A 57,671-nucleotide genomic window follows, 5' to 3' on the forward strand; every position below is an offset into this window, starting at 1 on the left:
CTGTATTTTTTCTGAGTAAACATCGAGAACAATATCCCAAGATCGGTTGTTGTTCCGGTAAGATGAGTTGTTTTCACCGAGAAATTGGAAATACTTGCCGTTAATCCGTTCTGTAATCCCGTTGCAAACAACATTAAAGCCACCAACGACTCTGTTTCCACCAATGTTTTCTGATAGAAAAACTGACCATAGATCCCTACGAACAGCAAGCAAATTATCTCTAAAACAATAGGCATTGCATGAGCAAAATACTTACTCTTTTTATTAAAATTAATAACAATAAAATTGGATAGAAAACTTCCAAAGAAAAATAGGAAAATCCAGCCTCCCACTGCCAGAACCTGAGTCCAGTTTCCTTTACTTATTTCCGCCGCCAAAATAGCATAGTGTCCTGTTACGTTTGATGTAAATGAGAGAAATATCAATAGAGAAGCTATATTTATAGTTCCTGCCGTAAAGGCAGTCAGCGTTCCCAGTTTTATGTTATCCCCCAACGTTCTGCTGTTACTATAATTTCTTAACATTTTATCTTTTTTTGAAAATTAGAATTAGGCAAAAATCTCAGCAAGCCTTCCTCTTTCAGGCAGCCTTTCATGAATCTCAATGATTATTTCCTGAGACTGAAGATGTTTACATTTTTTGATATAAGGAATAAGATCGAATTTCCCTTTTCCTTTGCTTTTTATTGATGAGCTATAGTAAGCTTCCTCAATCCTTTCTGCCTTTATATAATGATCGAAGGTTCTCTGGAAGCTTCCGGTAAAAACATCACAGATAATTTTTTCTATAAGATGCGGATATTTATTTCTGATAATCTCGTAGGCATCATTAAACTCCTGCGGTCTTATTTTATTGAAAATCGTGGTTTTAGTGTTGAAGAGAAGATCTCTGATAGAATCTCCCATTTCGTATCCTGAAACCAGAAAAATAGTATACTGGTTTTGATCTTCAGCAGCGTCTTTTTCTTTAAGAACGTCTTTCAGTATATTTAAAGATTCAAGAGAATAATCTGTAGCTATTAAAATTGTTTTAGTCATATCTTAAGATTTAGTTTTATAGTATCTTTTTGATGATACAAAACTAGAATGACCAAATTAGAAGCTCTTTGGAATGGAATTAAAATGTCATTAAAGAGATTAGAATGAGATTAGAAAATTGTTAAGACTTATTAATATGAATAATCTTACGGCTGTTTTTCTTCTGTAAAAACACTGTAGAAATTAGGAAAACGAAGCTGTACTGTAGTTCCCTGGTTTTCGTATGAACTCACGATCAATTCACCATGATGCATTCTTACGATGTTTCTTGCTAAAGGAAGACCAATTCCGTAGCCTTCGTAGTTTTTGGTATTGGATGCACGGAAAAAAGGATCATAGATTTTATTCATTTCCTCTTCAGGAATTCCGATTCCGTTATCTTTCACAATAATATAAACATCTGTATCCGTTGCACCCAGCGAAACTTTAACCTGCTGGAAATTAGAATATTTACACCCGTTCTGAATGATATTCGTAACGGCAAGATGCAATAATTGCTCGTTACCCTGAACTTTCAGTTTTTTCGGATTATCCGGCAACATACTGATGTCCAAATAGATATTGTTTCTTGAATCGATTCTTCGCAATGTTTCAATAACATCCCAAAGTAACTGATCAATTCTCACTTTATCCATTTTCTGAATCTTTCCATCGAACCCGGTTTGGGCAATCATCAGAAGCGCCTTGATTTTTTTGTCTAATTTTTCAGCTTCATCCAAAATGATTCCTAACGTTTCTTTATACTCTTCATTCGTTCTGGAAATGGAAAGCGCAACATCCGCTTCACCCATAATGGATGTTAAAGGCGTTCTTAATTCATGAGAGACATTACCAATCAGGTGATTTTGAGTTTCAAAAGAAGTTTCGATACGGTTGAGCATATCATTAAAAGTATCCACCAATTCGTTCAGTTCTTTATTATCAGGCTGAGATTCAAGGCGTAAATGAAGGTTTTCAGAACTTATTTCCTTTACTTTTCCTGTAATTTTTAAAATTGGCTTAAATAAGGTTTTAGATAAATAAAAAGAGAAAATCATACTGAAAAACAATGACAGCACAATACACGTTATCAACGTTCTTTTTAAAAAACCTAAATAATAAACCACATAATGATTTTTGGCAGAAGCTATGGCGATGTAACTTTTATCATCATGTTTAAAGGTCTTGCCGATATAATAGAATTCTTTATCATTATAGTTGGCTTCACCCTTCTTCGCTATGCTTTTGAAAAAATAATCAGGAATATGAACTTCGTGTGAGATTTTTTTAAAGTTGGAATCCGTCGGAATGGCAAAAACATAATCCCTTTCCATCGGAAGCTCTTCGTCATTCAGACTATTTAAAATATAATTCTCAGGAAGATCGAGATCGTCTTTACTTTTTTCAATCTGAACAATCGTTGTTGCTCTAATTTTTAACAATTCATAAAACCTTTGATGTGAAAAGTTGACAATCGAAAAATACACCAAACCACTGAACAACAATATGATGGCGGTAAAAACCAACATCAAAAGCACCATCGTTTTGGTCTGATTTGTGACAACTTTATTAAACATCCATTACGGTTTTTTCAGCACGTAACCCATTCCTATCACGGTGTGAATCAATTTATTATCGTCATGATTATCCAGTTTTTTTCTTAAATAATTTACATAAACATCCACCACATTTGTTCCCAATTCGTAGTTCACCCCCCAAACAGCTTCCAAAACCTCTGTTCTGGAAATTACTTTTTCAGGATTATTTAAGAAATACATCAATAATTTATACTCTGTTGAAGTCAGAGAAATTTCCTCTCCTCCACGCGTAACTTTCTTTGTGTAATCATTTAAAATCAAATCTGAAAATTGAAAAACATGTTCATTATCAACTTCAGGTTCTATAACTTCCGGAACAGATCCACCGCTATTACTTCGTCTCAATAGAGATTTCACTCTAGCTACTAATTCAATGAATTTAAATGGTTTTACCAAATAATCATCCCCTCCACTTTCAAGACCAAGTACAATATTTTCGGAAGTTCCCAACGCCGTTAAAAATAAAATCGGAACATGCTGATTGGTTTTCCTGATTTCCTTACAGGCATCCAAGCCGTTCATTTCCGGTAGCATGATATCTAAAATTACCAAATCAAAATCGTTTGCCTGTACCAATTGTACACCAGTACGCCCATCAAAAGCCACTGAAACTTCATAGCCGTTTTCCTGCAACCCTTTTTTAATAAAGGACACTACACTGGTTTCGTCTTCGATGAGGATAATTTTTTTCATTGAAATAGGAATTAGACAAAAATAAAGAATTTATTTGGGTTGGAAGTAAGAGGCAGGAAGCAGAGAAAATGAATGATGAAGATTTATAAACAAAAAAGCACCCTGAAAAATCAGCGTGCCTTCTCTTTAACAAAATTGAAATATATCTAAAAAGTGAGTTCCAACAACATCTTCGTATCACAACGCTCATAAGGAGAATCGCTTACCTGAATATGTTGAAAGCCTAGCTTTTCATAGAGTTTTATCGCAGGAACGAGTGACGAATTGGTTTCAAGAAAGATTTCTTTTGCTTTTAAACCTTTTGCTTTATCAATCAGCGCTTCACCAATTAAATACCCGATCTTTTTTCCCTGAGCTTTCGGACTGACTGCCATTTTTGCAAGCTCAAATATTAATGGATCTTCAGAAGTTTTTATTAAAGCACAGGTTCCTACCACCTCATCATTTAAAAGAGCAAAAACAATGTGCCCTCCTTTATTAATAATATAATCTTCAGGATGATCAAGCATTTTATAATCGCTTGCTTCCATTTTGAAAAACTTGCTGATCCATTCTTCATTTAAGTTTCTGAAATCCTGTTGATATGTTGGATCATAATCAACAATTTTCACTTCATTATTATATTCGTTCATCGTATTTAAATTTTATTTTTTATCATTTTCCCTAATTTCTCAAGATCACTTTCTACACGATCCGTCCATTCCAAGGCATAATTTAAACGCATACAATTCTGATATTGATTGTACTGTGAAAACATTCTTCCCGGCGCAAAGTTTATTTTCTGACTAAAAGCTTCGTCATAAAGATCTTCTGTACAGATTCTTTTATCCAATTCCAGCCACAGCATAAAACCTCCTTTCGGTTCCGATACTTTTGTATTATCCGGAAAATAAGCTGCCACCGACTTTTGAATCTGGTGATAATTAGCCTGTAATTTATTTCGGAACGTTCTCAAATGATGATCATATCTTCCATATTCCAGGAAATCCGCAATGACATCTGAGTATAAAGACGGGCTACAAACGGTTTGCACTAATTTTTGACGAATAATTTTATCTTTAAATTTTCCAGGAGCTACCCAACCAACCCGGTATCCTGGAGCCAAAACTTTAGTTACTGAACCTATCCACATCACCAATCCCGCTTCATCATAAAACTTGCACGGTTTCGGTCTTTCTGCTCCGAAATAAACATTTCCATAGATGTCATCTTCAATCAACGGAACATTATATTCTGTAATTAATCTTACCAGTTCCTTTTTACTTTCATCAGGCATCTGAAATCCGAGAGGATTATTAAAATTTGTCACAAAACAGCAGGCCGATAATTTTGGAAGTACTTTTTTAAGCTCATCCAGATCAACACCATTCAATGGATGCGTAGGAATTTCTACCGCTTTCAACCCTAACAATTCAATTGCCTGTAAAATCCCAAAATAAACCGGACTTTCCACTGCTACAGAATCTCCGGGTTTGGTTACCGCCATCAAGCAATTATAAACCGCATTCATCGCTCCCGAAGTAATTACAAGATCATCTTCTGTAATTTTCCCTTCCAACACCAATGCCCATTTCGCAATTTCACGACGCAGATGTTCACTCCCCTGAACCGGTTCGTAAGCTGTGCCGCTATCATTTTTTCTTTTAATGACATTATTGATGCTTTTCTTCAATTTTGCTAACGGCAGAAAACTTTCTCCTGGAATTCCCAAGGCAAACTGAGTAACATCTGTTCCGGCAATGGTTCCGAATACTTTATCAATAAGATCTTCAGGTGATTTTTCCGTTTCAGCAATCTTCATTTTCGTAATAGACGGAAGCGCCAGTTTTCTTTGTGATGTCTGACTAACAAAATAGCCATATTTAGGGCGGGCTTCTATCAATGATCGGCTCTCAAGCTCCATGTAAGCCTGTTTTATTGTATTCAGACTTACATTATATAACTTCTGAGCACTTCTTAATGAAGGCAACCTATCTCCAAGCTGCAGTGTTTCGCTTTTAATCTGCTCTGTAACAGAGTTTGCAACTTTAAGATATAGAGCATCTTTGGACATAAAGATTTGTTTTTAAGTAAAATTACAATTTTAAAAGATGTTATATTGAACCATTCAACCAATCAGCCATCCTTTGAATATTATATTTCAGCTGTTCCGGATCTCTGAAATTTTCCGAACTATTTCTTTTACAATAATCTTTAGCCCTTATCTTAAAATCCTCCTCTTCTCTTACGGTAAAATCTGGATTTTTGTAAATCACAAAATCAATTTGATGAGTAAGAGTAATAATAAGACTAGCAAACGCTACAATTTTATTCTGCTTTTTTGCTAAAAGAAAAGGAACTCCATAGTTTTCATTCACCTTATTCAATCCGAACTTCTGAAGAAAAAAGTTTTTCAGTTCTAAAATATCTGACGCATAGACTTCAGCATAATGAAGCCGATCCTGATGTTGAAGAGTCATTTCCATACTATCTGCTTTACTTCAACAAATTTATAGAGTATTCTTTTTTAGATACAGATACAGAAGTTTACATTTTTATGGGTACAGATTTTTAAACATTTACAATGAATTTCAAATAAGCGGGAAATATTATTTAACACGTCGAGTTCTGTCGCAGTCATGGGTGATCTTTGTATTAATAAAAAACAAACCATGAATACAGCCATTAGAAATTAGGGTGGAATCTTGCCACAACCACCTAAAAAAATAAGGCTAAAACCTGAAAGCCATCCAACAAAAGGAACTTTCAAATCTTAACCTATTTTAAACCAAATCAAAATTACAAAATGCCAACCAATAAAAACAATGTTTCCCAGACATTATTCAAATTCGTGAGTTTAAGAAACCCGAAACTCACAGAAACAAAATCAAAAAACTTAGGATTCATTCAACGTCCGGACAAAGTAAAGGGAGTTTTTGACGGTGTAACTTTTGCCAATCTTCTGAAAAAAGCAGATGAATTTCAATCAACTTCTATTAAATCTGTAAAAGAGCTTGAGGATGGAGAATTTGCGAAGCTTTTAAATATCGGAAGAAAGATTGCAAGAGGAGAAACTTTAGACAAAGATGAAACCGCTTATACTTCAGATTATTATAAAACAACCTTAGATGCTAATAAACAATTGACCGCTAAAGGGTTGAAAGACTACACGACATTCTGGGATAACCTTATTTATCAAACACTTACTCAAAAAGATTTTTATATTAAGGAGTCTGTTATCCATATTCTGAAAGCTTTACAATCCGGTTTTGCTCAAAATCTTGAAATCACTCCTGAAACAAAAAAAATTAACGGAGATGATTTTTTAGCTAAATCTTTAGAAGCAAAAGTAGCTTTACCGAAAGAAATTTTCCAAAATCAGGAAAGCAATCCTTCAAAAATCACAGAAGAAGCGGGAACCCCATTTTACAACGATAAAAACATCAAGTTTGCTGAAGCAAAACTTCAATTGGAAGCCAATGCTAAACTGGTTTCTGCGCTTCAAAAAGCAGAAGGTAATTATAGAAAAGAATACAATACAGCTTACGATAAAGAGTTTGCAAGATATCAGGAAAGTGTAAATCCGGCTCAAAATGATTATAAAAATACTTTTAGAGAGGCTGAAAACAGAAAAATAGCGATTGAAAGCAGGGTAAATTATCTGACAAATCTAAGCGCAGGAGATCCTGAAGCATTCGTTAAAAACCCGGTATTAAGCGAAGAGCTTTCAAGGTTTACACAGGAGCTTATCGGGTTCAAATTTCCAACCATTGATATTGCAGAGTTTAAACTTGATTTCAGGCCAGAAATAAATGCAGATGAATTGCAAGGAAGTCTGGATGAAGAAAACAAAAATACATTAAATAGAATCCTGGGAACTACCAATACAGCTAATGCTCTTTCAGGAATTACAACTTATTCTGAATTGCAGGAAAATATTTCCCAAAATTCATTAGGCTTACAGCAATTAGTTTTAGAAAACACGGTTCTTAATGAACAAATTACAGCCAATATTGGAGGGATTGCTGTTCCTGTAAATACTGGATCTTCAACATCTTCATATATTCCTTATAGTGTAAAAACCGTTGCTAAAAGTGCAACCGAATGGAGTATCTTGCTTACAGTCGATAATTACAGTCATCATATCGTTTCTGGGAATTATAAAGCGACCATCAACGGAACAAACATTGCTTCTACCAATGTTTTGAAAACGGCAACCGGAGTCAATATGTTATTTGACAGTAATCCAAGAATTACAACAGCACAAACAGCATCTACAGGAGGATTTACACTTCAAGGAGATATTACGCTTTCTGATGGAAAGCTTTATTCTTTGGATGTTACCCTTGTAAAAGATCCTTATGATATTGACAGGCTTACCAAGCAGGGCGTTTTCAAAGGAAGTGCTGCTTTTACCGCAAAAATAAATACCGGCGGAGTTGGTACCGGAACTGTTACACAAATTACCGCACCATTCGTTCCTTCAGGTTTTGGAATGAAAAGCATTGGTGTGGCAGATTATCTTAAAGTTGAACAAAGTCTTCAGGGTTATGTAGAAGGAGAAGTTGCTCATATTGAGAACGTAATGGCTCGTGAGCGTAGAGAAAAATCTACCAAGAAAACAACAAAGAGTGAAATTACGACCATGGAATCTTCCGATTCTGAGAAAGAGCAGTTACGTGACACTACTTCTACGGACAGATTTGAGCTGCAAAGCGAGATTGCGAAAGTAATTCAAAAATCAAAAGATCTGAATGTTTCTGCCCATGTAGAAGGATCTTATGGTCCGGTAAGCTTTGGTGTGGCAGGATCTTACGCCTCTCACAATGCTCAGGAAGAAAGTGTAAAACAAGCAACCACTCAAGCAAAAGAAATTACTCAAAAAGCAACCGACAGGATCATCAGCAGGGTTCATAAAGAACGTACTGAAAAAATGATTGAAGAATTTGAAGAAACAAATATTCACGAATTCGACAACAGAAAAGGGGACAAACATGTTGTAGGAGTTTACAGATGGGTAGATAAAATCATGAAAAACCAAATTTACAATTACGGCAAGCGTATGATGTTTGAGTTCATGGTCCCTGAACCTGCCAAACTTCATACTTTAGGAATGAAGATTTCCAAAAACATGGAAAATCAGCTTGTAAAACCTGTCGATCCTAGGGAATCTGTGGTTCACACCATGAAAGACTACACGTCATTAAACGATGAAACCATCTTAAAATACTGGTTAAGTAAATACAATGTTGCTTTAGAAAATGAGCTTAAACCCGAGTTTATTTACACAGGGAAGTCTTTTTCCTTTAAAGCAGATGAAGTAAAAGACAATAGTCATGAAAGATATGGAGAAAGTGCCGATCTGGAAATTGAAGAAGGCTACGAAACCGTTTCAGCAATTGCTCAGTGGGCAGAAAGTTGGGATGATCCATACAGAGATACTATTAAACTGATTATTGGTGATAAATTATTAACTAAAAACTATTCAACCGATGTTTCAGGATATAAAACGACTGTTCCTATTTCTTATTCTGCATTAGGACACCTTTCCGGTAACATGGCTGTTAAAATCAAGCTGAAATTGACTGATCAGGAAAAGAATAAACAAAAGCAGACAATTTTCAACAAAATCATTGCTGCTTATGAAAAAGTAAAGCTTAAATATGAGCAGGATCTTGCGACCATTAAGAGTCAGGGAGTTGCAATATTAGGTTCTAATCCTGGATTTTACAGACAGATTGAAAATACGATTCTTAAAAGAAACTGCCTGTCTTACATGATTAATCAAAATCCTTCTGCCGCTTTAACATTCGGAAAAAATAAATATTATAAAACGAATACTGCGGAAGAAAGTTTCCTAAATTCTGAAATTAAAGTAGACAGTTCATTAGACCAATATTCTGCCTTCGTTAAGTTTATGGAACAAGCCTTTGAATGGGATATTATGAGCTACTTCTTATATCCATATTATTGGGGAAACAGAGACAGGTGGAGCGAACTTTATCAGTTTGATGATAATGATGCTACCTTCAGAGCGTTTATGCAAGCCGGAATGGCAAGAGTAATCGTTACTGTAAGACCCGGTTTCGAAGAAGCTGTGAAACATTATCTTATGACAGGACAAATCTGGAACGGCGGTGAAGTTCCTGTAATTAATGATGATTTATTCTTGTCAATCGTAGATGAAATGCGTAAAACAGAAGGGGAAAAGTATGGAAAAGCTTGGGCAACACGTCTTCCGACAGCCTTAACAATCCTTCAGGCACAAACGATTGGATTAAATGTTACAAAAGCATTACCATTTGATGAAGATCTTTCTGATTACCCGGATCCGACACAGGTACCTCAGTCAGCTCAGATTGCTATTTCTGAGTCTCAACTAGGAGTTGGACAAAGCACAGAAAAACCAGGACGTATTCAAGGTCAGATCAAAGGATTGAAACCAGAAACAAGTCCGGAAATCATGCTTAAAAACATGGATAAATCTCCTGTAGATTTTACAAATCCCGATAAAGACGGATATTTCTGGCTGGAAGAAATTCCTGTAGGAAAATATGAACTATGTTTAGATGAAAATGACGATCTCAGAAACCAATATTATATCGATGAGGGCAAAGTAACCCAAGTTGTGACAATTAAGGAAGGAGATACAGTATCAATCGACTTATCCGTAAGTAAAATCTAATAACCAAAATCATACAGTAAGTTTTAGGCAGTGGGATTAAAGCCTGCTGCCTTGGCTTATTGTACACCTATCAAAAATACTAAAATGAAACCAGCAACAATAACCGGGATAGGACTCAAGTCATCTCCGGTAAATAATAACTATCAAAGAATTTTTATTACCACCAATGGGTTTGATGAAAACAGACATCGCCTGATATTGAGAGTAAGTGGAAAATTTCATGATGAACTCACCAATTTTTTCTTTAAAGATCTTGTTATAACGGCTGATAAAGATTCACAAAACATTTTAAATCCCTTGTTTTGGCAACCGGAAACGAGTATCTATGCACAATTATTCGATTATAAAGAAGATAAAGTAATCGCTACATTCAGACAGGATTTTTCAAAATCCTTTTTGGTGTGGCAAAAAGAAGAAGCCCTGCAAAAAGTTTCGGAAAACTATTTCAATCTTTATTGGCATACCAACAGAAAAGTGGCAAAAGTTCAGGGACCCTACGATCAAAAAGGAAATTTAGTAACCGCTGTAAAAGAAGGAGAAAGCTATCAATTCTTGGCAACGCCTAATCAAAAATTGAACAAAGTTGAGACACTTTCCGTAAAATGGGGCTATCGATACGATGACGGCGATTTCGTTTTATTTAAAAATCATTCGGAAAAAACAACAACCGATGGAAAGAATATGATGACCTGTTCTTTTCACAAAGATCCTGCAAAAATAAAAGTATATGCCTTTTTTGTAAAAGAAAGTGAAGATGTGATGGTAGAATTTAGCAATTCAGGAAAAACTAGCGAAACAGAAAATGACAGTTTACCTTCAAACGAAGATCAACCTGTACCCCCAACAACTCCTGAAAACGGAATATGCATTGAGGAAGCCAGGGTAAGAGCATTCATGAGAATGGTAAGAGTCGGGGAAGCAACAGGAGAACTGATAAAATTTTATGATAAGAAACAGAAAAAAACGGTATACATCGCTCGAGATCCGGAAAAGGGCTACAGAACAGCATTCGGAGGAAATACAATAACCGATCTCAGCACACATCCACAAAAAAATTATGGGGGTTCTACCGCTGCAGGCGCTTACCAGATTATGCGCTATACATGGTGGTGGCTGAATGGAGAAAAGCTAAACGATGATAATACCAAAGCGGGAGTTTATGAAAAAGCTCATGATTATGTAAAAAAATATAAAATCAAGGATTATTCTCCTGCTTCACAAGATAAACTTTGTGTAATTATTTTCAAACACAAACAAAAAGGCTTGTTAGATCTTATTGTGAAAGATGAAATAGAAAAGGCCATTAGAAACCAAGGAAGTGGAGAATGGGCAAGCTTACCTCACAAAGGAGATAATAGCCGATATAAGTTTAACGGAAAGCCTCAACCTGCAACTCCATTTAAAGTCTGTATGGAACATTACAACAAATTTTTAAAAGAAGAGCTTGAAGGAAAAAGTTATCTGCATCTTGAAAAAGGATTTTTAAAAGAATTTGGGATTACTACTTGTAATAAACAAAAACCAGCCGACAAAGAACAGACGGTTGCAAGTACAACAACACCCAATCCTCAACCTCAAGATCCTTCTCAAAATAATGAAAATTCACAAACCTCTCCTACTAATGGTATTATTACATATCATATATTCAATGGAGGAAAGATTGAGAAACACATTCCAAAAACAATTCAGAAAGATTTTGAAAAAAAATACAAATATATTTATCATGATAAAGCTTCTATAGAGCATGTATTAGGCACGTTTAATTTTAAATTGACAACAGAAATAAATCAAGGAAATAAAGTAGGTACAAACAAAATAGAATTAGTTGACGTTCGTGAATTTAAAGGATATAGCAACGGAGGTGTGAAATTAAAATTTTTAACGCTGAATACAGAAAGCGAAAGATATTATATAAATCCTGATTGCTATGCTGGATTATTAGGCGCAATGGCTGATCAAAATATTGATTTTTTAGGCTTCAATGGGTTTAGTAATTATCAAGGTAAATCTACCGGAGGAAGTTCATCTCATCGAAATGGAGAAAAAGGAGATTTAAGGTATTTATCTAAAAACAAAAAAGGAGAAGCAACCTATCTACAACATTCTCATTTCGACGTAATTAATCAAAATAAATTTAATGATGCACTATATAATTTTGGCTGGGGAAGATCAGAGAAAATGTACTCAGAATATTTTACTTATAACGGAAATAACAGCTATTTACTAAATCATACTAAACATATGAAAAAAGAAGGAAAAAATGGATACAGGCATTACCACCATCTGCACCTTACAGGTTTTAACCATCAATCTATAAAAGTTATCCGTGAAAGTTGATTTTATTATATGTAAAGACCTCTAAAATATATATATAGATAATTTTAAATTTCAGAAAGTAAGAATGAATCTTACTTTCTTTTAATGGTCTAAAAACAAAAAACCCTCCGTAATAAATTACAGAGGGTTTTAGTACCCCGGGCGGGACTTGAACCCGCACGCCAAAAGAGGCACAGGATTTTAAGTCCTGCGTGTCTACCAGTTCCACCACCAGGGCATGGAGTGGAGCGAAAAACGGGATTCGAACCCGCGACCCCAACCTTGGCAAGGTTGTGCTCTACCAGCTGAGCTATTTTCGCAAAACGTGTGCGGATGAAGGGACTCGAACCCCCACGCCTCTCGGCACCAGATCCTAAGTCTGGCGTGGCTACCAATTACACCACATCCGCGTTGTCTATTTGAAAACTTAATTTTTAAAGAACTTGTTTCGTTTTTCCGTTTTCAGTGGTGCAAAGATAGGATATTTTCTTTTACCTCCAAACTTTTCAACTAAAAAAATTAAAATTTTGCATTTTTTTTTTCTCGTACCCTTTATTACGATTCATTTTCTTACTTTTACATCGTTAATTATTATGATATGGAATTACAAGGAACGATAAAGAAACTTTTTGATGCTCAGACGTTTGCGAGCGGGTTTCAAAAGAGAGAAATGGTTATTTTAACTCAGGAACAATATCCACAGCCTATAAACATAGAATTCTTGTCTGATAAGATCAGTTTATTAGATAATCTTAAAGAAGGAGAAAATGTAAAGGTAGGAATCAACATCAGAGGAAGAGAATGGGTTTCTCCACAGGGTGAAACTAAATATTTCAATTCTATTACAGGATGGAGAGTAGAAAAAGTATTCGACAACGGTTCTGAGCCTACACAAGCTGCTCCGTCTCATTCTGCTGCTCCGGTTTCAAATGAAAATCCGTTTGCAGGAGATGACGATGATGATTTACCTTTCTAATTAAAAGATAATACTGAAAAATATTAATCCTGCTTTTTAAGTGGGATTTTTTTTCCTAAATATGATTCGATTAGACGAAAGTGAGATTTCATTTCCGGATCCGGAAATTTACGATGGCCATGAAGGTATTATTGCATTTGGAGGCGATCTGTCAGTAGAACGGATTTGGTTTGCTTATCAGTTGGGTATTTTTCCCTGGTATAATCCCGGGGAAGAAATTCTTTGGTGGTGCCCCGATCCCAGATTTGTTTTGTTTCCTGATGAATTAAAGGTTTCAAAATCAATGAGAAAAATATTAAACAGAAATATTTTTACTTTTTCGGAAAATCAAAACTTCAGAGAGGTTATTAAAAATTGTCAGCAAGCAAGCAGAAAAGGACAGAGTGGAACATGGCTTTCGGATGAGCTGATGGAAACTTTCATTCAGTTACATGAATATGGATTGGCAAAAAGTATTGAAGTATGGCAGAACGGAGAACTTGTAGGCGGATTTTACGGCCTTCAAATCGGGAATGTTTTCTGTGGCGAAAGTATGTTTGCTAAGGTAAGTAACGCATCCAAAGCCGGATTTATTCATTTTGCAGAGACCAATAAAGATTTAGAGCTAATTGATTGCCAGTCTCATACAGAACATCTTGAAAGTCTGGGAGCGAGAATGATTCCAAAAAAAGAATTTTTAAAAATATTACACCAAAACAATGAACGCAGATAAAGAAAAATGGGTTCTTCTCATGATATTAAGTATTATTTGGGGATCATCTTTTATTTTAATTAAAAAATCTTTAGAACATTTCAGTCCGTATCAGGTCGGAGCATTAAGAGTTTTGATTGCCGGACTCATTTTAATGCCCATTGCGATTTCAAAGTATAAATTATTTCCGAAAAAACATTTAAAATGGCTGATTTTGGCTGCATTTACAGGCAACTTCATTCCTATGTTTCTATTTCCGATTGCAGAAACTGAAGTAAGCAGCAGTATTGCAGGAATCATTAATTCTATGATGCCGATTTTTGTGATTATTGTCGGAGCTTTGGTATGGAAGTTTGAAACCACCAGACAACAGATTGTAGGAACATTTATAAGTTTTACAGGTGTTTGTCTGCTTGCTTTCGGTGGTGATGGAGAGAGTGGAAAGTTTAAACTTATCCCTATTTTACTGTTATTATTGGCCACTTTATGCTATGCCATGAGTACAACAACGGTGAAGTCTAAATTAATGGAAGTTTCTTCCACCGTTTTATCTGCTTTTGTCTTCTCTTTTGTCTTATTTTTCCCTTCATTAATTGCGTTAAGTTTTACAGGATTTTTCTCAACCTTCAGTTTTGACGAAAATACCATGACCGGATTGATGTTTGTAAGTTTATTATCCATCTTTGGAACTGGGTTAGCAATGATGATGAATTATCGTTTATTAAAAGTTTCCACCCCTCTTTTTGCATCGACAGTTACTTTATTAATGCCGATTGTAGCCATTATTTGGGGATTTTTAGATGGTGAAAAGCTGAGTATTATTCAATTTGTAGGAGCCGGAATTATTATTGCCGGATTAATCTTTTTGAGAACAAAGCCCAACGTTATAAAAAAATAAATCCTGCATTTCTGCAGGATTTTTTATTTGATTTAAAGCTTAATTAGTTTTTTGACCCATTAAGGTTTTAAACTTTCGTTAAGAAGTTTCCAATCTATAAATTTTTCTTCTTCACTTTCGCTTTTACTTTTTTCACCTCATCTCTAATAAACGGATATTTCTTCTGCATATCCGTAGCCAAAGAAGGATCTAATTCCAATGCTTTCTGAAGAGAATCTACTCCCTTTTCCTGTTCTTTCAGGTTGAAATAACAATTGCTTAACTGATAGAACAATTCTGCTCTGTAATGTGCTTTTAAAGCCTTATTCAAAAGAGTCACCGCTTCTTCATATTCTCCTAAAAGCATCAATACTTCCGAATACGCATACCAGTTATAAAATCTCGAAGGTTCCGCATCTACCAATTTTTTTAAGCAGGAAAGACTTTCTTCAAATTTCCCGGAATCGATAAATAAAAATGCCAGTCTTTTCTGATAATCAAGACTGTTTTCATTGAGATGAGTGGCTTCTTTTGCAAAGTGCAACGCTTCTGCCATCCCTCCCATTTCTTCATAGAGATAAGACTGTTCCATCATTGCAAGGTAAAACTGCGGATCTTCTCTCAGTGATTTCTGAAAAGAATTGAGCGCCATAATCGGCTGCTTCAAAGCTTTGTAGCAAAGTCCTATTTTATAAAAAGTAAATGCCTTTGTATATTCTAGCTCAAGCATTTCTTCATAAACTTCGATTGCCTTTTTGTACTGTCCTAAAGCTTCATAACAAGCCGCTTTATTGGCATATACTCCAACAGAGCTTGAATTGATTGCCAATAAATAGTCATATCCTTTTATCGCTTCTTCATAGTTTTTTCTGTTGAAATAAAATTGCCCATACTCGAACCAAGCCACTTCTGAATAGGCAAATTCATCCAGATATTCATTAAGAAAAGCAATCGCTTCTTCATTCTTATTCAGATCAGCAAAGCAAACCATACAGTTTTCCAGCGAATATTCATCCGTTGGGTCTTCTTTAAGGGCTTTTCTGTAATGTTTAAGGGCGTTAAAAGGATCTCCAAGATTTACATATTCATCCGCAATGAAATTGTGAAGAAAATTTTCTTCTTCTTTAAGTTCCAATGCTTTTTTACATATATCAATCGATCTTTTAGGATTTCCTAAGTTTGAATAATACTTTGCATAGCACACCAAAAAGTCTGTGTTTTCCATTGAAGAACCCTTCAACTCATCGATAAGCTCTTTCGCCGTATTATATTCTTCCCATTCTAATAATATTTCAAGTTTTTTGATCTTGATATCTAAAGAATTGGGGTGAAGCTTCAGACCGTAATTAACTGCAGTATCTGCATAATTAAAATCTCCAAGCTCCAAATAGTAAACAATAATATCTTCTAACTCCTCTGTATCAAAGTAGAATTCATCATTGTTTTCCATCATTTCCTCGAACTTTTTTACCAGTTCATTTCCAAAATACTCTTCCAATACTCGTTTCCATCGTCGGCCAATGTTTGAATGTGCTTACAAACCTCGGCAAACTTTTTAAATTAATATTACTTCTGAAATTTATCATTCAAAATGTATGCAAAGTTGCGATTTTTTTTTGACATTCATTTTCGTAAATTTCTATCTTAAAGATAGTGAAAAGAACATTATAATCAAACGATTGTGGATAAAAAAAGAAGAGTTATTGTTAAATTAACACTTTTAATCTCTTTCTATTTGGAATATCATTTTACTTTTTCTTTAAAACAATCGTTGTGTAGATGTCTCTATTTTGGATAAAAAAAGAACGAGACTCAAAGCCTCGTTCTTTATATTTTATTATATCAAACTTTTGATTTTTGCAATGATATCGTCTCCTAATTTATCCGCTTCTTCTTGAGATTTAGCTTCTGTATAAATTCTGATAATCGGTTCTGTATTCGATTTTCTAAGATGAACCCAGTTGTTTTCAAAATCAATTTTCACCCCATCAACTGTAGAAACTTCTTCGTTTTGATATTCTTTTTCCATTTTAGATAAAATATCATCTACATTGATTTCAGGAGTTAATTCAATTTTCTTTTTCCCCATAAAATAGCTTGGATAGCCTGCTCTTAATTCAGAAACTGTTTTATTTTCCTTTGCTAAATGAGTTAAAAATAAAGCAACTCCCACTAAAGAATCTCTTCCGTAATGCAAATCAGGATAGATAATTCCTCCGTTTCCTTCTCCACCGATCACCGCATTTTTCTCTTTCATTAAAGTAACGACATTTACTTCTCCGACAGCACTTGCAAAATATTCAGAGTTGTGCGTATGCGCAACATCTCTCAAAGCACGGCTTGAAGAAAGGTTGGAAATTGCGACTCCATTTTTATTTTTCAACAGATAATCTGCAACGGCAACCAACGTATATTCTTCACCGAACATTTCTCCTTTTTCATCGATTAAAGCTAATCTGTCAACATCCGGATCTACAACAACCCCTAAATCTGCGCCTTCTTTCTTCACCAATTCACAAATGTCTCCCAAATGTTCTTTCAAAGGTTCAGGATTGTGTGGAAAATGACCTGTCGGCTCACAATATAATTTTACGGTTTCACAACCTAATTTATCCAATAACATCGGAATTGCAATTCCTCCTGTAGAATTCACTGCATCTAAAACAACTTTGAATTTTTTTGCTTTAATCGCTTCTGCATCTACCATCGGTAAATCAAGAATTTGCTGAATATGAATATCAAAAGCATCATCTCTTGTTTCATGTTGACCCAAATCATCTACTTCCGCATAATTGAAATCTTCACTTTCAGCCAATGCCAGAACTTCTGCTCCGTTTTCTCCCGTGATGAATTCTCCTTTTTCGTTTAATAATTTCAGAGCATTCCATTGTTTTGGATTGTGAGAAGCAGTTAAAATAATTCCTCCGTCTGCTTTCAACTCAGGAACCATAATTTCAACGGTTGGAGTAGTAGAAAGTCCCAAATCGATCACATTGATTCCAAGACCTTGCAATGTTGCCGTTACCAAAGAAGAAACCATTTGCCCGGAAATTCTGGCATCTCTTCCGATGATTAAAGTTAGATCTTTTTTATTTTTATTATTCTGAAGCCAAGTTCCAAACGCCGAAGCAAATTTTACCACATCAAGCGGTGTCAAATTATCGTTTACTTTTCCCCCAATCGTTCCTCGGATTCCTGAAATACTTTTTATTAATGACATTAATTATGTTTTTATTATTTAAAATTCTGTCCAAAAATACAAATAAAACACGGGAGTTGATAGCGAAAAATATCTATGCTTTTTAATTTATCATTAAGATTATTCATGCGTGTTGTATTGAAAGATTAAAAACGGTGAAAGACAAGTTTTCGCATAAAAAAACCGCATTGAAGCGGTATATGTTTTTATTTTAAAATGTTTCAATTCAAAACATAAGTTATGAACATCCGCAATCTTTATCGCAGTTTGTTCTTTTTGAGCTGAATTTTTTCGGTGCAAAGTTTTTCTTGAGTACTTTAAATAAAGAGTAACAAGCAAATGCAACGATCAGTAAAACAAGTATGTATTGTACAATTAATGAGTCCATTATTTCAAAATCTGATATACTATCATCGACACAAAGTATGCCAAACCGGTCATCATCGCTACCTGTAAGCCAGTCCATTTCCAGCTTTTGGTTTCTCTGAAGACTACTGCAAGTGTAGAAACACACTGCATTGCAAATGCATAAAATAAAAGGACCGAAACTCCCGTCGCAAAACTGAAAACTTTTTCGCCATTGGGTTTTACATCTCTTCTCATTTTATCGATTACTTTCACTTCCGGAGCATCATCTTCAAGGCTGTATAATGTTGACATTGTTCCTACGAAAACTTCTCTCGCAACGAAGCTTGTCAGAATCCCTACTCCCATTTTCCAATCATAACCAAGAGGAGCAATAATAGGTTCTATTCCTTTCCCCATTTTTGCCAGATAAGAATGATCTAAATGAACATTTGTTGCAACAAATTGATCCGGTTTTTGTTTAGGTCCAAAGTAGCTCAGGAACCAAATGATGATACTTACAATGAAAATAATTTTCCCAGCCCCTGTAATGAAGTCCCAAACTTTCCCTAAAACCATCTTGAAATCGTATCCGAAAAGAGGTTTTTTGTAAGTTGGCAAATCCATTACCAGATATGTTTTTCCTTTATTTTTAATAAATCTTTTAAGGATTGATGCAGAAAACAGCGCTACTAAAAAGCCTAGCAAATACATTCCCATCAACACCAAAGCTTTGTATTTTATTCCTAGAAATGTTTCATCTGAAATGATTAATCCGATAATGATACTATACACGGGAAGTCTTGCAGAACACGTCATAAAAGGTGTTACCAAAATAGTAAGCAACCTTTCTTTTACATTTTCAATATTTCTTGTCGAAATCACGGCTGGAATTGCACAGGCTGTTCCTGAAACCAAAGGCACAATACTTTTTCCGTTTAGTCCGAAAGGACGCAAAATTCTGTCCATCAGGAAAACCACTCTTGCCATATACCCCGAATCCTCCAACAAATAAAGAAAATATAATAAAATCCCGATCTGTGGTGCGAAAACTACAATTCCTCCGATTCCCGGAATGATTCCGTTTGAAATCAATGAATTGATCGGTCCTTCCGGTAAATGCTCAGATGTGAAAGCCGTTAACCATGAGAACAAATCATCAATCCAATTCATAGGATATTCCGCCAGAAAGAAAACGCTTTGGAAAATAACTAATAAAATGGCCAGGAAAACAACATATCCCCAGAATTTGTGTACTAAAACCTTGTCTAATCTTTCTGTTAAAAGTTCTTTGAATTGTGGTTTTTTAGAAATTACATCAGATAAAATCTTATCAACGTTCTGATATCTTCTTACCGTTTCCTGAACCTGCAATCTTTTCGGAACCAAACTTTTAGATTCCGGTTCGTTCATCAGTTCCATTACGGATTCTATTTTACCCAAATCTGTCCCTAAAGAAAGGCTCATCCAGGCTTTATATTCATTATTAAACCCTTTATGGGTAACAATTTTATTAATAAAATCTTTATGTTCACCAGGAATTTCAAATGAAGTCGTATTTCTTTTTACAAACTGATTATTAAGAACCGCTTCTTTAATTTCATCGATTCCAATATTTTCTTTAGCATTAGTCTGAATAATTTTAATGCCTACAGCTTCTGAAAATTTCTGAATATCGATAGTAATTCCTCTTCTTTCCGCCTGATCGATTTGGTTCACTACCAAAATCATCGGAATTCCCAAATCCTGAATTTGTTGAAATAAAAGTAATCCTCTTTTTAAACTTAAGGCTTCGAGAATATACACAACTCCAGCATAGTTTTTCTGCTCGTCAATTAGAAATTTGGAAAAAATAGCTTCATCTTCCGAACTTGGATATACACTGTAAGAACCCGGCAAATCGATCACTTCAACTTCCTCATTCTTAAAAGTATAATTTCCTGAATGGCTTGCAACAGTAACCCCTGCATAATTGCCGGTTTTCTGCTTCTTATTACAAAGAGCATTGAAAACCGTTGACTTCCCTACATTCGGATTTCCAACTAAAAGTATCTGTTTTTTTTGAGTATCCTGCATTAATTCAATTCTTCAACAATGATATAATCTCCTTCTTCCTCACGAAGAGCAATACGGCTTTTTTCATCCCCAAATTCTACATACATCGGTCCTTTGAAAGGAGCCTGATACAAAATCCTGAACGAGGTTTCCGGAAGAAGCCCCATTTCAATGATTTTATTGGGCATTTTCAGATGGTCATTATCATATCCAATTATCTTTCCCATTTTGTTTTTGGGAAAGTTGCTCATTTTATGCAAATCCGTCTGTTTCAAAGCCAATTTTTTGTGATTGCAAATATACGTTATTTAAATTTAATCTAAATAACCTGTTGCTATGAAAAAAATCAACCCAAATACGATTCGCATTTGGGTTGATTCACAATATAATTTAGTTGATATGAAGCTTGTTTAGTTTAGTTTTCTTTTCCTACTTTTTCTACTTTTCCTACATTTAGTTTTTCGTAAGGAGGTTCAATCGGGTTGTCGTTGGCATTATAAAAGTCTTTGTACATTTTTTCCTGCTTTTTCATCATATCACCAATAGTACCATCCATTCCCGGAATTGTTTTAGACATAATTTCCTGCGTCATCATTGGTCTTGCCGTAGCAAAAGGATCCTTTTTGAAATCACTGAACGTCTTTTCAAACTTTTCTCTTGACATTTCAGTTACTTTTAAACCTAAATTAGAGATTTTCTCCATAAAAGTCAACTCTTCCCAGTTCGGAACTTTTTTGTTTCCTTGTAACACCCAAGAATAATTTTTACCTTCATCTTCAATCTTCACGATTAAACCCGGAAGTCCCGAGAATTTGTACGGACCATCCTGGAAAGGCAGTTCTGAGCTGAACCAAGCTGTCCATTTTTTTCCTCCGAATTCTGTGGTTGCTTTCTGAGCATTATAAGCTCCGATTTTTGCTTTTTCGTTGGAGATTTTCCAGTTGAACCTAGCTGTTTCGTTGTACCCTATATTCATTGGAGTAAATCCATTTGCAATTCTGTCGATATACTGCATTTTCATATCGGGATATGTTTTCACGATTTTCTCAGAAAATTTAGGCATTTTGAAAGACTTGGATAAATCTTTATAAACTCCTGCTTTCTGCATCGCTTCCATCTGAATTTTAAGAATAGAATCTTGCCCGATTGCCGTAAAGTCTCTATAAACAGATTTGTCTTTAACAATATCCAAAGCCATGATTACTTTTTCAATTTTTGCAGAATCTTTTTTGGGCTTAAAAGTCAGTTCATAAAAAAATCGGTTTGCCGTTTCTTTCGAATCATTATTCTGAGCACTTACGAAAGCAAAAAGGGCAATAAAGAATATTGAAAATAGTTTTTTCATTTTTTCGAATGTTTATATAATTAGTTAGTAGTTTCTAACTTTTGTTACAATTTTTTTGAATTTTATTTTTCGTTGATAAAATTTATGATTTCGTTAAAACAGTTTCTTAGGTAAAACATTTAACTTTAACCTACTAAAAAACAAAACGATATGGATACTTTATCACAGTTAAAAAATGAACTCCAGGAAGAATATCAGACGACCAGAAAGTTTTTTGAAATTTATCCTGAGACAAAAAATGATTTTGCTCCTCATGAAAAAAGCATGAAAATGATGCCTCTTGCCACTCATATTGCAGAAGTTTTTGAATGGCCGAATACGATGCTCAAAACCTCAGATCTGGACTTTGCCAATAATGATTATCAGCCAAAAAAATTTACAACAAAAGAAGACCTGCTAAAAGCGTTGGATGAAAATTATAAATTGGGGGTTGATGCTTTAGAAAATGCTAAAGAAGAAAACCTCAATGAAATGTGGGCCTTGAAACATAATGGTCATGAATTGGCAAAATGGACCAAATACGGATCTATTCGTCACAGTCTGAATCAAATTACCCATCATAGAGCACAGCTTGGTGTCTATTACAGACTGAATGATATTTCTCTTCCGGGAAGTTATGGCCCTTCAGCTGATGACCAAAGCTTTTAATAGCTTTCTAAATATATCTCAAACAAAAAACCAATCTCATTGAGATTGGTTTTTTGTTTTGTTTTTACTTAAAGTTGAATTTTACGGTGAACATGACTTGGCTTGGGCGAAGTTGTATTCTTGTAAAAGAAGTACCTTGAGAATTAATTTCATAATTTTCGAATACTTTTTTATTGGCAATATTCATCCATTTCAATTCAAAATCTATATTCTTTTTAGACCATGTAAACTGATATGAAAGATCATAGAATCCATTATGGTATTTTTGATTCGTTGCTTCTACATTTGAATTTACCTGATCCCAGTTGAATCCAATGGTGTGGTTTTCGATCGGATAAAAGAATACTCCTAAATTATGTTTGAATCCTGTAGTTTTAGCATCTGTATTAACTTTGCCCACACTAGTTTGATTCGTTCTTGTAAAGCTTGCATTATAATCCATACTCATCCAGCTAAAGTAAGTATTATTGAATTTCACACCAAGTGACTGGCTATTGTTATCATTGGTATAAGACTTATTGTCAAGATAAGAATCCGATTTTGATGTGCTATTGCTATAGCTTAAAGAAGCGTTTGTTTTAAATTTCGGGAAATACTTCCCTACTTCTGCACTGTATGCGTTAGTCAATACATTATTATCCTGTACTAAATAACTCATTGCTGTATAACCATTTACGATTGTCGGATTAGCAATCAAATTTCTTTTAGCATCTGAGTATCTGTAATTGATATTAAAGAATAAATTATTCAGTGGGTTTCTATATTCTAATCTTGTTCCTGCTGATTTGTTATTATTCTGTGGAATTGGGTTTTTAGGATCCATAACATTAATTCCCGATGGTGAAGTCATTAAGAATCCTGAATAAGCGGTATTGATTTCACCAAAGTTATTATTAATATTGGCGTTTACCGAAGCTTTCCAGAAAGAAGCAAAAGTATATTGCGCAAAAACACTTGGTTCAAAAGTAACCTTGTTTAATTCTCTTGAAACTAATCTTAAAGGGTCTTCTGCTTTAATATTATTAGAATTTACAGGAAAGTTAGCATATAACATCCAAGAATCGTTCTTATAATTTACTCCCAGACTTCCGTAAGGAGTTGCTGTTGTATAGCTAAGGTCGTTGCTATATTGTGTAAGCGCCGGTGCTGGGGTTACATCCGCTCTAATATTAAATAAATCTGAAACTAAATCTGTTGATTTAAAATTAAATCCGACCTCTGGGGTAAACGTCCATCCTTTTGTAGAGAACCCAATATTTGCAGAGTGATTGGCCTCAAAGGTTTTTAATCTTAAATTCTGACGGACAAAATCTGAAGGTGTCGTAATATATCCCGGAATAGCAAAATAAGAAGAAGGTGAAACATCCAAAGTCTGTTTATCTGTCTGATAACTTAAAAAAGACAAAACATTCACCATTTTTTCCTTCCAAGGAATAATCGTACTCAATGAGTTTTGGAAAGATGTTGTAGGAGACTCTAGTGCTTGTGCTCCATTTCTTTCTGTCAGAGTATTGTTATTGATTCTATTTGCATCTGCTCGATCTGCATTCCAATATTGAGAAAAGCTTGTTGTATTTTTAAAGAATCCTTTTTTAGCATTTTTTGTAAAAATAAGCTCCCCTTTTGCTTTATCCGTATAAAAATTATTATGAATATTGATCGTATTGGATTCTCCATTAAATAAATTCTGTACAACATTTGATTCCCTTTCTACCGCATTATTCGTATAGTTTGCATTCGCTTTAAGCTCCCATTCCTTTTTCTTATCAATATTGGTAAGATAGTTTGCAGATAAGTAATGAACATTATTCATCAAGTATCTTTTTACCGGAAGATTGGGTGTACTTGCATTTTCTACATTCAACCAATCATTTTGTGAAGCATTGATTCTTCTTCCTTCGAACCTGTTTCCGAAAGCCAAAATATTTCCTTCATTTTCTACCTGATCTCCCATGTTGTTGGTCTTGTAATTAACTACCCATTGGCTTTTTTTACTAAAAAACATTGGAGTCAGCTTTACATTCCACAACCATGGATCTCCGAAACCGGTTCCTACTTCTCCACGACCGGTCATTGTTACAGATTTTTTTAGCTTTATATTAATTGCCGCCTGATCCGAAGGTACTTTATCCTGAAGAATTTTTACGGGTTGGTGATTTTCCAGTACTTCCACTTTTGCAACGGCATCTTTAGGAAGAGAATTGCTGATTGTTCCGTAACCTCCTTCCATAAGATCTTTTCCTTCAACGTAAAATTTGTTGATTGCATTTCCCTGGTATAAGATCGTTCCGTCTGCATTTACTTCAATTCCCGGCATTTTTTTGAGAACATCTGCAAGACTTCTGTCGTTTTTACTGTCAAAAGCTTTAAGGTCATAAGAAATAGTATCTCCTCTAGCTGTTACCATTTTGGTTTTAAGCTGTACTTCCTTTATTTCGGTAGCTTCAGACTGCATTTTAAAAGTTAAGTTCTGATCGCTGTTGCTGATTTGTTTTGTGATCGGTTTTTGATTAAAAGCTTTTACTTTTAAATCAACATTAGCTTCTCCTGTGGTGAAGGTTACTTTATATTCTCCTTTCGAGTTGGTAATTCCGTAAGCCAGAATTGCATCTTTTCCAGGTTCTTCGACCGTCACACTTGCGCTTGGAATAGCCACACCGTCTTCATCCGTAATCTTTCCTGAAACTGTTTTCTGTGCAAAAGACAAAACAGAGAAAAACAACATTAGAAATAAAGAAATATTTTTTCTCATAATTATTATTTGTGTAATTAGTTAATGGTTACCGTTTTTTGTTACACTTTTATAAAGATGTATTTAAACTTAAAAGGTTAAATCTATTATCACTACAAAAATAGTTATATTTTAAAAACCAAACACATTAATTCAATATTTTTTGACTTAAAGGTTGTAAAATTAGTTTTTATTTAGACTAGATATTTAAAATCGTGATTTGAATCATAGATTAAAATAAAATTAAAGAGTCCTCCGTATATTTTTATTTAATAATTTTGTAACATAAATTTATTAGAATGGGAATTATTTTAAAGCCTATAGATGTTGTTGATGATATTACGCAAGAAGAATTTATCGAAAAATATCTAAAGCCGAGGAAGCCTGTTGTCATTAAAAATATGGCAAAAAAATGGCCTGCTTACCAAAAGTGGACAATGGAATATGTGAAGGAAGTTGTAGGTGATGTAGAAGTTCCTCTTTATGACTCCAAAAAAGCTGATCCTGCAGCTCCCATCAATACGCCAACTACCAAAATGAAGTTTGCAGATTATATTGATTTGATACAAAGGGAGCCTACAGATTTAAGGATTTTCTTTTTTGATCCTATTAAACATGCCAACAAGTTATTAGAAGATTATATTTCTCCGAAAGAGCTTATGGGAGGTTTCTTAGATAAGTATCCATCGATGTTTTTCGGAGGCAAAGGTTCAGTTACTTTCTTACATTATGATATTGACTTAGCTCATATTTTCCATACTCATTTTAATGGTAGAAAGCATGTTTTACTTTTTGAATATAAATGGAAAGAAAGATTATACAAACTTCCTTACGCTACCTATGCTTTGGAAGATTATAATATCGAAAATCCTGATTTTTCGAAATTTCCAGCTTTAGATGGTGTTGAAGGTATTGAGTGTTTTCTGGAACACGGAGATACTTTATTTATGCCGACAGGTTGGTGGCATTGGATGAAATATCTGGACGGAAGTTTCTCTATTTCGCTAAGAGCTTGGGACAAATCTTGGGCAGTAAAAGCAAATTCTTTATGGAATCTTACTGTACAACGTAAATTCGACGATATCATGAAGTCTAAATTCAAAAAGGATTATATGGACTGGAAAGAGAAAAAAGCTGTACAAAGGGCAGAAATGGCTCTTAAAAAAGGTATTCCTAGATAAAATAAAAGACGTTTCTTTTGAAGCGTCTTTTTTATTTTTCGAAATTTAATAATAATTCTTCCATATTCCTCGTAACTTCATTACAAGAAAAACAGGCATTCTTTCCATCTTGGGAAAACCAGCGACATTGCGAACGAATAGGACAAAAAGATAGTTCTGTATTTTTGATCGTCTCTAAATTCTGAACTTTTTTGGATAGAGAACATTTCGATTCTTCATTATCCCATTGAGCGCACCCTTTTTCAACGCATTTTCCTGTAAAACGGAATCTTTGCTCGAGATTATCATTTTGCTGAATAAACTCTTCTGTGACCGTAAGAGGTGTGATAAATTGCACCTTTCCGTCTTTGTTGACTACTCCAAAAAGCTGTGCCCCAACTTTTCCAACATAACTGGGGCACATCTTCTTTGAAGAATGAGAATTAGCCTCCATAGCCTTTTATCTGAGTCTGGATATCTTTAACCTGGCTCTGGATATCAATTCCATGTTTGAAGATAATGATTCCCCAAGGAAACCAATCTTTAATTTTCATAGGTTTCAACAATCCTCTAAAGTCTCTGTAGGCTCCAAAAGCCTGTGTATTATCAACTTTTGAAAGCTCGGAAAGCACAACATTCTGAATTCCTCTGTCAATGTTTTTTAGCTGCTCGTCTGAAAGATCAACTCCTTCCAATGAAACGAAAAATTGCTTTTTAGTTGCCATAATTGTAGTTTTTATTGGTTTTTATAAAGCAAATTTCGGAAGATAAAAATCAAATTGCATCAGTAAAATCAACAATTCATACTGTGAAATATACGGAAATTACCTATTGATTATCAATAAATTAAATCACATTTCAAAATCTATAAGATTCTATAAATCGGATATTGTCTGAATGTTTTTTCTTCAAAATAAGGAGAGTTTCTATAGATCCAGTCCAATTGTGCCGTTCCGTCATCTGCAAAAGTCTTATCTGATGCTTTTTTGGCTTCAAATTTTTGTTTTAACTCTTTATCATTTTTTAATAATTCTGCCGCAGTATCTTCAAAAATATAGGCAGAATAGTATTCTTTCTGAGCTAAAATTCCATCAAAGAAATTCCAGTTGAAGAAAGAGTCCAATGCTTCCGGTTCCAGCGTCTCAATAATATATTTTACCCCCTCCTGATTGGTTGGGATAATATAATCTCCTGCCTGAAAATTCAGATTTTTAGTTGACTTATCAACGGTAGTTTCAAAATGCAGATAATGACCTTCATATGGGTTTTTAACGGTTTTAAAATCATTAATTTTATAAGATTCCACAGAAATTGTACTGTCCATCTGAATCGGTTTCATCTGAATCTGATTTCTTTTAAATTCTTCAATCACACGATATTGCGCCTGAGGAATTACATAATATTTTGGAATCGTGATATACCCTGTTGGAACTGCCGTTGTGAACAGTTTTATTTTTTTAGTGAAAGGTTTGTCTCTATCATAATATAATCTCGGCTTTCCGGAAATTTCACTGGGTTTATATTTTCCTTCAAACCCTTTAAAATCAATTGTAGTATATTTTGTAGAATCAATTTTCCAACGTATTCCGTATTGCTTTCCGGCTTGATATTGTTTTAAATTTTCAATTCGGAGCTGTTTTATCTTTTTATATTCTTTATCCAGATTTTGAAGGTTGACAAGCATGTATTTATAGGTTGCATCTACCCTTTTATCGTAAGGTTTTAACATATGAGTTTCCGGAACAGTTCCCAGAGAATTAAATAAAGTTGTATACCCCGTAGAATATCTCGGAGAATCCTCAAACGAAGCAAAACCAATCTCTGGAACATCACCATGAATATTGACATAAGGTGTACTTTCATACCCCAATTTCTTTAAATCTTTAAGGTTTTTTGCCTGATAATTGTTATAAAAATATTTTCCTAATACATTTCCCAAACGTTCCTTGAATGTAGAAATATAAGTAAATGTATACTGATAATCCGCCCCATTGCTGACATGGTTATCAATAAAAACATCTGGTTTCAGCCAATGATAGATCTCCTGAAAACTTTTTGCGTTTTTTGTATCTGCTTTAATAAAGTCTCTATTTAAATCATAATTCCTAGCATTTCCTCTGAAACCATATTGTTCTGGACCATTCTGGTTGGCTCTTGAAAAAGAACCACGATTCAACATTCCTCCTACATTGTAAGCAGAAATAGCTGCAATAATAAAATTCTGAGGTGTTTTAATTTTCTTCGTCGCCAAATCCCTCATCAACATCATGGTAGCATCAATTCCATCCGGTTCTCCGGGATGAATTCCGTTATTTACGAATAAAACAGCCTTATCTTTTCTTAGCTGATTGAGATCTTTTTCAGGAAAAGGATTATAGATAACCACATACATCGGTTTTCCGTTGTCATCCTCTCCTTTTTTCAGATATTGAATCGTGTTGAAATTTTTAGCTAAATTTTGATAATAAGCATTCATTTCAGCATAGGTAACGGTCTGATTTCCGTTTCCTTTTTCAAATGGAGTCTCAAAATTATTTTGTGCAAAAAGAAAAGATGAAGCAAAGGAAAATAAAAGATATTTCAGTTTCATTGAGGTGATATTTCGAACTTTAAAATTACTTTGTTTTTTTAGAAGTACGAAATTGATGATTGTTTTAACGCAAAGTTTTAAAAAAATCACATCTGTCATTTTGAACGCAATGAAATCGAGTGAAGAATCTCTAAAATAAGTCCGAGATTCTTTCTTCGTCAGAATGACAAAAAGATTTTAATCTCGATTCCTTCCCTTTTCATCAGGATATAAGTTTGGAAGCGGATCACTTTGCCAGAATTCTTTGGTATCAACATCCATAATCGTTAATGCACCTGTAAAAGCGGCTCCCGTATCTAAATTCCAGACATTTGCTTTATTAACAGGCTCCTTGATTCCTAAATGCAAAGTCGGTGTATGACCAATAAAAATCTCTTTATACAAAAGCAATCTTTTAGGGTATAACTCTGAGTTTTTAGATAATTTTTTATCCATTGCAACAGCTGTTTCCCAAAGTGTTCTGTCCCAACGATAATTACTGGAATACACTTCTTTTTCAGGACCATGCATAGAAGAATAACCCGCATGAATAAACAACCGGTTTTCTTCATCTACATAATAGTTTTTCATTCTTTCAAAAAACTCTAAATGGAGTTCTAATTCTTCCAAAGAATTTTCAGCATAACTATCTACTGTGCTTTGCCCACCGTTGAAAAGCCAAACATCGGGAGCACTTCCAAAAGAAAGCCAGTCTTCAGTCCAAGCATCATGATTTCCTTTGATGAAAATACATTCCTGTTTTTCGGAAAGTTCTATTAAAAACTGAACAATCTGAGAAGATTCACTCCAACCATCAACAAAGTCTCCTAGAAAAATCAATCTGTCATTTTCAGAAACTTTGGCTCTTTCTAAAACTTGTATTAAGGCTTTAAATCCTCCATGAATGTCTCCTATTACTAATGTTCTGCTCATTTTACTTCGAAATATATTGGGCTTCTATAAAATCTGTGAGCCATACATTATTTTCTGAAAGATAAAATACAATTCCGTCTTCATACATTTTTCCTGTTCTGATGGTCAGAATAATTGGTTTTCCATGTCGCATCCCGACTTTCGTTGCCGTTTCTTTATCTAAACTTAAATGAACGTGTTGTCGGCTTCTTTTTTCAATTCCTTTTTCTAAAATAGAAACTACATTATTTTGAGCCGTTCCATGGTAAAGAAATTCGGGCGGCTGCTGTGGTTTTAAAGCTAAATCTATATCAATCGAATGTCCTTGATTTGCCCTGATTTTTGTTTTATCTTCATTAAAAATAAACCGCTTTTTATCATTTGTCTCCACCACTTCATTTAGTTCTTCAAAGGTAAAGCCCTGATAAGAATCTCTTTTTGATTTTGTGATTATTTCATCTACACTTGTCCAACCTTGCTCATCCAAAGTCAAGCCGATCAGTTCTGGATGGTGTCTGAGAACGTAGCTCAGAAATTTGCTTATTTTTTTCTTCTTTTGTTCATTCATTGTTTGTGTTTTTTACTTCATTAATTTATTTTCCTTTAGGCAAGAGTTACTAGTTTATCAAATAATAATTTCATTCCCTGAGTGGCTGTTTCTTTCATCACAACCGCTCTTTGTCCATATCCAAAATTAGTTTCATTCGGATTGATCACAATAAGAAGACAGTCCTCTTTTATGTCGTGAATTAGTCCTGCAGCCGGATACACCTGTAATGAAGTTCCTATTACTAAGAAAATATCTGCTTCTTTTGCTTTTTGCGAGGCTTCTTTCATCAATGGAACATCTTCTCCGAACCACACAATGAAAGGTCTCAATTGCGCTCCGTCTTCTGCTTTATCACCAATGTTGATGTCATTTTTTTGTTCGTAGATCAGTCCTTTATTGTTGCTGGAACACGATTTGAATAATTCTCCGTGAATATGGATAATATTCGTAGAACCTGCTCTTTCATGCAGATCATCAATATTTTGGGTGATGATCTGAACCTCGAAGTGTTTTTCCAATTCTGCCAATAATGTATGCGCTTCATTGGGTTCCACTTCATGAAGTTGACGACGTCTCTGATTGTAAAATTCCAACACCAAACCTCTGTCTTTTCGCCATCCTTCCGGACTTGCAACGTCTGTTATACTGTGATTTTCCCAAAGGCCATCTCCGTCTCTGAATGTTTTTATTCCGCTTTCGGCACTAATTCCGGCACCGCTTAATATCGTTAGTTTTTTCATTTGTTGTTTTTTTATTTTTCGTTGTCTTTAAGTCCACAAAGGCGTTAACACTTAGCAAAGATTTTTTCCTACTTTAGTTTTAAAAACATTTTTCTTTTCTAAAATAAGTTTTTCAATACAATCAATCGCCATGTTTTCTCTTTCTTCCCAAGTCCCGGAAATCTCCAGAAAATCAATTTTGTTTTCTTTTAAAACCTTTCTATGGCTTTCATCTAAAGTGTTTCTTTCTTCCAAATCAAGACGGGTCCCGTCCTGAATATATTCTGCATCTTTTGTAGAATATAGGTATAAATCGGCTTTATTTTTCTCTGTAATTTCTTCCGGAACGATTAATTTTCTTCCAAAAATAAACTCAGCATAGGATTTTGTAATATGAACATCGGTATCAATTAAAGTCAAAAAGCTTTCGCCATGATTCACTTTTTCAATTTGGTCTGCATGTTCTGTGTATACTTTTTCCAGGTCTTCAAATTCAAATTTCTTAGAATTTTGGATTACATCTCTTCCGGCTTCCGAAACTTTATTGGCTTTAAAATATTCGGAAAGCTTATTGGTCATCACAGTCTTGCCTGTTGATTCTGCTCCCAGAAAAACAATTTTTATTGCAAAATATCTTTGAACTGACGGGGGCAAATACTCCCAGTTTTTAAAAATATTTTCACGAATTTCTGAAGCTGAAATCTGAATATTTTCACGGTTTTCATCAAACATAAAATGTTCAATATCCATAATCATAGAAAGCATTTCGCCATATTCTTCCGAAGTCACTAAAAAGTTTTCCTCTTTAAAATATTCATTAAAAACCTCACTCCATCGTTTGGAAACATCCCAATCTGAAACCGAGGTATTCGGAAAGTTTTTTTCACTGTACTTAAAGACTTTTACTTTAAGATTTTTGTTGTTTGGAAAAGTATCTTTTATCCATTGTTTTCTGATATTTCCATCGATTTTCTCATTTTCTTCCGCACAAACCAAAACGGATACGCTTCCTTTTTCAAGGGCAAACTCGATCATCTTTTGATGACCAACATGAAACGGATAAAATTTTCCAAATACAAAACCCTTCATTTTAAAAATTTTAAAGAAGCTATAAAATTAGTTTTTTCATGTCATTTTTAAATTCTAATTAAAATCATATACATAGACTTTAACATTATTTCTCAGCAATGTTCTTTCAATAATCGGTTCTATTTCTTCCCATTTTCCTCCTGCCAAACCACAACCAATTCTCGGCATATGAATACTTGCATTTAGTTGTAGAGCTTCTTTAGAAAGTTTTTCCAAACATTTTTCAACAGCTTCGTAGCGAATTGGTGGAATTCCATTTGAGTTTGAAATCGTTTTATGTTGACCAATCATATTACAAACCCAAAGGTTTTTCTCAACCTGTACCATTTGAACTTCTCCAAGCTTAAAATTTTTATCGCTTTTAAACCAATTTCTGTATTCGTTTTCAGGTTTTTCCCATCTTTTTGAAATCGCTAAGACAAAACCTTTTCCCCAACCTCCAATATCATTGCAGATATGAGTAATTATTTTATTTCCTTCAACTTGAGGGTTTGTAGCGTCACCTTTTATTAATTCCATTTTCATCGCTTAAAATCTAATATTAAACTTTCAATTTCATTGTTCTCAGATTCTATAAAATTACTTCCGACAAATACTTTTGTCACTTCAATATTCCCGAAAATCGCCTGGTTAAAAGCTTCCAATTCTTCCGACGGAATCCACAATTCATTATGATTTTTTGCTCCAACGTTTTGTGAAGGATATTGATTAACAACTTCTTCCAGCACCTCAAATTTCGTTACAAACCCTAAATAATTTCCGGCTTCATCTCTTGTGTTCCACTTCTCTGCAATTTCAGAAGCATATTCTTCATTTAAAACCGGATAGAAAATCGGCTGCCATTCCAGTCTTGGAGGAAATTTTTTATAATCACTTTTTATAATTAGAATCATTTCCTTTTCTCCGACTGGTCTGTAAAGTGTTTTCGTTTTCACGATTTCTTTTTTCATTATTGTGTTATTTTTACGCAAATTTAAAAGAATATAATTTTATTTAAAAATTTATTTGTGTTAAATTTACACTAACTAATTTAATCTATTGATTTTCAGTAGTAAAATTATTTTATTTCAAAATAAAAACCTTGTTCTTCGAGCTCTTTATACTTCTCCTGATTGAAAGTAAATAATTTCCCGGGTCTTCCACTCCCTTCTTTTTTTAGAGTATTCGTATCATTTAATAATCCGTAACTCATGATTTTTTTCCGGAAATTTCTTCGGTCGATTTCCTGCCCGATAATAGTTTTATATAAATTTTCAAGGTCTGAAAATAGAAATTCTTCATTCAAAAGAGTAAAACCAATGGGTTGATATTGAATTTTTGTACGAAGTCTTTTTAACGCGATATCAATAATCGTCTGGTGATCAAAAGCTAATTTCGGAAGTTGTTTGATGCTGAACCACTGAGCATCATCCGCATCAGAATCCGCAAACAATTCATGATAAGAAGGGTTGACAAGCCCCAAATAAGCCACAGAAACCACTCTATTTCTTGGGTCTCTACCGACATTCCCAAAAGTATAGAGTTGTTCCAGAAAATCGGGTTTTATTCCGGCTTCTTCATGAAGTTCTCTTTTTACCGCATCATCCAGATTTTCATTATCCATAACCAATCCTCCCGGAAGTGCCCAACCTCCTTTGAAAGGTTCGATATTTCTTTTGATCAAAAGAATTTGCAGGTCTTTTTTATCAAAATATCCGAAAATAACTGCGTCTACAGCAACCTTTATATCCTGTAATTTTTTTGGAGATTCCATTATCTTAATTTGCGTTATGAATACACAAAATTACACTTTAGACTTATCACTATCAAGCTAAAAATAAAAAAACTTTGCTTTTAAAATTTCACTAATTTTATAATCAACTTAAAACTAAACGATTATGAAAAATTTATTCTTTGCAGCTTGTACTGCTTTTCTGTTTGTAGCTTGTGATAAAGTAAAAATGGATGTAAAAACTGATAAAACCGAAGAGTGGAAACCCGTAGATTCAGCAACAGCAAACAAAGCATGGATGGACTATGCTACTCCGGGAGAAATGCACAAAATGCTGGCAAAATCTGATGGAGTCTGGACCGGAGCCAATACAACATGGATGGAAAACGGAGCAAAACCTATTACGAGTACTTCTGAAGCAACTAATAAAATGATTTTTGGAGGTCGATATCAGGTAAGTGAACACAAAGGAAATTTCATGGGAATGCCTTTTGAAGGAATGAGTATTGTAGGCTATGACAATGCGAAGAAAAAATTTGTAAGCACCTGGATTGATAATATGGGAACAGGAATAATGTCCGCAGAAGGAGATTGGAATGCTTCAACAAAATCTATTGAATTTAAGGGAAAAATGACCGATCCGGCAAGACCTGGCAAAGATTGCGACATAAGAGAAGTCTTTACTCTAGTTGATGATAATACCCAGAAACTGGAAATGTACGGACCTGATGGAAAAACAGGAAAGGAATATAAAACAATGGAAATACAATTCACTCGTAAGAAATAAATAAAAAAATCCGCAGAACAATCTGCGGATTTTACTTTTATCTTTTGCCCTATTACTGGGCTCTTAATTTAGTCATTAAGTTTTAAAACTGCCATGAACGCTGATTGTGGTACTTCTACTCTACCAATCTGTTTCATTTTCTTCTTACCTTCTTTCTGTTTTTCAAGAAGTTTTCTCTTTCTGGAAATATCTCCTCCGTAACATTTTGCAGTAACGTCTTTTCTTAATGCTTTAATGGTTTCTCTGGCAATAACTTTCGTTCCTAAAGCTGCCTGAACCGCAATATCAAACTGCTGTCTAGGAATCAGTTCACGAAGCTTTTCACACATTCTTTTACCGATGTAATAAGCATTAGAATCGTGAATCAATGAAGATAATGCATCTACCATGTCTCCGTTGATCAGGATATCCATTTTTACCAACTTAGAAGCTCTGAAACCGATCGGATGGTAATCAAACGAAGCGTAACCTTTAGAAATAGATTTTAATCTGTCATAGAAGTCAAAAACAACTTCTGCCAAAGGCATATTGAAAATTAATTCAACTCTTTCTGAAGTCAAATAACTTTGGTTAACGATCTCTCCTCTTTTCTCAATACAAAGAGTCATTACAGAACCTACGAAATCTGATTTTGTAATAATGGAAGCTTTAATGAAAGGCTCTTCCACTCTGTCCATTGTAGAAGGATCCATCATTTCAGATGGGTTGTTGATCAAGATCGGAACTTCAGGTTCTTTTTTGGTATATCCAAAATAAGAAACGTTCGGAACCGTTGTGATCACGTTCATATTAAACTCTCTGTCAAGACGCTCCTGAACAATTTCCATGTGAAGCATTCCTAAGAATCCGCAACGGAAACCAAAACCAAGAGCAGCTGAACTTTCCGGTTCAAAAACCAAAGAAGCATCATTTAGTCTTAGTTTTTCAAGAGAGAATCTTAATTCTTCAAAATCCTCAGAATCAATTGGATAAATACCTGCAAAAACCATTGGTTTTACTTCTTCAAATCCATCGATGGGTCCAACCGCAGGTTTTTCAAAAGAAGTAATGGTATCTCCAACTTTTACTTCTCTTGCATCTTTAATTCCTGAAACCAAATATCCTACATCCCCGCAACCAATTGTTTTCTTTGGAACCTGTTTTAGTTTCAAAGTACCTACTTCATCAGCTCCATATTCTTTCCCTGTTGCGAAGAATTTAATTTTTTCGTTTTTGGTAATGCTTCCATTAACGACTTTAAAATACGCTTCAATTCCTCTGAAAGGATTATAAACAGAGTCAAAAATCAAAGCCTGAAGCGGTGCGTCAGGATCTCCAACCGGAGCCGGAATTCTTTCAACAATCTGCTCCAACAAATGGTGAACACCCTCTCCTGTTTTTCCTGAAACTCTCAATACATCTTCATATTCACAACCAATCAGATTCATGATCTCATCAGTTACTTCTTCAGGATTTGCAGAAGGAAGGTCAATTTTATTCAAAATAGGAATGATCGTTAAATCATTCTCCAAAGCCAAATATAAGTTACTAATTGTTTGTGCCTGAATACTTTGTGCAGCATCCACAATCAAAAGTGCTCCTTCACAGGCAGCAATTGAACGCGAAACTTCATAAGAAAAGTCAACGTGTCCCGGTGTATCAATCAGGTTTAATATAAATTTTTCGCCTTTATATTCATAATCCATCTGGATAGCGTGAGATTTAATCGTAATCCCACGTTCTTTCTCCAAATCCATATCATCCAGCGTCTGAGACTGTAATTCTCTTTGGGTCACCGTATTGGTATACTCCAAAAGACGATCCGCCAAAGTACTTTTACCGTGGTCGATATGAGCGATTATGCAAAAATTTCGTATGTTTTTCATTTAAGAACTATGTAATTTGCAAAGATAAGAAATCAATACTAAATTATAATTTTTATTCTTTGAAAACGTATTCTCCGGTTAACTGATCTAGATAAATTTGAGTTTTAACCTTGCTTGCGTATCCTACGTTTTTATTTCCACTATCTATTGCTGCACCTATTAATGCACCTACCATTCCACCAGACATTGCTCCGATCATTGCTCCGTTCGTACTTTGCTGAAACAGATCTGCCGGAATTGCTTCGATATACCAACCTTTTTCATTTTTTAAAACTTCTCTGTAGCCGATTGGGATTGCTTTAAAAATTTTATCCCCTTCAACAATACAGTAAATTTCTCCGATTCTAATGTCATAAGTTCCGTCATTCACTCCTTTAATATCTCCATCTTTATCTCTTCTATAGGTAGCTGGCGTCGGTTGTTGCTGAACAAATGATTTGAAATTCAAATAAACTCCGGGTCTTAAGTTTTCACTTTTGTAAATGGAATACGTGTTTTTTATTATTGTTTCATAATCTGCAATTGATGTTTCGTTAAGCGGTACACTTACAGCAACATGATTATAGGAGTCCAGAATTAATTGTGAAAGAAGCCTTGAAACCTTATTATTAATCGTTTTTGCGATATTTACTCCTTCAATTTTGTTTGCAGAAATTACTCCTTCTGTTCTGTTGATAAAAAAGTATTTATCGTTTCTTTTAAAAAAAGTTGCAACATTTATTTTCGCTTTGGCAACATCCGGAGATTTATCATCATTAAAAAAAGACAAATCTTTAATAAGCAGTACAATATCATTTTTCCCGGAATTTTTGTTAGACTCTGCAAATGCCGCTTCAATTGCCTCTTTAGGCTGTGCTTTTGAAAATGAAAACTGATATGTTTCTCCTTTTGCCGTAATATTTCCAAGTTCTTTAGAGCTTCTGTTATCAATAACGGTTAAAGATTTTGTCATACCACTTTTATCCTTTATCCTTCCTATTTCAATAGTTTCGTTTTTTTGAGAAAATGCGATAGTCGATAGTAAAAGATATGTGATCTGTAATGCTTTTTTCATTGTTATAATTTTCACAAAACTAAGAATAACTTTAAAAATTAAACGACTCTCACAAATAAATTGTAAGAGTCGTCCAACATTAAAAAAATAAACTATTATGGGTCTTGCTTAGGTCTTGAATTATTGTTTCCGTGAGGTTTCTTTTCATTCATTTTATCTCTCATCATTCCTTCAGACTGAAACAGTTTCAAAACTTTCTGACAAGGAATTACCTGCTGCATTTTATCAGCATATTTTTTTCTGTTATCTAATAACTTCTGCCCTACTTCAAAGCTTTGTTGTAGCTTAGCTTTGGCTTCATCATCAGATAAAGTTTCAGGATTAAAATTAGAATTAAACTGACTTTTTATCTGTTTTTGACTGTCCAGATATTCATTATAAATCTCTGTAAATTCAGTTTTATCACCCGGATCAATATTCAGGTTTTCCATCACCATATTGTTCCTGAATTTAGTAAGAAGTTCTTTTCTTTCTTCCGGAGACAGATTATTGATAACTTCTTTTCTTTGTTTGGGATCCATTTTCTTCCAATCATAGTCTGTTCTTTGGGCATTTAAGCCAAAACCATACATGATAAAAAGTGCAAATAATATCTTTTTCATCTTTCTTTTAATTATATAAATCCAAATAAACATCCTGAGTTGAATTACTTGCCAATTCTGCTATTTCAGAATTAGTAAATGATTCCAGATATTCATTCATTTGTGCTTCATTATGTTTTGAAACAGGTTTTACTGTTTGCGCTTTTGTTTTTTCCTCACCATTGTCCTGAACATAATAATTTTTATTATCATCCTTATTTTCAATACTTTGATTATTATTCTCAATAGAAGTTAAATCAGACTTTAATGTTTCGTAAGCGAGTTCACTTTCTGTCTTTGGTTCCTGATTATTCATGGCAAATGTACCCTGAGAATTTTCTTTTCCTCTTGAATTGTCACTATTTAAAACAAAAGTTACTCCAAAAATCAAAGCCAATGATGCAGCCACTGCATACATCCAGTTGAGCTTAAAGATAGGTGCTTTTTTATTAACCTTTACATCATTCATCACCTTTTCCTGAATATTTTCAAACAAATTTTCAGGTACTGTGTAAATATTTTTACGTTCTAATTTTTCTATATCGAACTCTTTCATCTCTGTTTTTTCAAAAATTATCTTTCGTAATTTTCTTTAATATATTCTTCTATTTTCTGTTTGGCATAATGATAATTTGTTTTCAGTGTTCCTACCGACATATCTACAATTTTAGATATTTCTTCGTAAGGCAAATCATCATAATACCGCATCATAAATACCAGTTTCTGCTTTTCAGGCAGGCTTTGTATAGCACTCTGTAACAATATTTGTATTTCTTCGGCATCTTTAGCTGTATTATCAGCGACGAGATTCTGCATATAATACTCTGGATCTTCATCAGATTTCTGCATTTTCTTCATCTTATTTACCTGCTGTAATGCTTCGTTGGTAGCGATTCTGTATAACCATGTATACAACTGACTATCATTTTTGAACTGGTGAAAATTCTGATAAGCTTTAATAAAAGTCTCCTGCAAAGTGTCCTGAGCAAGATCTCCGTCCACAATAATTCTTCTTATGTGCCAATACAATCTGCTTTGATAAGCATCCATCAAGGCACGAACTCCTTTTTCCTGAGTTCGTGGATTTTGCATCAACGAAATAATTTCCGCGTCCTTAATCTTCATAAGATGCTTTCAATGTTTTGGATTACAAAAATATCTAAAAGTTAAATTACTTATTCAATTTTTAGTCCAAATATCAAAAATAATATCAGATAGTTACATTTAAGAAGCAAGGATAAAAAAACAACTCTTCAATATACTGCTTCTTTTCAAAACTAATCCTAAAACCTTATCTTTGTTTTATGCAAATTGTAATCATTGGTTCCGGAAATGTAGCCTATCATATGGCAAAAGCTTTTGTTTTGAACAATATTCCATTGGTTCAGGTTTTTGGCAGAAATGAAAAAGACTTGAATAAAATTTCTGAAGAATTAAAAGTTCCTTTTTCAACAGAAAAATTAGAAGACGCAGATGTATACATCATCTGTGTGAGCGATAATTCTGTGGAAAATGTTTCTGAGAGTATTTCTAAAAAAGATTGTCTGGTTGCTCATACTTCCGGTTCTCTTCCTAAAGAAATTCTGAAGGGAGAATACAGAAAAGCAAGTTTTTATCCTCTACAGACTTTTTCAAAATCAAAGGAACTGGAATATGAAAAAATTCCGTTCTTCATAGAAACTGAAAATGAAGAAGACAAAAAGATGTTGTTCGAAATTGCTTCTAAAATTTCCAAAAATGTAATGGAAAGCACCCATGAAAAAAGAAAATATATTCATTTGACGGCCGTTTTTGCCTGTAATTTTGTGAACCATCTTTTTTCCAGAGCAAAAGAAATTTCAGATTCTCAGGAAATTCCGTTTGATTATTTTCTACCGTTAATTGATGAAACAGTCCAGAAAATTCATGAAATTGAACCCAAATCCGCACAAACCGGACCTGCTGTAAGGAACGATAAAAGAATTTTGGAATTACATGAGCAATTATTAAAAGACGAAAGTCTCGAGATTTATAAAACAATGAATCATTCTATTCAAAAAATGTATGATTTGTAGAAAAATATGAAGTAATAAAACCTTGAATTGTTAAACCGTCGAGGCGTTTAGTTGATAAGCCAACTTAAGAATATTTTCCAAAGCAAGTTAGCGCTTCAATGACCAAACAACTTAACGACTTCACAGCTTAACGATTTAACACCTTAACAATAAAAATGAGTTATAAAGAAAAATTAAAAGATATAAAAGCATTTGTATTCGATGTAGATGGTGTTTTTACAGACGGCAGTGTGTATCTGATGCCCGGAGGAAATATGTCCAGAGTGATGAATGTCTTGGATGGTTATGCAGTGGTTAAAGCTTTAAAAAACAATTATTTAATCGGAGTTATTACGGGAGGAAATGATGAAATGGTAAAACACAGGATCAATTATCTTGGCATTGAGGATTATTATCCCAAATCTCACAATAAAATGGAAGATTTTGAAGGTTTTAAGGCAAAATATAATCTCAAAAACGAAGAAATTTTAACAATGGGAGATGATCTACCGGATATTCACATCATGGAAAATTCGGCGATTGCAACATGCCCGGAAAATGCAGTTCCTGAAGTAAAGGGAATTTCAGATTATATTTCTCCAAAAAAGGGTGGAAGTGGAGCAGTACGCGATGTTATTGAGCAGGTAATGAAAGTTCAGGGAAAATGGCATGATGACAACACTCAATCTATTTAATTAATTGAAAATGAAACTATTATTAGCCTCACAATCTCCCAGAAGAAAAGAACTTCTATCAAGTTTAGGTTTTGATTTTGAAGTCGTTAAAATTGACTGTGAAGAAATTGTTCCGGAACATATAAAAGTAGGAGAGGCCGCAGCATATCTTTCTGAATTAAAAGCAGATTCATTTCGAAAACTGGAAAAAGGTGAAGTTTTGCTGACTGCAGATACGGTTGTTGCTATCAACAATCAATTTCTCGGAAAACCACAAGATGAAGATGACGCTTTGAAAATGTTACAATTACTTTCAGGCAAAACCCATCAGGTTTATACCGGAATTACTATTAAAACCTTAGATAAAACCATTACAGAAACAGATGTTGCTGATGTAGAATTTGAGGAATTAACAATCGATGAGATAAAATATTATATTGAAAACTATAAACCTTTCGACAAAGCAGGAAGTTACGGAATCCAGGAATGGCTTGGAATGACAAAAATCAAAAAGATGACCGGCAGCTTTTATACCATAATGGGACTTCCTACCCATTTGGTTTACAAAATTTTGAAAGAAATATAACAAGTTTCAATATAAAATTTTATTATTTTTACAGAATCATCAAATCTGCTGATAATAAAAAGCAGATTAGCGAGTTATATTGAAGAATGAAAAATAAAATTATATTCCTTTTAACAGCCTGTATCGTTATTTCTTGCGGAACAAAAGTCAAGAAGCCCGAACAACGATCTAAATTTTTAAAAGGTTTTTCCACATATTATAATACCCTTTTTAATGCTAAAGACGCATTGAACAGTGAGTTTACATCCCGAGATAAAACATATAAAGACAATTTTTATGCTCCATATATCCCTATTCTTACTTATGAAGACCAGCCTTTAGGGAGTGATCTCGGACAGTCTTCTGCTTTTGCTGAAAATTCTATGAAAATGGCAGAAGTGAATAGAGGAGGAAATATGAGTGGCCCTCCTAATCAGCCGCCGGGAAACTCCGGTATTCCGGGGAATCCGCAAGATCCTAACCAAGCTCCCCCAAAAGGAGCAACTGCGCTAGAAATTGCAGAAGCAAAGGCATTAAAAGCAATTAATAAATATTCGGTGGTTAAAAATGGAGAAGAAAAGAATAAAACCATTTTTGATGCTTATATGATTCTTGCACAGTCAAGAATTTACCAAAATAAGTCTTTGGCTGCACTGGATGCTTTAAATTATGTCTTTTCTAACATGAAAAGCGATAAAAGGCTTCCTTTGGCTTATATTTATCAAGGTTTAGCCTATTCGCAAATGAAAGATTATCATAAAGCTCATGAAATTTTTGCCAGGCTTAAAGATGAAAAAATAAGCAAAGAGTATGAGAGATTACTGACTATTTATCATTCTGAATCTCTTTTGGATGCGGGAAGAAAAGAAGAAGCAGTAAAAGAATTAGACCGTGCTTTTGAAATAAATAACAACAGAAAATTAAAAAGCAGAATCGCTTATTTAAGAGGACAGGTCTTAGAAAATCTTGGACAGAATGAAAAAGCCAGAGAAAGCTTTTTAGCAGCTTATAAATATGCCAATGATTTTGAATTCGAAGTAAAATCTCAGATTGCAGTAGCAAAAACCTTCAATGGAAAAGGAGATTACAGCGGTGCTAAAAAATATCTTGAAGACATTAGTAAAAAAGGAACTTATGGTTCCAGAAAAAATGAATTTTACTATGCCTTAGGATTAATGGCAAATAAAGCCGGAAAAACAGATGAAGCTCAACAATTTTTCAGAAAATCTTTAAAAGAAAAAGTTTCTGATTCACAGCTTCGTGGACTGACTTATTATGAAATAGGAAAGGGGTATTTAGATAAAAATGATTACATAGGAGCAGGAATTTATTATGATTCTGCTTTGGCTGTAATGACTTATCAGCCTTCTAAAATTCTTTTACAAGATCAATCTTCTTACATCAAGAAAATTTCTAAAAACTATTATCTGATCAAGAAAAATGACAGTATTATTGCTTTGGCTAAAATGAGTCCTGAGCAAAAAACAGACTTTTTCACAAAATATATTGCGAAGATAAAAGCGAAAGAGGAAAAAGAAGAACTGGAAAGAAGACGTGCTGAAAGAAGCAAGGGCTTTGATACCGGAGATTATAGTTCCACGTCTATTTTCGCCAATAGCTCTAATTCTTTTGAAGATTTTGGTGTTGCCGCTAAAGGTTTTTACTTCGCCAATACAGGTACAGTAAGCAAAGGAACTTCTGCGTTCAGACAAACCTGGGGAGACAGAGCACTTTCTGATAACTGGCGTTATTCTAAAAAAATGGCGACTCTTGAAGACATGAAAAATGAAGCTTTAGGAACGACTTCCGTACCTAATCCGAGACGTTTTGAAACAGCCTATTACATTGAACAAATTCCGAGTGATATTAGCCTGTTGAAAAAAGATAGAGATACTGCTTCTCTGGGATTAGGAATCATGTATCAGAATTATTTTACCAATACACCATTGGCTACAAAAACATTGTACGATTTGGTAGATGTAAAACCTGAAGAAAAAGTAATGCTTCAGGCCCTGTATGAGATTTTCGCTATGAATTATGAGAAAAATCCGCAGGCTGCAGAAAGAGCAAAACAACTTCTTTTAACTGATTATCCTTATACTTCTTATGCAGAGTTTGTAAGAAATCCTAAGAATAATACTTTCGTAAAATCATCAGAAGAAGTAGAAAACAAGTATAAAGAGGCATTCGCTTTGTATGAAGCTGAAAAATTTGCAGAAAGTAAAGCTATTTTAGATCAGGCAATCCAGCAATATCCTAAAGATGCATTAATTCCTAAACTTTATCTGTTAAATGCTTTTAATTCGGGAAAAGCTAATGGAAAAGAGGTAATGATTCTGCAGCTGGAACAAATTGCTTTAAACTATACCAAAACGCCTGAAGGAATAAAAGCAAAGGAAATGCTTAATTATCTAAAAAGCGAAATTAAATTTCAGCCTACGGATAACAAGGGTAATGCAATTCCACAAAATACAGGAAACAATATTCCGCAGCAACCTAATAATGTTTCACAGCAACAAGTAGGGACGGTAAACGGAAGCAGTAGCAAGCCTCCAAAAAAACCTAATAATAATCCTCCGGGAATGCAGATTCCCAATACAAATGCAGTTCCTGCGAAACCTAAATAAAATAAAAAAGCGAAGATTAATTTCTTCGCTTTTTTTATACAATATGTAATTGTTTATCTTTATAACTAATTAGAATCTTCCGATTTCTTTTTCTTTACTCCATGAAAGTCTTTGAGATAGAAAGGTTCGAAATAAGCAATATCTTCAAACTCTTTGTTATCAATTTTTTCAAGACTTTTTTTAATTAAATACTGTGCAGAAGGGTAGATGTCTTCATTAAAATCAGCATCGGGAAGCTGTAAAATCTCCTTTGCTTTTTTAGCACCATCGCCTACAAATACTACTTTTTTATCTTTAAATTCCTCAAAAGAAGCTTCATCTAAGATTTTGGCTTCCGTCTGAGAAATCTCTTTCCCTGTTTTCCCATCATAAACAGCCGTATAAACCTCCATTCGTCTTGCATCGACTAAAGGGATAACAAAGTCATAGTTTTTGTCTAAAAAAGGTTCTATCATGCTTTCCAGAGAATTCACGGCAACCAATGGAACTTTTAATCCATAACAAAAGCCTTTTGCAGAAGAAGCACCAATTCTTAATCCGGTATAAGAACCAGGTCCTTTTCCTAAAGAAACAGCTTCGATATCTTTCATGGAAATTCCTGCGCCTTCCAACGCCCATTCTACAAAAACGTGAAGACTTTCAGACTGCTTATAGTTATCGGAAACTTCCTCTGTAAGACACAAAAGTTTTTCATCATCTGAAATCGCTACCGAACAGTTTTTTGAAGAAGTTTCTAGATATAAAATTTTCATTTTCTCAGTATATAATTTAATCACTTAGCAATTAAAATGCTAAATATTTTTGCAAATTTAAACCATTATTTTGAGACTATTTTCTGTAAATCGTTCTCGGTTCTGCCTGAGCTGTCGGATAGATCGTCATATCGGAAATACAAACATGTTTCGGTGCATTTACACAGTACGCAATAGAATCAGCAATATCTTCAGCTTTTAATGGTTCATATCCAGCATATATCGTTGCAGCTCTATCACTGTCTCCTTTAAATCTTACCATCGAAAAATCCGTTTCTACAGCTCCCGGTTGGATATTGGTAACCTTTATTCCAAATTCCGTTAATTCAATTCTCATTCCTTCAGAGATTACATCTACTGCTTTTTTCGATGCACAATACACGACTCCGTTAGCATACGTTTGTCTTGCTGCTACGGAACTGATATTCACAATATGTCCAGAATTTCTTTCTTTCATTCCCGGGATAATCATTTTGGAAACATATAAAAGTCCTTTCACATTTCCATCGATCATCGAATCCCAGTCATCTGTTTTCCCTGCCGAAAGAGGATCTAAACCATGCGCATTTCCGGCATTATTAACCAGAACATCAATATTTTTCCATTCTTCAGGAAGTGAATTGATCGCCGTTTCAACTTCATCTAAATTCCTTACATCAAATATTAAACTAAATATTTCGGTGAATACAGATAATTTTGTTTTTAATGATTCCAACACCTCAGATCTTCTTCCACAAATGATAATTCTATTTCCTTGTTTAGCAAACAATTCCGCTGTTGATTTTCCTATTCCGGAAGTAGCTCCGGTTATTAATATTGTTTTCATAAAAAATTTCAATTTTTAAATGATACCAGTGTCTCAGTTTAACAGTTTACAATACTTATTACATTGTTATTTTGGTAAATTGTTACATTTCTTAGTTGGCATCAAATGCTTCAAAAGCATTTTCAATATGTTCAATAATTAAATTCTTTTTCTCATCAGGAAGAACCGAAATAATATCAAATCTCACTTCCTGGTTTTTATTAAATTCCTCCAGATAATGATTGGCTGCAGAAACAATCGATTTTATTTTGGTTTTAGTTACCGCTTCCTGAGGCAGTATAAATATATCCGTTGAACGTGCTTTTACTTCTGCTACAATAATTAAATTATCTTTTTCAGCAATAATATCAATTTCAGCTTTTTGAAACCTGAAGTTTCTCACTAAAATTTTATAGCGGTTTTTAATTAAATATTCAACCGCCAGATCTTCTGCTTTTTTTCCGAAATCGTTGTGCGTTGCCATATTGAATTTGAGAGTAAGAAAAATTAAAACTCAATCTTAACCTTATCCTTAACCTGTAATTTCACATTCCCCCCAATAATTAAAGGGCGATTATCTTTAATATGCCCGTTAGGAAAACCAAAAACTACCGGAAAGTCATACTTTGAAATTCTGTCTGAAATCAATTGATAAGCAAACTCATCGAAGCTTTCTTCATATTGCTTGTTCTCTTTTTCATCTCCCATATTGGTCATTCCACCGACAATCAATCCTGAAATTTTATTGAATACTCCAGCCAATTCAAGACTCATGATCATTCTGTCGAGTGCATAAAAGTTTTCTCCAATATCTTCAATGAATAAAATTTTATCCTTAAAATCAAAAGAATATTTGGTTCCTAAAAGCGCATAAATCAGGGCTAAATTTCCTCCAACCAATTCACCTTCAGTATTTCCCTTCTTATTAAATTGATGTGATATAAGACTGTATTTTGGAGTTTTTCCTTTTAGAATATCAAAAATCAGTTCATAGCTTTCCTCAGTTACTCCAAAACTTGACGTTTTAATGGTTTGCCCGTGGATGGAAGTAAAGCCCTTTTTCAACAAATAACTCTGGATTACCGTATTATCAGAATAACCGATATACCATTTCGAATTTTTCGTAAAGTTCTTAAGGTCTAGATCCTGAATGAGATGTTGACAACCATAGCCTCCTCTTGAAGCCCAGATCGCCGCTATTTCATTATCATTTAAAGCCCAGTTGATATCTTTTGTTCTTTCTTGTTCCGTTCCGGCGTAATTGTATCCGTTAGAGAATTTAGTATAAAGATGTTCACCCAAAACAGGTTCATATCCTTTACTTTTAATCATTTCAATTCCTTTTTCCAGTTGAGAAGCCTCTACAGCTCCTGCAGGAGAAATTATAGCTATTTTATCGCCTTTTGAAAGGGACTTTGGAAAGATCATTTTTGTCATTTGGATTTTTGATATTTTACTTCAGTTTTCTCAGCTTCTTCCAATCGTTTATCGAATTGATTGAATTTTTTGAAGCTTTGTAAAAAGATAAAGAAACTGAAAACAATAAGGATTCCGCCTACAATTCTCCTGATTTTATTCGCCAGATTTTGGGTCAATTTATCATGAAACTGTTTGGCTAAAAATATTTTGATAAGATCTATAAAAAGGTAAGTACCAATCACAATCCCGATGTATAAAATAAAATTGCCGATATCCGGATATTGATTTCTCACTGAAATCACCGTTACCAGCCAAAAAAGGATTACTCCTACATTTAAAAGGTTGAAGAAAAAACCATTAATGAAAGTTTTGAAATAATTCTGATTAATGATTCTTTCTTCACCGGGCATATGCATTTTGGTTTTCGTGACCATCATTACAATTCCGTATACAAAGATAAGGATGGATGTAATTCGGTAAAAACCGGGATGTTTGTCAATCAAAGTTACAATATCTGCACTGGCATAATAGGCTGCTAAAATGCACAATAAATCTGCAGAGATAACTCCTAAATCTAAAGCTAAAGCATGTTTAGGGCCTCTGGAAAAGCTGGTTTCTATTAAAAGGAAAAAAATGGGTCCTATAAAAACCAGACTCAACATGAATCCTAAAACAATAGCAGAAAATATAAGTTCAAACATTCAGTATTTTTTTAAAACAGAAAATTAAATTTCCGTTTCATTTTATACAAATTTAAACTTTATGATTTAATTAATCAACTATCTTAAAGTCCAATAATTTTAGTATTACTTCATCTCGAAAATGCGTTTTGAACATTTACATTCTAAATAATATAGAAAATCCCCGAACTTAAAGAACAAGGATATGAATTTACTTTTTGATTCGTTTGTTATATTCTTCCCAATCAAACTCCTAAATTTATTTTTAATGATTTTCATTTCCTGTAAGGCATTAATCATTTATTTCTCTGTCTTTGTACTTTTCATAGTTATTCCGAATATCTTCTGCTAATTCTTTTAGCTTTTCAAAATCATAATTTAGCTCATCTTTTTCTAGCTTAAATTCTCTAGTAAAATCAAAATAACTATTATAGAAAGCTACATTTAAAATTTTCTTTTCATTTTCCTCATAAAGGGTAAAATCCCAATTATGTTTCATTATTTCTTTTTTCATTATTTTATATATTTAATTGTGTAATGAACATTTTCTACTAATCCGTCTGTTCTTATTATCGCCTCTAAATTACCATCTGGCAAAACTCCTCCTGGAATCCATTGAGGGTTTGCTCCCCATTCATTACCTGAAGGCATTTCAATTTTAACGTCTTTTTTTGATAAGTCAAAATCAATTCTAACAAGCCCTCCTTTTTCAATTTGCTTAACAGGTATACCCAGTTTTTTTGCTTGTTCTTCTCTTGAAAGCATTAATATATCATCAATATCTGATTTTCTACTAAAAAATTCTGTCTTACCTAAATCAGGTTTTCCAATTCCGTAATTTTCAAATGCATCTTTTAGAACTATCCTGGAAGCAATTCCTTCCTTTTGAAAAAGATTATAATGTTCAATTACATATTCTGTCTTTAAATATTGAATTGGGGAAGGTTTTTCTCCTTTTAGGATAGCGAGAATTTTCTCTTTTGACCAACCACTTTTCCAAGCATTTTTTAATCTTTCAAGATTTCTTAATGTTTTTCTTGTTTTTCTTAAATCTAAAATCTCATCAACCCACTTCACAAAATTAGATAATTGTTTGGCAAGTTTTGCAATCCCTTTTACAATTGTAACAATAGTAAAAATAATATCTATTACCAAAACGGTATCTTCTCCTTCATTATATTGTATTTGGTATTGGTTTAACTTGGGATCATCATAACGAGAATATTTGTAGTTTTTAATCGCTTTTATTAAGTCTTTAAATACTTTTCCCGGATCTTGTAAAACTTTACTAAGCATTTCTTCTACACCTTCTCTAATCTCTAAAAATTCCAAATTAGTGTCTCCTCCTAGTAGATCACTTACAACAATATTTACAGCTAATAGAGCAATATCAATAAAGCCTGCAATAAATTCAACAAGTCCGTTATAAGCACCACAGATGTAAGGTATTTTTAATTGAATATCGTCTCTGTTTTCAATTAATTCTTTTTTTAAATTTTCAATACTTTTTACTTTTTCATCGATAGCCTGTATAATTTCTTCTATGGTTTGTATTTTAATTTCTTTACCAATTATTTTAAAAGACTTAAAAAGTTCTAACTGCTTCCTAAACTTAATCAGACTAGTCTTTAAAGAATCGCATTTTTGTATAAAATAATTAATAGCGAATTCTGGTTTTGCAAAAAGATATTTATCAGATTTCAACGTTGGATCCCATTCTTCATGAGAAAATTTTTCGTCGTTACGAAAATTGGATGAAATCTTTTCAGTTATTTTTTTCAAATGATTTTGTAGATCTATTGCTGAAATGTTAATTAGCTTGGTTTGTAGTTTTATAGATTCTAAAAAAGCATCCGAAATTTCTTCTTCATTAAACTGAAAAGTTTTATTAGATTTATTTTCAGCGTAAATATATTTTGCCCAATAATCGGGTAAATAATTGGGGTCCTTATACTCATGATAATACCTGACCATCGCATCACTCATTTTTATTAGTAAGACTTTGCCTAAACTTATAGTGTGATCATCTTTTTCAGCATACATAATAAAGTCTAATTCGTCATCATCTGCTCCTTTAGAATTTTTAAGTGTCAAATTCTCTTCTCGAAACTCTTTAATGAGTCTTGTAGTATTATAATCATGTACAATTTCATATTTCCAATATCCCATAGCCTACAATTTTGGTATTTGTCCGGTTATTATTTCCCTTTCCTGTCTATAAAATTGACTACTCTTTCCAAAAGGTGAGTTTAGTGCAATTTCGTTGGATATCTCTTGAAAGGTTTTATTTGTAATTATTTCTTCAAAGAAATTTTTATTTCCTAAGAAGCCTTGCTCTACTTCCTTTAAAGTGAGAATATTGAAATGAGATAAATCTGATAAATTGCCATTAAATTTTTCCATTTTTTTTAATCATTATTTTAAATAAAAAATTTTCTGAAACGTTTCTTGGACAAATCTATGCTCTGGTAACGACAAAAATTGACGTATTATATATCAAAAAAAAAGACCACAAATTGTGATCTTTTTTTGATATATAATTTAAAAATACTTGAATGTTATTCAACTATCTTAAAGTCTAACTGCTTTTGAATTAAGTTTGCTTTTACCACTTTGATCTGAACCTGATCTCCTAATTGATATTTTTTACCGTGTTTCATTCCGTATACAGCATGAGTTTTGGCATCAAACATATAGGAATCATCTACTAAATCTCTCAATTTAATAAGACCTTCCGCACCGTTTTCAGGGATTTCTACCCAAAAACCAAATTCTGCAACTCCGGAAATCACTCCATTGAAAGTTTCTCCCAAGTGTTTTTCCATGAATTTCACCTGCATAAACTTGATAGAGTCTCTTTCTGCATCAGCTGCTAGTCTTTCCATTGAACTGCAATGTTTTGCTTTATCTTCCAGCTCTGGTTTATTCGGAGATTTTCCACCATCTAAATAATGCTGCAACAATCTGTGCGCAATCAAATCCGGATAACGACGGATAGGAGAGGTGAAGTGACTATAATAATCAAAACCAAGTCCGTAGTGACCAATTGGTTCTGTAGAATACACCGCTTTGCTCATACTTCGCATTGCCAATGTTTCGATCATATTTTCTTCGCCTTTACCTTTTACATCATGTAATAATCTGTTTAAAGATTCGGCAACTTTTTTCGTATTGGCAAGATCCATTTTATATCCGAAAGTGGAAACGAAATCTCTTAAAGACTCTAATTTTGCAGGATCCGGATCGTCGTGAACCCTGTAAATAAATGTATTTTGGGTAATGTCTCCTTTTTTATTTATTGAAACAAATTCCGATACCTTTTTATTGGCCAACAACATGAATTCTTCGATCAAATGGTTGGAATCTTTGCTTATTTTAAAATACACTCCGATTGGCTCGTTGTTCTCATCCAGATTGAATCGAACTTCACTTCTGTCGAATGTGATTGCTCCGTTTTTAATTCTTTGCTGACGCATGATTTTCGCCAATCTATCTAAAACAAGGATTTCTTCTTTAAAATCTCCGTCTTTTCCTTCAATTCTTTCCTGAGCTTCCTCATAGGTAAATCTTCTGTCGGAATGAATAACCGTTCTGCCAAACCATTGTTTTTTGATTTCGGCATTATCATTTAATTCAAAAACCGCAGAGAATGTAAATTTATCTTCATGCGGACGAAGTGAACACACATCATTACTCAAAACTTCCGGAAGCATCGGTACAACGCGGTCTACCAAATACACCGAAGTGGCTCTCTGATAAGCTTCATCATCCAAAATTGTTCCCGGAACAACATAGTGAGAAACATCTGCAATATGAACTCCGATTTCCCAATTTCCATTTTCTAATTTTCTGATGGACAAGGCATCATCAAAATCTTTTGCATCTTTCGGGTCAATCGTGAAAGTCGTGATTCCACGCATATCCCAACGTTTTGCCACTTCTTCATCGTTGATGCTTCTGTCGATTTTATCAGCATCTCTTTCTACTTCTTCAGGGAATTCGTAAGGTAAACCATATTCTGCTAGAATAGAATGAATCTCAGTTTCGTGCTCTCCCGGAGCTCCTAAAACTTGAATAATTTCACCTTCAGGATTTTTATCTCCAGGTTTCCATTCTGTCATTTTTACGATTACTTTATCTCCGTCTTCAGCACCTCCGAACTTTCCTTTTGGAATAAAAATATCTGTATTGATTGATTTTTTATCACAAACGACAAATCCAAAGTCTTTATGAGTAACCACCTGTAATGTTCCTACAAATTCAGTTCTGGTTCTTTCCAACACTTCCAATACAGAACCTTCCAGTTTTTTTCCTTTATACGTATAGGTTACAATTAAAACTTTATCTCCCTGCAACGCATCTTTTACATTTTTGGAATGAATGAAAATATCATCTTCCAACCCTTCAACACTTACATAAGCATTTCCTGACTGATTGAAATCAATTTTCCCTGTTAATGTTCCTTTTATATTAAGGTTGATGATATATTTTCCTTTTTCAGTTTCTTTAATTCTTTCTGAAGCCTGAAGTTTATGTAAAGCCTGAATCACAAGCTCTCTTTGTCTTGGATTTTTATAATCTATTCCGTCTGCAATCTGCTTATAATTATAGATTTTCGTGGAATTTTCATTCATAAAACGCAGGATTAATCTTCCGATTTCCATGAGTTTATGATCATTTTTCTGACTTATATATTTTCTTTTTTTTGGCATATTAATTTTATTATTTATTAATTACAGTTTTAATATCCAATTAAAACCATTTTCATAATTATCACATGGGTATGAGACAATTTCAATATTTCATTTTAAACTATATGATATAATTTAATTCTATCAATTTTCCTTCCAACTATCATATAATAGAAGTTTAGGTTTTGTATAAAATTACTACAAATATGGAGAAGAGGGGAGAAAACCTTCTATTAAATATTTTTAAAATATAAAAAAGGATTCTGTAGGAAATAATAGACTGGTAAATTCTATTGGACACTGCAAAGGTATAAAATAAAAAATAAATAAGGCTTGTAATATGATTTACAAGCCTTTATTGTTTTAGCAAACTGCAATTTTGTCAACTCTGTTTTGGTGTCTTCCACCTTCAAAATCTGTAGAAAGAAATTTGTTTGCAATTTCTATCGCTACTTCTTTTGCAATGAATCTTGCCGGGATTGAAATCATATTGGCATCATTATGTTGTCTTGCCAATTCAGCAATTTCAGGCATCCAGCAAAGTGCACAACGGATTTTTTGATGTTTGTTCGCCGTAATCTGAACTCCGTTTCCGCTTCCGCAGATTAAGATTCCAAGCTCGTTTTCTCCGTTTTCTACTGAAGCGGCTGCAGGATGTACAAAATCTGGATAATCAACACTGTCTGTAGAGAAAGTTCCGAAATCCTGAACTTCAAAGTTTTCTTCTAAATGTTTGATAAGGATCTGTTTGTACTCAAAACCAGCATGATCTCCTGCAATAGCAATTTTTCTTTTCATTTTTACTTTTATTTTATATCTACTGTAATTAATTCTTTTGGCAAAGTTACGTTAAATCCGAATTTAATCTTCTTTGTTTCATTAGGTTTTATATTAAAATTCCAAATAAGAAAACCTGAACTTTTATCATAAGCCGCATTATCAGTATTTATCAATTCAATTTTTATATTTTCAGCCGTAGAAAGTGGAATCTGATCTTTTAATTCAAGGTTTACTGTAGTATCCTTATTATTTTTAACTGTTATTTCGTAAGAATAACTTTCATACTTCTCTTTTTCACCTATATCTTTAGTTTGCTTACTGATTAATTCTCTTTTTGTAAGTACACTTGAATCACTTCCAAGACTAATCAGCATTTCATTTGTAAGCTGGTTGGTATCAATATTTACAGCACCAATTAGCATATCATCCATAAAAATATCTGCATTTCCCGGAAGAAAATTATATTTTGAATAATCTTTAATGTAAGCCAGAAGGAAAGTCTTATTTTCCAGTTTAGGAGTTGCAAAATATTTATAACCGGTTGTTACTTCAAATTCATTAATATCTTCTGTAACTTCAACATCTGTAGGAATTACCGCATCTTTATCTAAGCTGATCTCGGTCTTCATTGTTTTTTGAGAAATCCTTGAATTTCCGGTAACTGCAACTTCCATCATCAACGCTGATGATTTATCATTACTTTTTTCTCTTTGGAAGGCCTGATTAGAAACATAATAATCTCTTTCCGTTCTTAAAAACCATCGGTCGAGCTCATAAGGCTTATCTTCAGAACTGAAACTTCCATTGATGAGTTTTATAGGAATATTTTTAAGTTCAAGACCTGTATTTTGCTGAATTTTAGCTTTGTAAGAAATTTTTAACGGCGATTTGATTCCACTTGATTTAATAACATAATAAGGACGCCAATTTGCATTTTGAATATTTTGATTAACTTCAAAGTTCACATGCTGCTTTTTATCACTTGTAACCTGAAGAACAAGAATATTTGACAGCCCTGAATTTCTAGAAGAAATGCTTTTTCTGTTTTCAAAAACAGAGATTTTACTTTGAGTCGCATTAAGTTTAGCATTTAAAGAACTTTCTTCAGTATAAAATTCTTTAAGTGTTTTCTCGTTAAACTCTATCATTTTTAAAATGTCAGCAGAATTAGGACTTTGCAAACCCTGATTTTTCTGAACAATTCCTATTGAGTTTCTGATTAAAGACAAGTCCTGTTCAATCTTTTTATAGGACTTTCTGTAAAATTCGATACTATCATTTACAGCGTCTCTGTCATTATTTTTCCCAATTTTATCAGAATATAAATAAGCGTTATCATTATAAGATTCATATCGGATCAGAGTAATCTTCCTATCTGGTTTGAAAGAAGAAATGTCTATTCCGGAGTTTCTTCCAAATTCTTTAATAATGATATAATTCTTTCCTGGAAGAACGTTAGCAGAAAAGGATTGTTTTATAATTCCGCCGCTGTAATAGATCTTTGCCTCTTTTATTTTCGAAGTAGTCACGGTATAGTTTTCTTGTCCAAAACACCTGAAAACAACTAATAAAAGAGCCAATACATTGATTTTCACCATATTTATATTTTTTAGATTTGAAATGATACACTTATTAACTAATTGTTAGTTAAATTCTAATTAACTGTTGAAAGCATTGTGAATAAGTGTTGATAACTTCATTAAAAATAATATTTTTTTTCTTCTGGAAAATTTGTAATGAAATTTCTACCAAAAAAATTGACCACAAATTTTTAAAAACTTTTTTTCAACTAATCTTTAGTTTTTCCATAAATCGGTTATTAATAAAGAGGATTGGGGAAAAGTTATCAATAATTGTTAGTAACGAAGTGAAAAATCACATTTCCAGGAATTTATAATGTAAATAAAATGTGAATTGAATAAAAACTTCATGTTATGAAATTTTAATCAAAAAGTTATCCCCTAAACTCACAACACTCAACAACAATAGCGTATTCTTTTTTTTAAAAGAAAAAAATAGTGTTGATTAATGAGTGTTGGGTTTGCGGGAAACTTTTTTGAAAACTTTTATCGGGTTGCGGCTTTTCAAAAATTTTAAAATCTTACATTTGTGAAAAGAAAATTCAATGGTATTTATGAAATCGGCTCTGCAAAATTTCCCGAGCAAGGGAAGTCTTGAGAGGCTGGTCTTATGAGTATAGAAAATAAACAGTATATATGAAAACAATCAATGACTTCAATTTTAATGGTAAAAAGGCTCTTGTAAGGGTAGATTTTAATGTTCCTCAGGATGATCAGTTGAAAGTAACAGATAATACAAGAATAGTTGCTGTAAAACCTACAATTGATAAAATTCTTAAAGATGGAGGATCAGTAATTTTAATGGCTCACTTGGGCAGACCAAAAGGAGAAGTAAAAAATGAGTTTTCTTTACAACATATTGTAGAAGAAGTTTCTAAAGTATTAGGTCAGGAAGTTAAGTTTGTAGATGAATGTGTAGGAGAGAAGGCTGAAAAAGCTTCGGCTGAACTTCAGGCTGGTGAGATCCTATTATTAGAAAATCTACGTTTTCATAACGAAGAAGAAAAAGGGGATGAAGCGTTTGCTGAGCAACTTTCAAAATTAGCAGATGCTTATATAAATGATGCCTTCGGAACAGCTCACAGAGCACATGCTTCAACTGCAGTGATTGCTAAATTTTTCCCTTCAACTAAATTTTTCGGTTTACTGATGGCTAAAGAACTTCAAGCGATTGATAAAGTTCTAAAAAGCGGGGAACGTCCTGTAACTGCGATACTTGGAGGATCTAAAGTTTCAACTAAGATTACTATTATAGAGAATGTTTTACCTGCAGTTGATAATTTAATTATTGGTGGTGGAATGGCTTTTACGTTTATTAAAGCTTTAGGTGGAAAGATCGGAAGTTCTTTGGTGGAAGAAGATAAACTACCTTTGGCTCTTGAAATTTTAGGAAAAGCTAAAGAACATAATGTAAAAGTATATCTTCCTTCTGATGCGATCATCGCTGATAGTTTCAGTAATGATGCGGAAAGAAAAGAAGTAGATATCTATGCTATTCCTGAAGGATGGATGGGATTGGATGCCGGTGCAAGATCACAAGATCAGTTTAATGATGTATTGTTAAATTCAAGAACGATTCTTTGGAATGGTCCAATCGGAGTTTTCGAAATGTCAAACTTTGCAGGTGGAACTGTTGCTCTAGGTGATAGTATTGCTGAAGCAACAAGGCAAGGAGCTTTCTCTTTAGTTGGAGGAGGAGACAGTGTAGCTTTTGTAAAACAATTTGGGTACGGTGAAAAAGTAAGTTATGTTTCTACCGGAGGTGGAGCAATGCTTGAAAGTTTGGAAGGGTTGGAGCTTCCAGGAGTTGCTGCAATTAATAACTAAAGCTAAAAAATATATTGAAAGTCTGCTATACAATAGCAGACTTTTTCTTTACCTAGATTTCTTGCTACTTTTACTATGTGCTTAGTATAAAAGATTATATTTTTTGAAAATTTTTATGCTTTCTCTGTCTGTTCTACTGTATTGTTATCAATCTAAATAAATCTACGCGATTCTCAGAGGGTTCGTGTAAACTCGTGAACAATCATTTTTTTAGAATTATATTAATCTGTTCAGGAAAAGTAAAATATAAAATTATTTGTGTTTTTTTAAAAAAATTTGTGTCATTTTCTATCTGTTCTATTGAACAATTATTAATTAAAAAAAATCTGTGGCATTCTCAGAGGCTTAGTTTGAACTTTTTTTATAATAGGTTATATTTCCTAAATAGGCTTAATCTTTCAAGAAAAGTAAAACTTAAAAATAATCGGATTTTTTCTTTTCAAATTGTACTATTCCCTTTCTTCTGTATCGTACAGAAATTAATTAAAAAGAATTTATGCAATTCTCAGGCTGTTAGTTTTAAATATAAAATATTTTCTTTTTCTACTATTTAGAATACTTGCTAATATATTACTCACGTTTTCTTTAAATTGAAATTCATTTTTTAAATTTTTACTTTAGAAAAAAAATATTAATTTGAAAATAGAGTAGGGGATTGGCTTAACAAAATAAAAAACTCAGAAATATTTTCTGAGTTTTTACTTTTTATGCTAAAAATGTGAAAAAGTGACCCTTAGAAATAGGTCAAAAATCGATTTTCTATTTTTTTTCGATAATATAAATCAAACTTGAAAATTCGTTTGAAAAAATAGCTTTTACGTTAGAAATCGTTCCGTAGATCGTAGCCTTTAGCCAAAAAAGAGGAGATTTCTTGTATTTTTCGCTCAACATCGAGATATAATAAGAATCCAGAACCAATGGTTTTATTTTTCTCATTTTCCAGCTTGGTTTCTTTGCTATCAGATTTTCCATTCCTTTTTTTGAGAAATGATAAATATGTCTGGGCACATCATAAGCTGCCCAATATTCTTTATAATGTTTTGCATCATAGGAAGTAGGGTTGGGAACAGCAATAATTAATAATCCT

At 33.5% G+C, this 57,671-nt stretch carries 53 protein-coding genes and 3 tRNA genes (2 of these 56 only partly in view); 13 read left to right on the forward strand and 43 right to left on the reverse strand.

What is annotated here, in order from left to right; translation table 11 throughout:
* From LV842_RS04755 to LV842_RS04785, 7 genes are all read right to left on the reverse strand, one after another.
* Positions 1-524, reverse strand: the 5' portion of a protein-coding gene (locus LV842_RS04755; protein WP_233110313.1) for a YoaK family protein. It extends 304 nt beyond the left edge of the window; only the first 524 of its 828 coding nucleotides appear in the window; the start codon lies at positions 522-524; its stop codon lies off the left edge, out of view.
* Positions 525-548: 24 nt separating this feature from the next.
* On the reverse strand, positions 549-1,037 hold the full coding sequence (locus tag LV842_RS04760) for a hypothetical protein (protein WP_233110314.1): 489 nt from the start codon (positions 1,035-1,037) through the stop codon (positions 549-551).
* Between the two features lie 146 nt (positions 1,038-1,183).
* On the reverse strand, positions 1,184-2,593 hold the full coding sequence (locus LV842_RS04765; RefSeq protein ID WP_233110315.1) for a sensor histidine kinase: 1,410 nt from the start codon (positions 2,591-2,593) through the stop codon (positions 1,184-1,186).
* A gap of 3 nt (positions 2,594-2,596) precedes the next feature.
* On the reverse strand, positions 2,597-3,307 hold the full coding sequence (locus tag LV842_RS04770) for a response regulator transcription factor (protein ID WP_233110316.1): 711 nt from the start codon (positions 3,305-3,307) through the stop codon (positions 2,597-2,599).
* 146 nt (positions 3,308-3,453) lie between these two features.
* Complete coding sequence (locus LV842_RS04775; RefSeq protein WP_233110317.1) at positions 3,454-3,939, reverse strand: GNAT family N-acetyltransferase; 486 nt, start codon at positions 3,937-3,939, stop codon at positions 3,454-3,456.
* A 5-nt stretch (positions 3,940-3,944) separates the two neighbouring features.
* A complete protein-coding gene (locus LV842_RS04780; RefSeq protein WP_233110318.1) occupies positions 3,945-5,360 on the reverse strand; it encodes an aminotransferase-like domain-containing protein in 1,416 nt (471 codons plus the stop codon).
* Between the two features lie 40 nt (positions 5,361-5,400).
* On the reverse strand, positions 5,401-5,772 hold the full coding sequence (locus LV842_RS04785; RefSeq protein WP_233110319.1) for a hypothetical protein: 372 nt from the start codon (positions 5,770-5,772) through the stop codon (positions 5,401-5,403).
* A gap of 320 nt (positions 5,773-6,092) precedes the next feature.
* On the opposite strand from LV842_RS04785, the gene LV842_RS04790 reads away from it, so the two are divergent.
* Positions 6,093-9,971, forward strand: coding sequence for a hypothetical protein (locus tag LV842_RS04790; protein ID WP_233110320.1), 3,879 nt, complete (start codon positions 6,093-6,095; stop codon positions 9,969-9,971).
* A gap of 84 nt (positions 9,972-10,055) precedes the next feature.
* Complete coding sequence (locus LV842_RS04795; RefSeq protein WP_233110321.1) at positions 10,056-12,308, forward strand: glycoside hydrolase family 24 protein; 2,253 nt, start codon at positions 10,056-10,058, stop codon at positions 12,306-12,308.
* 133 nt (positions 12,309-12,441) lie between these two features.
* Here the strand turns inward: LV842_RS04795 and LV842_RS04800 are convergent.
* The 3 genes from LV842_RS04800 to LV842_RS04810 all read right to left on the reverse strand — a co-directional run bounded on the left by LV842_RS04800 (position 12,442) and on the right by LV842_RS04810 (position 12,697).
* A tRNA-Leu gene (locus LV842_RS04800) sits at positions 12,442-12,525 on the reverse strand.
* Positions 12,526-12,531: 6 nt separating this feature from the next.
* Positions 12,532-12,607 (reverse strand) — tRNA-Gly (locus tag LV842_RS04805).
* A gap of 8 nt (positions 12,608-12,615) precedes the next feature.
* Positions 12,616-12,697, reverse strand: a tRNA-Leu gene (locus LV842_RS04810).
* A gap of 188 nt (positions 12,698-12,885) precedes the next feature.
* Here LV842_RS04810 and LV842_RS04815 point away from each other — a divergent pair.
* From LV842_RS04815 to LV842_RS04825, 3 genes are all read left to right on the forward strand, one after another.
* Positions 12,886-13,263, forward strand: a complete 378-nt coding sequence (locus LV842_RS04815; RefSeq protein WP_233110322.1) for a DUF3127 domain-containing protein — start codon at positions 12,886-12,888, stop codon at positions 13,261-13,263.
* 61 nt (positions 13,264-13,324) lie between these two features.
* The gene (aat, locus tag LV842_RS04820) at positions 13,325-13,975 is read left to right on the forward strand and encodes a leucyl/phenylalanyl-tRNA--protein transferase (RefSeq protein WP_233110323.1); all 651 of its coding nucleotides are present in this window, start codon (positions 13,325-13,327) and stop codon (positions 13,973-13,975) included.
* Positions 13,962-14,852 (forward strand): DMT family transporter, encoded by an 891-nt coding sequence (locus tag LV842_RS04825; RefSeq protein ID WP_233110324.1) that lies wholly within the window; start codon positions 13,962-13,964, stop codon positions 14,850-14,852. The genes aat and LV842_RS04825 overlap by 14 nt, the downstream gene beginning before the upstream one ends.
* A gap of 94 nt (positions 14,853-14,946) precedes the next feature.
* Here LV842_RS04825 and LV842_RS04830 read toward each other — a convergent pair whose 3' ends face one another.
* The 5 genes from LV842_RS04830 to LV842_RS04850 all read right to left on the reverse strand — a co-directional run bounded on the left by LV842_RS04830 (position 14,947) and on the right by LV842_RS04850 (position 21,775).
* Entirely contained in the window at positions 14,947-16,329 is a 1,383-nt protein-coding gene (locus tag LV842_RS04830; RefSeq protein ID WP_233110325.1) for a tetratricopeptide repeat protein, read from the reverse strand.
* A 339-nt stretch (positions 16,330-16,668) separates the two neighbouring features.
* On the reverse strand, positions 16,669-18,051 hold the full coding sequence (glmM, locus tag LV842_RS04835; RefSeq protein WP_233110326.1) for a phosphoglucosamine mutase: 1,383 nt from the start codon (positions 18,049-18,051) through the stop codon (positions 16,669-16,671).
* 366 nt (positions 18,052-18,417) lie between these two features.
* Positions 18,418-20,451 carry a ferrous iron transport protein B gene (gene feoB / locus LV842_RS04840; RefSeq protein ID WP_233110327.1) on the reverse strand — a complete coding sequence of 678 codons (2,034 nt, stop codon included), beginning with the start codon at positions 20,449-20,451 and terminating at the stop codon, positions 18,418-18,420.
* Positions 20,451-20,681, reverse strand: a complete 231-nt coding sequence (locus LV842_RS04845; protein WP_262909391.1) for a FeoA family protein — start codon at positions 20,679-20,681, stop codon at positions 20,451-20,453. The genes feoB and LV842_RS04845 overlap by 1 nt, the downstream gene beginning before the upstream one ends.
* 164 nt (positions 20,682-20,845) lie before the next feature.
* Positions 20,846-21,775, reverse strand: a complete 930-nt coding sequence (locus LV842_RS04850) for a GLPGLI family protein (protein ID WP_233110329.1) — start codon at positions 21,773-21,775, stop codon at positions 20,846-20,848.
* A gap of 150 nt (positions 21,776-21,925) precedes the next feature.
* Here LV842_RS04850 and LV842_RS04855 point away from each other — a divergent pair, with 150 nt between their 5' ends.
* Positions 21,926-22,423, forward strand: coding sequence for a DinB family protein (locus tag LV842_RS04855; protein WP_233110330.1), 498 nt, complete (start codon positions 21,926-21,928; stop codon positions 22,421-22,423).
* 64 nt (positions 22,424-22,487) lie between these two features.
* Here LV842_RS04855 and LV842_RS04860 read toward each other — a convergent pair whose 3' ends face one another.
* A complete protein-coding gene (locus tag LV842_RS04860) occupies positions 22,488-25,175 on the reverse strand; it encodes a carboxypeptidase-like regulatory domain-containing protein (RefSeq protein ID WP_233110331.1) in 2,688 nt (895 codons plus the stop codon).
* A 278-nt stretch (positions 25,176-25,453) separates the two neighbouring features.
* On the opposite strand from LV842_RS04860, the gene LV842_RS04865 reads away from it, so the two are divergent.
* Positions 25,454-26,335: a cupin-like domain-containing protein gene (locus tag LV842_RS04865; protein WP_233110332.1), complete on the forward strand. Its 882-nt coding sequence runs from the start codon at positions 25,454-25,456 to the stop codon at positions 26,333-26,335.
* Positions 26,336-26,366: 31 nt separating this feature from the next.
* Here the strand turns inward: LV842_RS04865 and LV842_RS04870 are convergent, their stop codons facing one another.
* The 10 genes from LV842_RS04870 to LV842_RS04915 form a co-directional block, all read right to left on the reverse strand.
* Positions 26,367-26,768, reverse strand: a complete 402-nt coding sequence (locus LV842_RS04870; RefSeq protein WP_233110333.1) for a hypothetical protein — start codon at positions 26,766-26,768, stop codon at positions 26,367-26,369.
* Complete coding sequence (locus tag LV842_RS04875; protein WP_233110334.1) at positions 26,758-27,039, reverse strand: hypothetical protein; 282 nt, start codon at positions 27,037-27,039, stop codon at positions 26,758-26,760. The genes LV842_RS04870 and LV842_RS04875 overlap by 11 nt, the downstream gene beginning before the upstream one ends.
* Before the next feature lie 140 nt (positions 27,040-27,179).
* Positions 27,180-28,904 (reverse strand): M14 family metallopeptidase, encoded by a 1,725-nt coding sequence (locus LV842_RS04880; RefSeq protein ID WP_233110335.1) that lies wholly within the window; start codon positions 28,902-28,904, stop codon positions 27,180-27,182.
* A gap of 177 nt (positions 28,905-29,081) precedes the next feature.
* On the reverse strand, positions 29,082-29,816 hold the full coding sequence (locus LV842_RS04885; RefSeq protein ID WP_233110336.1) for a metallophosphoesterase: 735 nt from the start codon (positions 29,814-29,816) through the stop codon (positions 29,082-29,084).
* A 1-nt stretch (position 29,817) separates the two neighbouring features.
* The gene (locus LV842_RS04890) at positions 29,818-30,363 is read right to left on the reverse strand and encodes an RNA 2'-phosphotransferase (RefSeq protein WP_233110337.1); all 546 of its coding nucleotides are present in this window, start codon (positions 30,361-30,363) and stop codon (positions 29,818-29,820) included.
* Between the two features lie 35 nt (positions 30,364-30,398).
* Positions 30,399-31,085: an SIR2 family NAD-dependent protein deacylase gene (locus LV842_RS04895; protein ID WP_233110338.1), complete on the reverse strand. Its 687-nt coding sequence runs from the start codon at positions 31,083-31,085 to the stop codon at positions 30,399-30,401.
* 51 nt (positions 31,086-31,136) lie between these two features.
* Positions 31,137-32,153, reverse strand: a complete 1,017-nt coding sequence (locus LV842_RS04900; RefSeq protein WP_233110339.1) for an AAA family ATPase — start codon at positions 32,151-32,153, stop codon at positions 31,137-31,139.
* 54 nt (positions 32,154-32,207) lie between these two features.
* On the reverse strand, positions 32,208-32,678 hold the full coding sequence (locus LV842_RS04905) for a macro domain-containing protein (protein ID WP_233110340.1): 471 nt from the start codon (positions 32,676-32,678) through the stop codon (positions 32,208-32,210).
* Positions 32,675-33,103 (reverse strand): ADP-ribosylation/crystallin J1, encoded by a 429-nt coding sequence (locus tag LV842_RS04910; protein WP_233110341.1) that lies wholly within the window; start codon positions 33,101-33,103, stop codon positions 32,675-32,677. The genes LV842_RS04905 and LV842_RS04910 overlap by 4 nt, the downstream gene beginning before the upstream one ends.
* Positions 33,104-33,210: 107 nt before the next feature.
* Positions 33,211-33,906 carry an NUDIX hydrolase gene (locus LV842_RS04915; RefSeq protein WP_233110342.1) on the reverse strand — a complete coding sequence of 232 codons (696 nt, stop codon included), beginning with the start codon at positions 33,904-33,906 and terminating at the stop codon, positions 33,211-33,213.
* A 124-nt stretch (positions 33,907-34,030) separates the two neighbouring features.
* Between LV842_RS04915 and LV842_RS04920 the strand changes: the two genes are divergently transcribed.
* Positions 34,031-34,651: a DUF1579 domain-containing protein gene (locus LV842_RS04920; RefSeq protein ID WP_233110343.1), complete on the forward strand. Its 621-nt coding sequence runs from the start codon at positions 34,031-34,033 to the stop codon at positions 34,649-34,651.
* Positions 34,652-34,719: 68 nt separating this feature from the next.
* Here LV842_RS04920 and lepA read toward each other — a convergent pair whose 3' ends face one another.
* From lepA to LV842_RS04945, 5 genes are all read right to left on the reverse strand, one after another.
* Positions 34,720-36,516 carry a translation elongation factor 4 gene (lepA, locus tag LV842_RS04925; protein ID WP_233110344.1) on the reverse strand — a complete coding sequence of 599 codons (1,797 nt, stop codon included), beginning with the start codon at positions 36,514-36,516 and terminating at the stop codon, positions 34,720-34,722.
* 52 nt (positions 36,517-36,568) lie between these two features.
* Entirely contained in the window at positions 36,569-37,570 is a 1,002-nt protein-coding gene (locus LV842_RS04930; protein WP_233110345.1) for a hypothetical protein, read from the reverse strand.
* A 95-nt stretch (positions 37,571-37,665) separates the two neighbouring features.
* Positions 37,666-38,172, reverse strand: coding sequence for a hypothetical protein (locus tag LV842_RS04935; RefSeq protein WP_233110346.1), 507 nt, complete (start codon positions 38,170-38,172; stop codon positions 37,666-37,668).
* Positions 38,173-38,179: 7 nt separating this feature from the next.
* Positions 38,180-38,707 (reverse strand): hypothetical protein, encoded by a 528-nt coding sequence (locus tag LV842_RS04940; protein ID WP_233110347.1) that lies wholly within the window; start codon positions 38,705-38,707, stop codon positions 38,180-38,182.
* Positions 38,708-38,724: 17 nt separating this feature from the next.
* Complete coding sequence (locus tag LV842_RS04945; protein WP_233110348.1) at positions 38,725-39,276, reverse strand: RNA polymerase sigma factor; 552 nt, start codon at positions 39,274-39,276, stop codon at positions 38,725-38,727.
* A gap of 179 nt (positions 39,277-39,455) precedes the next feature.
* Between LV842_RS04945 and LV842_RS04950 the strand changes: the two genes are divergently transcribed.
* The 4 genes from LV842_RS04950 to porW all read left to right on the forward strand — a co-directional run bounded on the left by LV842_RS04950 (position 39,456) and on the right by porW (position 44,050).
* On the forward strand, positions 39,456-40,205 hold the full coding sequence (locus LV842_RS04950) for a Rossmann-like and DUF2520 domain-containing protein (RefSeq protein WP_233110349.1): 750 nt from the start codon (positions 39,456-39,458) through the stop codon (positions 40,203-40,205).
* A 155-nt stretch (positions 40,206-40,360) separates the two neighbouring features.
* Positions 40,361-40,879: a KdsC family phosphatase gene (locus LV842_RS04955; protein ID WP_233110350.1), complete on the forward strand. Its 519-nt coding sequence runs from the start codon at positions 40,361-40,363 to the stop codon at positions 40,877-40,879.
* A gap of 10 nt (positions 40,880-40,889) precedes the next feature.
* Positions 40,890-41,444, forward strand: a complete 555-nt coding sequence (locus LV842_RS04960) for a Maf family protein (protein ID WP_233110351.1) — start codon at positions 40,890-40,892, stop codon at positions 41,442-41,444.
* A gap of 86 nt (positions 41,445-41,530) precedes the next feature.
* On the forward strand, positions 41,531-44,050 hold the full coding sequence (gene porW, locus LV842_RS04965; RefSeq protein ID WP_233110352.1) for a type IX secretion system periplasmic lipoprotein PorW/SprE: 2,520 nt from the start codon (positions 41,531-41,533) through the stop codon (positions 44,048-44,050).
* A 65-nt stretch (positions 44,051-44,115) separates the two neighbouring features.
* Here porW and tsaB read toward each other — a convergent pair whose 3' ends face one another.
* The 11 genes from tsaB to LV842_RS05020 form a co-directional block, all read right to left on the reverse strand.
* Complete coding sequence (tsaB, locus tag LV842_RS04970; protein WP_233110353.1) at positions 44,116-44,802, reverse strand: tRNA (adenosine(37)-N6)-threonylcarbamoyltransferase complex dimerization subunit type 1 TsaB; 687 nt, start codon at positions 44,800-44,802, stop codon at positions 44,116-44,118.
* A 76-nt stretch (positions 44,803-44,878) separates the two neighbouring features.
* Complete coding sequence (locus LV842_RS04975; protein ID WP_233110354.1) at positions 44,879-45,628, reverse strand: SDR family NAD(P)-dependent oxidoreductase; 750 nt, start codon at positions 45,626-45,628, stop codon at positions 44,879-44,881.
* Between the two features lie 91 nt (positions 45,629-45,719).
* Positions 45,720-46,091, reverse strand: coding sequence for a YraN family protein (locus LV842_RS04980; protein ID WP_233110355.1), 372 nt, complete (start codon positions 46,089-46,091; stop codon positions 45,720-45,722).
* Positions 46,092-46,114: 23 nt separating this feature from the next.
* Positions 46,115-47,044, reverse strand: coding sequence for a S66 peptidase family protein (locus tag LV842_RS04985; protein WP_233110356.1), 930 nt, complete (start codon positions 47,042-47,044; stop codon positions 46,115-46,117).
* Positions 47,041-47,727, reverse strand: a complete 687-nt coding sequence (locus LV842_RS04990; protein ID WP_233110357.1) for a LysE family translocator — start codon at positions 47,725-47,727, stop codon at positions 47,041-47,043. Before LV842_RS04990 ends, LV842_RS04985 begins: the two co-directional genes overlap by 4 nt.
* A 271-nt stretch (positions 47,728-47,998) precedes the next feature.
* Entirely contained in the window at positions 47,999-48,220 is a 222-nt protein-coding gene (locus tag LV842_RS04995; RefSeq protein ID WP_233110358.1) for a hypothetical protein, read from the reverse strand.
* Positions 48,220-49,875 carry a hypothetical protein gene (locus LV842_RS05000; RefSeq protein ID WP_233110359.1) on the reverse strand — a complete coding sequence of 552 codons (1,656 nt, stop codon included), beginning with the start codon at positions 49,873-49,875 and terminating at the stop codon, positions 48,220-48,222. The genes LV842_RS04995 and LV842_RS05000 overlap by 1 nt, the downstream gene beginning before the upstream one ends.
* A 3-nt stretch (positions 49,876-49,878) precedes the next feature.
* A complete protein-coding gene (locus LV842_RS05005) occupies positions 49,879-50,109 on the reverse strand; it encodes a hypothetical protein (RefSeq protein ID WP_233110360.1) in 231 nt (76 codons plus the stop codon).
* Between the two features lie 155 nt (positions 50,110-50,264).
* The gene (gene rnr / locus LV842_RS05010) at positions 50,265-52,418 is read right to left on the reverse strand and encodes a ribonuclease R (protein WP_233110361.1); all 2,154 of its coding nucleotides are present in this window, start codon (positions 52,416-52,418) and stop codon (positions 50,265-50,267) included.
* Between the two features lie 342 nt (positions 52,419-52,760).
* Positions 52,761-53,195 carry a ribose 5-phosphate isomerase B gene (gene rpiB, locus LV842_RS05015; protein WP_233110362.1) on the reverse strand — a complete coding sequence of 145 codons (435 nt, stop codon included), beginning with the start codon at positions 53,193-53,195 and terminating at the stop codon, positions 52,761-52,763.
* A gap of 8 nt (positions 53,196-53,203) precedes the next feature.
* Positions 53,204-54,775: a DUF4139 domain-containing protein gene (locus tag LV842_RS05020; RefSeq protein WP_233110363.1), complete on the reverse strand. Its 1,572-nt coding sequence runs from the start codon at positions 54,773-54,775 to the stop codon at positions 53,204-53,206.
* Between the two features lie 618 nt (positions 54,776-55,393).
* Here LV842_RS05020 and LV842_RS05025 point away from each other — a divergent pair.
* Positions 55,394-56,584: a phosphoglycerate kinase gene (locus LV842_RS05025; protein ID WP_233110364.1), complete on the forward strand. Its 1,191-nt coding sequence runs from the start codon at positions 55,394-55,396 to the stop codon at positions 56,582-56,584.
* Positions 56,585-57,343: 759 nt separating this feature from the next.
* Here the strand turns inward: LV842_RS05025 and LV842_RS05030 are convergent.
* Positions 57,344-57,671 carry the 3' portion of a class I SAM-dependent methyltransferase gene (locus LV842_RS05030; protein ID WP_233110365.1) on the reverse strand. The gene runs 494 nt beyond the window's last position, so 328 of the gene's 822 nt are visible here — the last part of the coding sequence; the start codon falls outside the window, past its right edge — the gene reads right to left on this strand; it ends in the stop codon at positions 57,344-57,346.

The organism is Chryseobacterium gwangjuense (assembly GCF_021311115.1).
GTDB lineage: Bacteria > Bacteroidota > Bacteroidia > Flavobacteriales > Weeksellaceae > Chryseobacterium > Chryseobacterium gwangjuense.

Excerpts from the sequence above, each read along its gene's own strand:
- LV842_RS04900 (WP_233110339.1), bottom strand. The coding sequence starts at position 32,153 with ATGAAGGGTTTTGTATTTGGAAAATTTTATCCGTTTCATGTTGGTCAT.
- glmM (WP_233110326.1), bottom strand. The coding sequence starts at position 18,051 with ATGTCATTAATAAAAAGTATTTCAGGAATCCGAGGAACGATTGGGGGA.
- LV842_RS04790 (WP_233110320.1), top strand. The coding sequence starts at position 6,093 with ATGCCAACCAATAAAAACAATGTTTCCCAGACATTATTCAAATTCGTG.
- LV842_RS04940 (WP_233110347.1), bottom strand. The coding sequence starts at position 38,707 with ATGAAAGAGTTCGATATAGAAAAATTAGAACGTAAAAATATTTACACA.
- LV842_RS04950 (WP_233110349.1), top strand. The coding sequence starts at position 39,456 with ATGCAAATTGTAATCATTGGTTCCGGAAATGTAGCCTATCATATGGCA.
- rnr (WP_233110361.1), bottom strand. The coding sequence starts at position 52,418 with ATGCCAAAAAAAAGAAAATATATAAGTCAGAAAAATGATCATAAACTC.
- LV842_RS04860 (WP_233110331.1), bottom strand. The coding sequence starts at position 25,175 with ATGAGAAAAAATATTTCTTTATTTCTAATGTTGTTTTTCTCTGTTTTG.
- tsaB (WP_233110353.1), bottom strand. The coding sequence starts at position 44,802 with ATGAAAATTTTATATCTAGAAACTTCTTCAAAAAACTGTTCGGTAGCG.
- LV842_RS04915 (WP_233110342.1), bottom strand. The coding sequence starts at position 33,906 with ATGGAATCTCCAAAAAAATTACAGGATATAAAGGTTGCTGTAGACGCA.
- LV842_RS04895 (WP_233110338.1), bottom strand. The coding sequence starts at position 31,085 with ATGAAAAAACTAACGATATTAAGCGGTGCCGGAATTAGTGCCGAAAGC.
- LV842_RS04785 (WP_233110319.1), bottom strand. The coding sequence starts at position 5,772 with ATGGAAATGACTCTTCAACATCAGGATCGGCTTCATTATGCTGAAGTC.
- LV842_RS04955 (WP_233110350.1), top strand. The coding sequence starts at position 40,361 with ATGAGTTATAAAGAAAAATTAAAAGATATAAAAGCATTTGTATTCGAT.
- LV842_RS04930 (WP_233110345.1), bottom strand. The coding sequence starts at position 37,570 with ATGAAAAAAGCATTACAGATCACATATCTTTTACTATCGACTATCGCA.
- LV842_RS05020 (WP_233110363.1), bottom strand. The coding sequence starts at position 54,775 with ATGGTGAAAATCAATGTATTGGCTCTTTTATTAGTTGTTTTCAGGTGT.
- LV842_RS04885 (WP_233110336.1), bottom strand. The coding sequence starts at position 29,816 with ATGAGCAGAACATTAGTAATAGGAGACATTCATGGAGGATTTAAAGCC.
- LV842_RS04795 (WP_233110321.1), top strand. The coding sequence starts at position 10,056 with ATGAAACCAGCAACAATAACCGGGATAGGACTCAAGTCATCTCCGGTA.
- porW (WP_233110352.1), top strand. The coding sequence starts at position 41,531 with ATGAAAAATAAAATTATATTCCTTTTAACAGCCTGTATCGTTATTTCT.
- LV842_RS04995 (WP_233110358.1), bottom strand. The coding sequence starts at position 48,220 with ATGAAAAAAGAAATAATGAAACATAATTGGGATTTTACCCTTTATGAG.
- LV842_RS04960 (WP_233110351.1), top strand. The coding sequence starts at position 40,890 with ATGAAACTATTATTAGCCTCACAATCTCCCAGAAGAAAAGAACTTCTA.
- LV842_RS04985 (WP_233110356.1), bottom strand. The coding sequence starts at position 47,044 with ATGACAAAAATGATCTTTCCAAAGTCCCTTTCAAAAGGCGATAAAATA.
- LV842_RS04780 (WP_233110318.1), bottom strand. The coding sequence starts at position 5,360 with ATGTCCAAAGATGCTCTATATCTTAAAGTTGCAAACTCTGTTACAGAG.
- LV842_RS04845 (WP_262909391.1), bottom strand. The coding sequence starts at position 20,681 with ATGAGCAACTTTCCCAAAAACAAAATGGGAAAGATAATTGGATATGAT.
- LV842_RS04870 (WP_233110333.1), bottom strand. The coding sequence starts at position 26,768 with ATGGAGGCTAATTCTCATTCTTCAAAGAAGATGTGCCCCAGTTATGTT.
- LV842_RS04865 (WP_233110332.1), top strand. The coding sequence starts at position 25,454 with ATGGGAATTATTTTAAAGCCTATAGATGTTGTTGATGATATTACGCAA.
- rpiB (WP_233110362.1), bottom strand. The coding sequence starts at position 53,195 with ATGAAAAGAAAAATTGCTATTGCAGGAGATCATGCTGGTTTTGAGTAC.
- LV842_RS05000 (WP_233110359.1), bottom strand. The coding sequence starts at position 49,875 with ATGGGATATTGGAAATATGAAATTGTACATGATTATAATACTACAAGA.
- LV842_RS04910 (WP_233110341.1), bottom strand. The coding sequence starts at position 33,103 with ATGAAAAAAGAAATCGTGAAAACGAAAACACTTTACAGACCAGTCGGA.
- LV842_RS04760 (WP_233110314.1), bottom strand. The coding sequence starts at position 1,037 with ATGACTAAAACAATTTTAATAGCTACAGATTATTCTCTTGAATCTTTA.
- LV842_RS04980 (WP_233110355.1), bottom strand. The coding sequence starts at position 46,091 with ATGGCAACGCACAACGATTTCGGAAAAAAAGCAGAAGATCTGGCGGTT.
- LV842_RS04890 (WP_233110337.1), bottom strand. The coding sequence starts at position 30,363 with ATGAATGAACAAAAGAAGAAAAAAATAAGCAAATTTCTGAGCTACGTT.
- LV842_RS04945 (WP_233110348.1), bottom strand. The coding sequence starts at position 39,276 with ATGAAGATTAAGGACGCGGAAATTATTTCGTTGATGCAAAATCCACGA.
- LV842_RS04935 (WP_233110346.1), bottom strand. The coding sequence starts at position 38,172 with ATGAAAAAGATATTATTTGCACTTTTTATCATGTATGGTTTTGGCTTA.
- aat (WP_233110323.1), top strand. The coding sequence starts at position 13,325 with ATGATTCGATTAGACGAAAGTGAGATTTCATTTCCGGATCCGGAAATT.
- LV842_RS04775 (WP_233110317.1), bottom strand. The coding sequence starts at position 3,939 with ATGAACGAATATAATAATGAAGTGAAAATTGTTGATTATGATCCAACA.
- lepA (WP_233110344.1), bottom strand. The coding sequence starts at position 36,516 with ATGAAAAACATACGAAATTTTTGCATAATCGCTCATATCGACCACGGT.
- LV842_RS04770 (WP_233110316.1), bottom strand. The coding sequence starts at position 3,307 with ATGAAAAAAATTATCCTCATCGAAGACGAAACCAGTGTAGTGTCCTTT.
- LV842_RS04765 (WP_233110315.1), bottom strand. The coding sequence starts at position 2,593 with ATGTTTAATAAAGTTGTCACAAATCAGACCAAAACGATGGTGCTTTTG.
- LV842_RS04990 (WP_233110357.1), bottom strand. The coding sequence starts at position 47,727 with ATGTTTGAACTTATATTTTCTGCTATTGTTTTAGGATTCATGTTGAGT.
- LV842_RS04880 (WP_233110335.1), bottom strand. The coding sequence starts at position 28,904 with ATGAAACTGAAATATCTTTTATTTTCCTTTGCTTCATCTTTTCTTTTT.
- LV842_RS04975 (WP_233110354.1), bottom strand. The coding sequence starts at position 45,628 with ATGAAAACAATATTAATAACCGGAGCTACTTCCGGAATAGGAAAATCA.
- feoB (WP_233110327.1), bottom strand. The coding sequence starts at position 20,451 with ATGCAGGATACTCAAAAAAAACAGATACTTTTAGTTGGAAATCCGAAT.
- LV842_RS04850 (WP_233110329.1), bottom strand. The coding sequence starts at position 21,775 with ATGAAAAAACTATTTTCAATATTCTTTATTGCCCTTTTTGCTTTCGTA.
- LV842_RS04815 (WP_233110322.1), top strand. The coding sequence starts at position 12,886 with ATGGAATTACAAGGAACGATAAAGAAACTTTTTGATGCTCAGACGTTT.
- LV842_RS04825 (WP_233110324.1), top strand. The coding sequence starts at position 13,962 with ATGAACGCAGATAAAGAAAAATGGGTTCTTCTCATGATATTAAGTATT.
- LV842_RS05005 (WP_233110360.1), bottom strand. The coding sequence starts at position 50,109 with ATGGAAAAATTTAATGGCAATTTATCAGATTTATCTCATTTCAATATT.
- LV842_RS04920 (WP_233110343.1), top strand. The coding sequence starts at position 34,031 with ATGAAAAATTTATTCTTTGCAGCTTGTACTGCTTTTCTGTTTGTAGCT.
- LV842_RS04875 (WP_233110334.1), bottom strand. The coding sequence starts at position 27,039 with ATGGCAACTAAAAAGCAATTTTTCGTTTCATTGGAAGGAGTTGATCTT.
- LV842_RS04855 (WP_233110330.1), top strand. The coding sequence starts at position 21,926 with ATGGATACTTTATCACAGTTAAAAAATGAACTCCAGGAAGAATATCAG.
- LV842_RS05025 (WP_233110364.1), top strand. The coding sequence starts at position 55,394 with ATGAAAACAATCAATGACTTCAATTTTAATGGTAAAAAGGCTCTTGTA.
- LV842_RS04905 (WP_233110340.1), bottom strand. The coding sequence starts at position 32,678 with ATGAAAATGGAATTAATAAAAGGTGACGCTACAAACCCTCAAGTTGAA.